Here is a 43,687-nt window from a genome sequence, read left to right as displayed (position 1 = left end):
GCCCAGGTCGTGGTCGTTCAACGTCCCCGGCGCGCGGAGAAAGACAGCGCTGTCGCCGTAGGTGGCGGCCACCTCGAAGCCGAAGACGCCGGTGTAGAACTCGACGGCACGCGGGACGTCGCGGATGTAGAGGACGGCATGATTCAGACGGCGGACGGACACGGGGTCTCCTCGGGCGGGACGGGTGGACGGGCGGACGGGCTGTCAGGCGATCTGGAGGGAGCGGATCGAGTTGCCGAACCACATGCGGTCGATGGCGCTGGTTGCGGTGCGGAGGTCGGTGGCGGCCCCGGCGGTGAGCAGGAGTGGGACGTAGTGGTCGGCTGTCGGGTGGGCGATGTCGGCTGCGGGCGCCTTGCGCCGGTAGTCGGTCAGGGCGTCGATGTCGCCGTGCGCGAGCGCGTCGACGGCCCAGGCGTCGAACGCGGCCGCCTGGGCGGACTGGTCGGCGAGTCCGGGGTTGCGCAGGGCGTCGAAGTTGTGGGTCATGAATCCCGACCCGATGATGAGGACGCCTTCGTCTCGTAGTACGCGGAGCTTCTGGCCGAGTACGAGGAGCGCTGCCGGGTCGAGGCTGGGCATGGACAGCTGTACGACCGGCACGTCGGCGGCGGGGAACATCGCCAGGAGCGGGATGAACGCGCCGTGGTCCAGTCCCCGGTTGGTGTACTGGTGTACCGGGGTCGTGGCACCCAGGATCCCGGCGAGCCGGCGGGTGAGGTCGGTGGCGTCCGGGGTGGGGTACTTCAGGGTGTAGTAGCGCGGGTGGAATCCGCTGTAGTCGTAGTACAGCGGGGTTCCGGCCGCGGACCCCGAGATCGCGACCGGGGCGTTCTCCCAGTGGGCGGAGACCACGACGATCGCCCGGGGCTTGGGCATCGACTGCCCCCAGGTGAACAGGTCCTCCAGCCACTGCGGGTCGTTCAGGACCGGCGGGGCGCCGTGACTGACGAACAGCGCGGGCAGCGCGCCGTCGCTCTGTTCCCATGCGCGCTGTGCGCGGGCCTGTGGCAGGACGCGGGCCAGCAGGTCGTCGTAGGCGCCGGCCTGGACAGCCGGGTTGAGGAGGTCCACGGCTTCGGTCGTCATGACCGGCCTTCCTTGTCGTTGAGGGTGCATCCGGACTCTCGCCGTCGCCGTCGCCGTCGCCGTCGCCTTCGCCGTCGCCTTCGCCGTCGGGGAAGGGGCTGGGGAGAGTGCCGGTGGCCGGCAGAGCTGCTCCGGACGCATCCGGAGTTTGATCACATTCCCGGGCATCAACCCAGTGGCAGCCGGTGACCGACCGCCATCAGGTGCGGAGGCTTGTTCACGGAGCCCCGCGTAGCTCCTCCTTGCGGCTTTGAACTGCAAGGACGCCATTTTGGAGATCCCGTGAACAAGCCTCGTGGGCTTGGGAAACCGTTGAAGGTCTCGTACGTCGCCCTAGTGCGCGTCAGTTCCTGGTGGTCTTCAGTGCGCCGGCCCAGGACTCCAGCTGGGTGAACAGGATGGTGGCCGCGGCGTCGTGGTGTGCGCCGGGGGTGAAGGTGGAGAAGCTCTCGAAGTCGGTGAGCAGCGAGAAGGACAGCTGCTGACGTACGTGGGCGAGCTGCAGTTCGCTGGCGATTCCGCGCAGGTGCTCGATCGCCCGGGCGCCGCCGAGGCCGCCGTAGGAGACGAATCCGGCCGCCTTGTTGTTCCACTCGGCGTAGAGGTAGTCGATCGCGTTCTTCAGGACGCCAGAGGTGGAGTGGTTGTACTCCGGAGTGACGAAGACGTATCCGTCGAACTCGCCGATCTTTGCAGCCCAGGCCTTGGTGTGGTCATTGGCGTAGGCGCCCCGGCTCGCCGGCACCGCTTCGTCCAGGAGCGGCAGGGGGTGGTCGATCAGGTCGACCAGTTCGTAGTCGGCGCCCGTGCGCTCCTTCGCCTTGGCCAGTACCCAGTCCGCCACGGCCTTGCCGTTACGGCCCGGGCGGGTGCTGCCGACGATGACGGCGATCTTCAGGTCGCTCATGAGTGGTTCCTTCGATACTCGAACACTGATGACTTGAACGTTCAAGTGCGACGCTACACCTCGGTGACTTGAATGTTCAAGTCGAGGTCGAGCTGACCTAGGATGCGACCATGCCTGCCGAAGAAGAACCCGAGATGTCCGACCCGCGGTGGCTCACCGCCGACCAGCTCGCCGCGTGGCGCTCGGTCATGAGCCTCCTGAAGCAGCTGCCCACCGCGGTCGAGTGTCAGCTCCAGCGGGACTCGCAGCTCAGCTTCGTGGAGTACTACGTGCTGGTGCTCCTGTCCGAGCAGCCCGGGCGCCGGGTCCGGATGAGCGACCTCTCGACCCTGTCCAACCTGGAACTCTCACGCTTGTCCCACATGGCCCGCCGCCTGGAGAAGCGCGGCATTCTCGCCCGCGAACCCGACCCGACCGACGGCCGCTACGTGCACGCGATCCTGACCGACGCCGGTTCCGCCTGCCTCACGGAGGCGGCACCCGGGCACGTGAACCGCGTGCGCGACCTGTTCATCGACGCCCTCACCCCCGAGGAACTGCAGGCGCTGCGCCGATCCGCCGACAAGGTCGTCGCCCGCATCAACAAGGTGGCAGAGCGGAGCGAGAAGGCGCCGCCCGGCGGACGCCACGATCTGGAGAAGCCTTCGAACCCTTGCCTGCCGGATTCCTGGACCGCCACAGACGGCTCCAGCCCATGATCACGCGGATTCAATGACCGCCCGGAGTCAACCCGGGAGGCCCGCCGGTCCGGCCGGTACCGTCCGCTGGCCCTGTTCGCGGGCGAGGCGGTGGCCGCGCAGCGCGATGACGCTGTAGAGCTGCCGTCCGATCTGCAGGGTCGGGTAGGCGCCGGCGAAGGCGGCCGCGCGGTGGGTGAACGCCTCGGGCAGGGCGGCGGCCATCACCAGCGCGGCCGGCATGACCGCCAGCAGTACCCGCTTCACCGGCCTGCGCGTGAGGTCGAAGAAGTTGGTGAACCAGACCGTGGCCACCCACGCCGGCCAGACGGCGAGCATGAGGATCAGCGTGTGGGGATCTGTGGCCTTCCGGTTCCTCTCGCCCCGCTCCCGGATGAGGGCGGTGACGGGCACGCTCGGCGCGGCGGGGGCCTCTTGCCACCCGCACTGCGCCGACGTCCCGAGAGCAATCCCGAAGATCCACGGCTTTCACCGGCATTCAGTCCGTGGGAGATGGGTTCGGCGTTTCGCCGTAAGGGCGTCCCGTTCCAACGGGCTGGGGGCGACTGTCACCGCGATTGACTTCCGGGCGGCTTCAGTCGACCGGAACGGCCTGCGGTGCCTGCCGCGGCACGGTGGCGGATGCGGAGGTGGGGCGGCGCGGGCGGGCGAGCAGGACGGCGGCCAGGCCGGCGATCACCCAGATCGTCAGCGTGATCGACGGCCGCACGGCCTGCGCGCCGTCGAAGAACGCCACGGACCGCAGCAGTGAGCCACCGGCGCCGGGCGGCAGCCACTGGCCGATCAGCCCGGCCGGCTCGGGCAGCAGCTCGGGGGCGGAGGTCATGCCCGAGAACGCGTTGCCGATCAGCATGCAGAGCAGGGCGCCGACGCCTATGCCGGCCGGGCCGATCAGTGCCGCGATTCCGGCCACGGTGGCGCCGACCGCGAGGGCCGTGAGGCCGAGTGCGCCGGCTTCGGCCCACCAGTTGCCGGTGAGGGCGCCGAGCCAGCTGTGGGTGAGCGCGGCTGCCACGATGCCGACCAGGGCGGCCGAGCCGAGAAGGGCAAGGACTCCGCGGGTACCGCGCAGTCCGAGGAGCGTGATGACGGCGCCGGCCGCGATTCCCGCGAGGGTCATCGGCAGCAGGCTGGAGTTGAGTACGGCGCCGCGCGGGTCCTTGGCCGGCGCCGCGACCACATCGGTGATCTGAACATGCGTGCCCTTCGGGCTCCCCGCGGTGACCGCCTGCTGCAGCAGCTGGGCCGCCACCGTGCTCGCGGCCGAGGCGGTGAGCAGCTTCGGTCCCTGCTGGGTGACGACGACCGCGCCGTATACCGTCCGGGCCTCAATGGCTGCACGGGCCGCGGCTTCGTCGGCGTACCGGTGTATCTCGAACGCGCCCGGCTTCTGCTGAAGTTGCTTCTGAACGCCTTCGGCCGCCGCCGCGGGGCCCGCGATCCCGATGGGGAGATCGCGCGGTGCGATCCGGCTGGCCGGCCAGGCGAACGCCCACAGGGCAAGGGTCACGAACACCGGGATCAGGACTATGACAGCGATCAGACGCCTGCCCTGTGGCGGAGACGGCGGCGCGGACGTGGCGGAGGAGGCGGACATCGAGGCTCCTGAAACAAAGAGAATGAGCATTCGTTTTGGATGGGTCACTGTGTTGCAGGCCGTGGCGCTTGTCAAGAAATGAATGTTCGTTCTACGTTGGGCGCATGGCTCGCGTATCCCAGGAACACCTCGATGCCCGCCGCCGCCAGATCTTGGACGGCGCCACGCGCTGCTTCAGCCGCAACGGCTTCCACGCCGCGTCGATGCAGGACGTCCTGCGCGAGGTCGGTCTCTCCGCGGGCGCGGTCTACCGCTACTTCACCAGCAAGGACGAGCTGATCGCAGCCATTGCGACCGAGGCTCTCGCCACCGTCCGGGCCGCGTTCGAGCGGGCTGCCGAGGAGCACCCGCCGCCACTGCCCGACGTACTGCTCACCCAGACCCTCGGCGACGTGTTGGCCGGCGGAGTGCTCGGCGGCGGCCCAAGGTCCGGCGACGAGCCCGAGTTTCCCCGAGTGGCCCTGCAGGTATGGGCGGAAACCTTGCGCAACCCGGAGCTGGCCAAGGCCCTGCGCCAGGGGTTCGACGAGATGCACGGGGTCTGGAGCAGAATCGTCACGGCCTACCAGGAGGCCGGGCTGATGAGGGCCGACGTACCGGCCGACCGCGTGGCGCGCACCCTGATGGCGCTGGCGCAGGGGTTCATCGCCCAGCAGGCCCTGTTCGGAGATGTGGAGGTCGAACAGGTGCGGGACGGGCTGCGCGGCCTGATGTCCATGACGGAACCCAGGGTCGGCTGACGAGCGGGGGAGGAGCCGCCTCGGCCCTGACAGTCCGCCCCCGCGCCTCCCTTCTGCCGGCGCTGGGCGCGTCGCGGGCGGTGAGGCGGTTGTCGTGCCGGCGCCCTGCGTTCAGTCGGTGAGTCCGCGCGCTATCCGGTCGAGGTCTTCGAGGAGTCCGGCCAGCCGCTCTTGGGGGATCGCCTCGATCATGCGTGCTTCGATCGGATAAACAACGCCTTGGGCGGCGTTCAGCCGGCGTCGGCCTTCGTCGGTGAGGTCGGCGGGGCGGGCCCGGCCGGTCTCCACAGTGGCCGGCCGGGTCAGCAGACCCGCGTCCTGGAGGCCGCGGAGCACCACGTTCATCGACTGGCGGGTGACGAAGGTGGCGCGGGCGAGCTCCGCGTTCGACAGGCCGGGACGCGCCGCGAGAACCTCCAGGCAGGCGTACTGCGGGACGGTCAGGCCGTGCTCGCGCAGCGCCTGGTCCATGGAGGCGCGCAGGGCCGCGTGGGCGCGCTTGAGGCGGTACCCCACGTGATCGAGCACGTCCTCGGCCGGGTGGGGCAGGGGGATCTCCGGGTGCGGGCTGTCCTTCATGTCCATATTTTGACACCTGCGACGCCGAGGTCTAACGTCGAGTATGTCAAAGTCCTGACATTGAATGAAGTGAGCGAGGAGAACACCATGCCCGTCAGCATCGATGGCCCCGACTTCATCGCCCTCCAGGTCCGTGACCTGCAGGCGGCCGCGGAGTTCTGCGAGAAGAACCTCGGCCTGACCCGTACCCCCGCCTCGCCTCCCGGCGCGATCGTCTTCGACACCAAGCCCGTCCCCCTCGCTGTCCGCGACCCGCTGCCCGGCACCGACCTGGACTCCGGCCGCCCCGGCCTCGGCGTCGCCCTGTGGTTCTCCACTCCCGACACCCAGGCCTTCCACGACCAGCTGAGCGCCAACAGCGTCAAGATCCTCACCCCGATCACGGACAGCCCCTTCGGCCCGATGTTCTCCTTCGTCGGCCCCGAGGGCTACGTCCTGACCGTCCACCAGGCGCGCTGACCGTGCCCGCCGTCTCCCTCACGCCCCAGGGTCCCTTCTCGCTGGCCGCCTCCACCCGGTTCCTGGAGGGCTTCACCCCCGCCTCCTACGACGACGCCCCCGACGGCGTCCTACGGCTGGCCTTCCCCACCGATGACGGCCGCTCCGTCATCGGCTGCGCCCTGCGGCAGAAGGAGACGGCGGACGGCGCCGCCGCCGCCGGAACCGTCCACGCCGAATACACCCTCCACACGGACGGCGAGGCCACCGAGCCCGGTACGGGAACAGCGGCCGCCAAGGCGGCACGGGCCCAGATCGCCCGCATCCTCTCCCTCGACGTGGACGCCACAGACTTCCCCACCCTCGGCGACAGCGACCCGGTCGTCGCCGGCCTCCAGGCCGAGTTCGCGGGCCTGCGCCCGGTGCTGTTCTACTCGCCGTACGAGGCCGCCGCCTGGACGATCATCGGCAACCGCATCCGCATGACCCAGGCCGCCCACATCAAAGCCCGCCTCGCCGAGCAGCACGGCCAGGCCCTCGACGTCGCCGGCCGCCAACTGCACGCCTTCCCCACCCCCGGCGAGCTGCGGCGCATCGGCTCCATCCCCGGCCTCACCGACATCAAGGTCGAGCGCCTGCACGCACTGGCCGACGCGGCCCTGGACGGACGCCTCGACGCCGCCCGCCTGCGCGAGCAGCCCGCCGAGTTCGCCCTCACCGACCTCAGGGAACTGCCCGGCATCGGGCCCTTCTCCGCCGAGCTCATCCTCATCCGCGGCGCCGGACACCCCGACGTCTTCCCCGCCGCCGAACCCCGCGTCCACAAGGCCATGGCCGCCGCCTACGGTCTCGACCCCATCGCCGCGGCCGACACCGCCCGCCTCGCCAGGATCGCCGACGGCTGGCGCCCGTACCGCAGTTGGATCGCACTCCTCCTGCGTGCCCACGCACAGGACCAGCCCGTACCTCAGGGGTGAGTCCGTACTCCTCCGCCTGCGATGTCCGTCCATGAGGTGGCGGGTGAGGATCGCGGCCACGGCCGTGAGTGCCGCGACGTGGGTCGGCTCGGTGGGAGCCCAGTGAGCCAATGATCTGGGCGATCTCATCGCCGAGGGCGATGATGGCGAACAGCCCGAACCGCTCGGCCAAGTGTCCGACATCGATCGGCGGCTTCGCATGCCGAAGCCAGGTGGCGAGCCGCTCCTCCTGTGGGTCAGGCTCCCGTCATGCCCCGGTTGGTGGCGCGTTCATCGCTGCCGTCAGGAACGTGATGGCCCAGCGCCGGGCCGCCTCGCCGGTCGCGGGGGAGGGGCAGGTCGGGGAGGGCTGCTGGTAGACCTCGACGCGGTCCATGGCCGTCACGGCGAGGATCCCGCGCATCCGGAACCACAGCTCCTCCGGGGCCAGCCCGGGCAGTGCGCGCGCGAAGGCGGCCAGGTAGCGCTCGCGGACCGCGTCCTCGGCCGGGCCGGTCCAGCTGCGCGCCTCCTCGGCAGGGTCGCTGAGGATCGTCACGATCAGCCGGGACGTCCGGGCGCCGCCCTCGTCCCCGGCCGGCATCTCGTCGAACAGGGGCCCCGCGAACGCCTCCACCAGGTCGGTGACCGCAGGCTCCGGGGTCTGTGCGAGGAGCCGGTCGAGCCCGGCGGACTGGGCGGCGTTGATGGGCTCGATCACGCGGCGGGCGACGGCGGCCAGCAGTTCCGCCTTCGAGCCGAAGTGATATCCGACGGCGGCCAGGTTCGCTCCGGCGAGGTCGGTGATCGCGCGGACCGAGGTGCCGCGGTATCCGCGCTCGGCGAAGAGGTGCTCGGCCGCGTCGAGGATCTTGGTGCGGGTGTCGGGTGGCGCCATGCCGATGACTGTACATATGTTTGAATGAAACGAACGTATGAATGAGCCGAACGGCGAACGGCGACGCCGCCAATGCGCGATAGAGGATGGCCATGAAACTGCTCGTGTACGGCGCCGGGGTTCTCGGCAGCCAGTTCTCCGCCCGCATGCACGAGGCCGGGCACGACGTCTCGCTCCTCGCCCGGGGCGAGCGCCTGGCCGCCCTGCGCCTCCACGGCGTGCAGCTCGCCGAGGAGGACAGTCCGGCCGTCAGGCGGGTACCGGTGCCGGTGGTCGAGCATCCGGCCGGCCGCTACGACCTGATAGCCGTCCTGGTCCGCACCCATCAGGTGGACGCGGTGCTGGAGTCGCTCGCCGGTGTCGAAGGCGACGTGCTGTTCCTCCACAACTGGGCGGCCGGCCCGGAGCCGCTGGGCTCGGTGATCGGGTACGAGCGGGTGCTGCTCGGCTTCCCCACGGTCGGCGGCACGATGGACGGCGACGTGGTCCGCTACCGGGCGCCCCACTTCATGACGCGCCGGGTGGTGATGCCGATCGGTGAACCCGACGGCCGGACCACCCCGCGACTGGAGCGGATCGTGGAGACGTTCCGCGCCGCCGGGTTCAACGCCAAGGCCGAGCCGCGGATGGACGCCTGGCTCAGGACGCATGCCGCGTTCGAGGTTCCGCTCGGGCAGGCGGTGCACGCGGCGGGCGGCCCCGTGGCGCTGGCCGGCGATCCGGACGCGGTCCGCCGCATGCTCCACCTCATGCGGCAGAACCTGGCCGCCATGCCCGCGCCGCCGGTCCCTCGCGGGTTCGCCGCGCTGCGGACCCTGCCGGAAGGGCTGCTCGTGGCCCTGCTGCGACGCTTCCTGCGGAGCCCGACGGCCGTACACAGTGGACTCAGCAACACCTCACCGGCGACCACGGCCGAGCTCGACCGGCTGGCCGAACAGCTGGCTGCCCGTCCGGAGGGCCGGTAGGCAGGAGGCGGCCGCGCTTCCTCGGCGACCTTCGGGCCGGGAGGCGGTGCAGCCCCTCGCCGGTACTCCGCCGCACTTCCCTGGGGCTTAGGTCAGGTCAGTACCGTGTCCGCGCGCCTCTCGCGCCCGGCGCGCCTTGGCGGTACTGCCGTCGCCCTGCTCGATGTCTCGCTTCACGACCAACCATCACCGGCCGCGTAGCCGGAGCAGCTTGCCGTCCGAACCGCTCCTATGCGGGCGCCTCGAACAGGCGCAGCAGCTGGTCCCTGGTGCGCGTCCACCGCAGCGTGAGCACGTCGCTGTCGAGGCCGGTGATGCGGGAGGTCAACGCAAGTCCCGACATGGCGTTCAGAGCGGTGAAGACGGCGTCCTCGAAGCCGGGAGCCTGTGCGGCTTCCGCGAAGAGCATGGGGCCGATCTCCTGGGCGGTCTTGGTGATCGCCCGGTCGAGCAGGTGGAGGCGCTCGCTGATCTGCGGGGCGATCGGACTGGCCGCGCTGAACTGGAGAACCGCTTGGAACACCGGACCGCGGAAGATCTCCCACAGGGTGTCGAGGCCCTCGCGAGGCGTCAAATCCGTGCGATCGGCCAGCGTTTGGAGTGTCTCGGTGCCGAGCCGTACGGCCAGGTGACCGATCGCCTCGGCGACCATCGCGTCCCGGTTGCCGAAGTGGTGGACCCGGGCGCCGCTGGTGACTCCGGCGCGGGCGGCCACCTTCGTCACGGTGAGGGCCGCGTAGCCCTCCTCGGCGAGGATCTCGATCGTGGCGTCCAGGAGCGCGAGACGGGTCGCGGCGCTGCGTTCCTCCTGGTTGCGGCGCGGCTTGTTCTGGCGGGCGGCGGTCTGGCTCGGCATGCGGTGCATCCTACCTCTTGAGCACATACAGAAATGTATGTATGTTCCGCAGTGAGAGCGAGGTGACTGAGTCATGAGTTCGCTGAAGAGGCTGAGTGACCCCGTCCACGCGGTCGCGGTGATCGCACGGACGGGCCTGATCGATCCGCTCCGGCCCGACTTGATCCTTCGGTTGCGGTGGGACCTGCGGAACTGGGGGCCGGCCGCTGCGGTGCGCGGCGCCGCCCGACGATGGCCGGCCCGGATCGCACTGGTCGACGAGCGCGGCGCGCTGACCTACCGGCAACTCGACCAGCGAAGCGACGCGTTGTGCGAGGCGTGGCGCGCGCGAGGCCTCGGCGGGCATTCGGTGATCGCGGTGCTGTGCCGCGACCACCGGGGTCTGCTCGAGGCGATGTTCGCCGGCGGCAAGCTCGGCGCACGGGTCCTGATGATGAACACCGGTTTCAGCGGACCCCAGTTCGCGGACGTGGCCGAGCGGGAAGGCGTTTCGGCGGCCGTCTTCGACGAGGAGTTCGCCGCGGTGACCGAGCTGCTTCCCGCCCCGGTCCACCGCATGCTCGCCTGGACCGACTCGGGCAGACCCGGCCATCCCACCCTGGAGTCGATGATCGAATCCGCGCCGGGGGCGAGGCTACGGCCACCGGCGTCGGTCGGGTCGCTGGTGATGCTGACCAGCGGTACGACCGGGCTGCCCAAGGGAGCCCCCCGCCAGGTTCGCTCGCTAAGCATCGTCCTGCAGCTGCTCGAACGAGTCCCCTGGAGGAAGGAGGAGAGCACCTTCATCGCCTCACCGCTGTTCCACGGCACCGGAATGGCTCACGCGGTCGTGATGATCTCGCTGGGCAGCCGGGTCGTGCTGCGGCGCAGGTTCGACCCGGAGCAGACCCTGTCGGCGCTGGCCGCCAACCATTGCACCGGCATGGTGGTGGTACCGACGATGCTGCACCGGATCCTGGCCCTGGGCCCGGAGCGGCTCGCGGCCCATGACCTGTCGCGGCTGCGGATCGTGCTCGCCGCGGGGTCCGCGCTCGCTCCCGGCCTGACGGTCCGGGCGCTGGACGCCTTCGGCGAGGTCCTCTACAACCTGTACGGGTCCACCGAGGTGGCCACGGCGACCGTGGCCACACCGGATGAGCTCCGGGCCGCGCCGGGAACCACCGGCCGCACGCCGCGCGGCTGCCGGGTCGGACTGTACGGACCGGACGGCCGTCCCGTCGCGGGTCCCGGAGTGCGCGGCCGGGTCTTCGTGGCGAACAGCCAACGCTTCGACTCCTACACCGACGGACGCAGCAAGGAGGTCATCGACGGATTGATGAGCACCGGGGACGTCGGCCACTTCGACGCCGACGGCCTGCTCTTCATCGACGGCCGGGACGACGACATGATCGTCAGCGGCGGCGAGAACGTGTTCCCCGGAGAGATAGAGAACCTGATCTGCGGCCACGAGGCCGTCCACGAGGCCGCGGTGGTCGGCGTCGAGGACGAGGAGTTCGGCAGACGGCTGAAGGCGTACGTCGTCACCATCCCCGGACGCGACCTGACCGCCGACGACGTGAGGGCGTACGTACGGGCCAACCTCGCCCGCCACAAGGTCCCCCGCGACGTGGTCTTCCTCCCCGAGCTACCGCGCACCCCCACCGGCAAGCTACTGCGCCGATCCCTCACCTGACCCGAGGAGAACGAAGGGCATGAAGCTCGTCACGTACTCCAGAGGTGAAGGCTCCAGGACGGCGGCTCTGGTCCACGGCAACTCCATGAGTCACGACATCTGGCGCGAGTTCGCGGACATCCTCATCCGCGACCACGACCTCTCCCTCGTCCTCGTCGACCTCCGTGGCCACGGGCGAAGCCCCAGGGCGAAGAGCTACGCGATCAAGGAGTTCGCCCAGGACCTGGTCGACACCCTGCCCACCGATCTGGACTTCCTCATCGGCCACTCGCTCGGCGGCGTCGTCTCGGCCCTGGCCGCACCCTCCCTGCGGCCCCGCCACTACATCGGCCTGGACCCCGCCTTCGACATCACCCTCGCCAAAGGACTCGTGCTCCTGCTCGTCGGTCCCCACCAATCGCGCCTTCCGGGCTGGTTCCTGGGGCTCCTCGGCCAGCCGCCCGCCGGGGCCCCGCCGGACACGATGGAGCGGTTCCGTGCGAGCTGGCGGAACTGGGACAGCGGCATGATGTGGCATTTCACCCGCGAATCCCGCCCGCTGATTCCCGCCGGCCCACCGGCCGTGCCCTCCACGCTCGTCCTGGCGGACAAGAGCTTCGTGGTGTCGAAGGCGATGGCCAGGTCGCTGGAGGCCGCCGGATGGGACGTCCGAGTCAAACCCGGAGCCGTCCACGACCTGCAGGTACAGGACCCGGAGGGCCTCGCGGCGCTGCTCGCCGACGTCCTCCTGAAGCGGGAGTAGCGGCCGGTGCCGACCGGCCGGCTGAAGAGGGGACCGGCACCTCTTTCCAACATACATACATCTATGTATGTTTCTTGCATCACCTCACGAAGGAGCCCTGCGACGTGACTGACAAGGCGTACGTCATCGGTGTCGGGATGACGAAGTTCGAAAAACCCGGCCGCCGCGCCGGCTGGGACTACCCGCAGATGGCCAAGGAATCCGGCACCAAAGCACTGGCGGACGCGGGCATCCGCTACGACCAGGTCGAGCACGCCTACGTCGGCTACGTCTACGGCGAGTCGACCAGCGGGCAGCGCGCCGTCTACGAGCTGGGCATGACCGGAATCCCGGTCTTCAACGTGAACAACAACTGCTCGACCGGCTCGACCGCCCTCTACCTCGCCGCCCAGGCCGTCAAGTCGGGCCAGGTCCAGGTGGCGCTCGCGCTCGGCTTCGAGAAGATGCAACCCGGCTCCCTCGGCGCCACGTTCGAGGACCGCGAGCAGCCGATGATGCGCCACATGCAGGCGCTGGCCGAGATCTCCGAGGTCCGGTTCCCGCCCGCCCCGTGGATGTTCGGCGCGGCCGGACGCGAGCACATGCAGCAACACGGCACGACGGCCGAGCACTTCGCGAAGATCGGCTGGAAGAACCACAAGCACTCGGTGAACAACCCGTACGCCCAGTTCCGGACCGAGTACTCGCTCGAGGAAATCCTCGACGCGCCGATGATCTACGACCCGTTGACCAAGCTCCAGTGCTCGCCCACCTCGGACGGCTCGGGCGCGGCCGTCATCGCCAGCGAGGCCTTTGTGGACCGCTACGGGCTCGCCGGGCAGGCCGTGGAGATCGTCGGCCAGTCGATGACCACCGACTTCGCCGGCACCTTCGACGGCACCGCCAAAAGCATCATCGGCCACGAGATGAACGTCCAGGCGGCCCGGAAGGTGTACGAGCAGTCCGGGCTCGGCCCCGAGGACTTCCAGGTCATCGAGTTGCACGACTGCTTTTCCGCCAACGAACTCCTCCTCTACGAGGCCCTCGGGCTCTGCAAGGAGGGTGAGGCCGGACGCCTGCTCGACGACGGGGACACCACCTACGGCGGCCGCTGGGTCGTCAACCCCTCCGGCGGCCTCATCTCCAAGGGCCACCCCCTCGGCGCGACGGGCCTGGCCCAGTGCGCCGAGCTCACCTGGCAGCTGCGCGGCACCGCCGACGCCCGCCAGGTCGGCGGCGTGAACGCCGCCCTCCAGCACAACATCGGCCTCGGCGGCGCCGCCGTGGTCACCGCCTACCAGCGCGCCGAGCGCTGACACCACCAGGAGACACCACCATGGGTCAGATCCAGCACAGCACCGAACTGCCCGCCGCACCGGAGAAGGTGTGGGCGATCATCGCCGACCCGCAGACCTGGGACCGCTGGTTCACCATCCACGGCAGCTGGCTCTCGGAGCCGCCGGCGAGCCTTTCCGCGGGCGCCCACCTCACCGAGAAGGTCGTCATGCTCGGCATGGCGAACAAGATCGAGTGGACGGTCGACGCGTACGAGGAGCCCACGACCCTGCGGCTGTCGGGCACCGGCATGGCCGGGGTCAAGACGTCCTTCTCCTTCGGCCTCAAGCCCTCCGACACCGGCTCGATCATCAGCATCGAGGCCGAGTTCTCGGGCGCGATGATCGTCGGAGCGCTCGGCAAGGCCGTCGAGAAGGACTCCGGCAAGCAGCTCGAAGCCTCGCTCGCGAAGCTCACGGAGCTGGCGGCGTGAGCCTCGACTTCAACGACGCCGCGCTGGGCCGGTGGGCGGAGGAGGAGAGCCGCTTCGAAGTGACTCGGGAGCGCATCACCGCGTACGCCCTGGCCACCAACGACCCGATCCCGGCCCACCTGTCCGGTGACCTCGCACCGCCCGTGTTCGCGATCGTCCCGGTCTTCGAGGCGCTCATGACGCCGGTCCTGGACGTCGTGCCGGTCGAGCTCTTCGGGCGGGTCGTCCACGGTGAGCAGGACTTCTTCTTCCACCGTCCGGTCCGGCCGGGCGACGCGCTGGTCTCGCGCGGCAAGGTGACCGGCTACGAGGGCCTGCCCAACGGCACCCGCGTCACCGTCTACCTCCAGTGCCGCACCGAGGCCGGCGAACTGGTCAACGAGCAGTACGTCACCTGCTTCCTCCGCGGGCACGACGCCGGAAAGAAGATCGGCGACCTCAGTCCGGGGCACGCCCTGGCCCCGGACGTTCGCGCCGGCACGCCGATCGCCAAGGCGACCCAACACCTGGACGCCGACCAGACCTTCCGCTACGGGCCCGCCGCCGGCGACCCGATGCCGATCCACCTCGACGAAGAGGTTGCCCTCGACGCCGGACTGCCCGGGATCATCGCGCACGGCCTGTGCACCATGGCCTTCACCTCCTGGGCCCTGCTCACCGAGATCGGCGGGAACGACACCGCCCGCCTGAAGCGGCTCGCCGTCCGGTTCGCCCGTACCGTCCGGCCCGACTCCGACCTGCGGACCAGCATCTGGCAGACCGGAACGCACACGTACGCCTTCGAAACCGCCGTCGGCGACGAGGTCGTCATCAAAGACGGCCTCGCCGAGTTCAGGGACTGAGGAACATCATGGGTGCACTGGAAGGACGCGTCGCCGTCATCACCGGCGCGGGCCGCGGCATCGGCCGTGAACATGCGCTGCTCTTCGCCCGCGAAGGCGCGCTGGTCGTCGTCAACGACCTCGGCGGGGCCAACGACGGCAGCGGCGAGGACTCCGGTCCCGCGCACGACGTCGTCGCGGAGATCATCGCCAGGGGCGGCCGGGCCGTGGCCAACACCGACGACATCGCCGCATGGGACGGAGCCCGCGCCCTGATCGCCCAGGCCGTCGCCGAGTTCGGCCGGCTGGACGTGGTCGTCAACAACGCCGGCATCCTGCGCGACGCCTTCCTGGCCGGGATGGAGGAATCCCAGTGGGACTCCGTCATCGCCGTCCACCTCAAGGGCCACGCCGCCGTCCTGCGGCACGCCGCTGCCCACTGGAAGGCCGAGTCCAAGGCCGGACGACAGCCCCATGCGGCGGTCATCAACACCGCCTCGGCCTCCGGCATCACCCTGCCCAACGCCGGCCAGGGCAACTACGGCGCCGCCAAGGCGGCCATCGCCGCCCTGACCCTGGTCGCCGCCGACGAACTCCAGCGCTACGGGGTCCGCGTCAACGCCATCGCGCCGATCGCCCGGACCCGGCTGACCCTGGCCACCCCCGGGATGGGCGCGATCTTCGCCCAGGAAGTCGGCGAAGGCGAGTTCGACGCCTTCGCCCCGGCCAACATTTCCCCGCTCGTCGCCTACTTGGCCGCACAGGAATGCACGCTCACCGGACAGGTCTTCGCCGTCCAGGGCGGATCCATCCAGCGCCTCACCGGCTGGACGGTCGCCGACACCACCGAGACCGAGGAGCCGTGGACCATCAAGGACATCGCGGGCCGCCTCGCGGAATGGAAGTGACCCGATGATCGAATGGTCCGACACCGATCTCGCGGTCCGCGAGGCCGTACGCGCCTTCGTCGACAAGGAGGTCCGGCCCCACCAGGACGCCCTGGAGCACGGCGATATGGCGCCCTACCCGATCATCCGCAGGCTCTTCGAAGCCTTCGGGGTCGATGCTCTCGCCACCGACGCGTACAACAAGATCATCTCTGCCTCCGGGCGGGACTCGGGCAGCAAGGGCAAGGACGGCGCAGGCTCAGGGGCAGAGCAGGCGAGCCTGGCGATGATCGCGGTCGCCGAGATCTGCCGGGTCTCCATGGGCCTGGTCGCCACCGCCGGGGTCAGCATCGGCCTCGCCGCCGGAACGATCATTTCGCGCGGCACCCCGGAACAGAAGGAACGCTGGCTCCTCCCGCTCCTGACCTTCGAGAAGGTCGGCGCCTGGGCCATCACGGAGCCCGACTCCGGATCCGATGCCTTCGGCGGCATGAAGAGCACCGTCACCCCCAACGGCGATGGCTACCGGCTGAGCGGCCAGAAGACCTTCATCACCAACGGCCCGGACGCCGACACCCTCATCGTCTACGCGAAGCTCAACGACGGCAGCGACACCCCTGTGCGCCGCCGCCCCGTCCTGACCTTCGTCCTCGACTCCGGGATGGAAGGGCTCACCCAGTCCAAGCCCCTGCGCAAGATGGGCCTGCACTCCTCACGCACCGGGGAACTGTTCTTCGACAACGTCCACCTGGGACCCGAGCGACTGCTCGGCGCCGCGGACGGACAGGACGGCCGCGACAGCGCCAAGGCCAACTTCACCCTCGAAAGGGTCGGAGTCGGCGCGATGGCCCTGGGCATCATCGAGGAGTGCCTGCGCCTGTCGGTCGACTACGCCGGGACCCGCGAGCTGTGGGGACAGAAGATCGGCGAGTTCCAGCTCATCCAGCTCAAGCTCGCCGACATGGAAACCGCCCGCATCAACGTCCAGAACATGGTCTTCCGCGCGATCGAACAATTCCGAGCCGGCGCGCAGCCCACGCTCGCCGAAGCCTCCGCGGTCAAGCGCTACTGCTCCCAGGCAGCCACCGAAGTCGCCATGGAGGCGGTCCAACTCTTTGGAGGAAACGGCTACATGGCCGAGTACCGCGTCGAACAACTCGCCCGCGACGCCAAGTCCCTCATGATCTACGCGGGCAGCAACGAAATCCAGATCACCCACATCGCCAAGGGACTGCTGAGGAACTGACGCCCGCCCGGCGGTGAGGATCCAAACGCCCGCCCCTCACCGCCTTCACAGGCCTCACGGCACACGTGCAGCAGTCTGAAGGCATCCGTGCGAGCGGGGTCCGGGACCGTCCCGGTGATCACAGCGGGCCGGTGCCGTAGCGCCCGGATCGCGGCGCCCAGGCGTCCGCCCGCCTCATGGACGTCCTCGTCTCGGAGCTCTGGTCCCTGCGCGTGCCCAGGTCTGGAGCGCGCGCACTTCGACGCCGAACGCCGCAGCCGCTCGACCTTGTGGTCGAAGGTGCCCATCCGGCGGCTGCCGAGGGTGGGCAGGATGTGGTTCTCGGGTTCGGGTGTGGTCGTCCGAGGGCGGTGTGGAGGTAGGCGTATCCGGCGCTGTTTCGGCGGTCCTTGTTCGGGCTGCCGCCCGAGGGCCTTGTGACCGCCGCCGTCGGGGATCCGTCCGGTCTCGGCCGCGGTCCTGCGGGGCTGGTGCGCAATCCACACCGAACCCGGAGGCCCCTCACCGCCCTCACCCGTTCCAAGAACCTGGCACGCCTGTCACCAACGTCCCCAAACGACACACCTGGGCCGGTGGCCTTGGCCGGCGCTGGTCCAGTCAGCCCTGTACAGGTCGATGGACGGCCCCGAGGCCTGGCTGTTGATCTTGCCTCGAAGGTGGGTCAGATTGCGACATTCGGAGTACTGGCGACATGTCGTGATTGATAATCAGATATAACTACGCATATAACGATCCTCGCAGCTCGAACAGGGACACTCCCTGATCGGGTCGTTCGAGGAGGATCCATGCAGCACTTCGCCGTTCGCGGGAATCCGCGCGTGGGGAGCTTCCGGGGGTACGTGTCGAAGTATGGCGTTCGGAAAGCATCGTGCACGGTACTCGCTGCCGCTGCCGCAGCCGTTCTGACGCCGTCCGTCGCCCTGGCGGCTCCTGCCGCACCCGGCACGTACGCATACGTCGCCAACACGGGCCAGGGCAAGGTCCGGGTGTTCGACACCGCCACGAACGCCCTCGTGACGAGCATCGACACCGGAGCGTTCAGCGGGCCCCTGCAGGTCGCCGCTACGCGAAACGGCAAGAAGGTCTACGTGACGGAGCGGGACTCGGGCGCCGTGTCGGCGATCGACGCTCTCACCAGCACCGTGGTGGCCGAAGTCCCCACGGGGAACGGCACTCCGGAGAGCGTGGCCATCTCGCCGGACGACAGTCGCGCCTATGTCACCGTGGAGGGGAACGGGCTGGCCAACCGCGTGGTGGCGATCAACACCGCCACCAATGCCATCGCGGGCACCCTCGACACGGGGGCGGACACGCTCCCGAACGGGCTGGCGGTATCCCCGGACGGGAAGCGACTCTACGTCGCCTACCGGGGCGCAGGTGTGGTGGCAGTGATCGACTCCGCCACCATGACGCTCATCACGACGGTGGACGTCGGACCGAGCGGACCGCGCAAGGTGGCCATCTCGCCGAGCGGCGCACGTGTCTACGTCACCGAGAACACCTCGGGCGAGGTATCGGTCATCGACACCGCCACCAACACGGTCGTCGTGCCGATTCCGGTCAACCAGGGGCTGGACGGCGTGAAGGTCTCGCCGGACGGAAAGCGCGTCTACGTCGCCGACCGCAACAACGCCCGGGTGGCGGTCATCGATGCCGCCACGAACAGCGTCGTCACTTCGATCCCCACCTCCGGGGATCCCGCGGAAATGGCGGTTTCCCCCACCGGAGCCCGGCTGTACGTCAGCCACCCCAACGGCGCGCACGGGGTATCCGTCATCGACCTCGCCACCAACTCCGTCTCCGCGACCATCGACAGTCCCGAAGGCGCGCTCATCGGAATCGACCTGGGCTCGGTGCCGGGGACCTCGAAGGTGTCCTGCCCGGCCGGCAGCGTGCTGACGGGCGGCGGCTTCGGATCCACCGGTCCCGCACCGGATCAGCTCGTCAGCAGGCCGGTACCCGGCACCAACGACTGGGAGGTGAACGGGCAGAACCGAACGCGGGACGACGTCACCCTCACCCCGTATGCCGTCTGTGCCACGCCATGACGGCCTCGCGACGACCCGAAGGCAGCCGCCGACTGCCCACGGGCCGCGGGTCCACTTCCAGCGGACAATGATCAGGAGCAAGTGCATGCCGTCTGAAAGCACAGCAGCAACGCGGCGGAGCGGTCCGCCACGCCGGACCGGATGGGTCGCCGGAGCCGTCGTCTCGCTCGCCCTCACGGGTGCCGGTTTCGCGGCGCCCGCAGCCGCCGCCACCCCGCAGGACCCGTCGGACGCGCAGTACCTGACGGTGGATCCGCCTCCGCAGTACGACGAATGCGGCGAGGGGCGGCCATGGGACGAGTCGTGCGAGCCCCACCCCGGAGAGCCTCCGTTTCCTCCCGGACCCCCCGGACCCCCCGGACCTCCCGGACCTCCCGGACCTCCCGGACCCCCCGGACCGGCTGGAGCCCCCGGTCCTCCCGGAGCCCAGGGCGCTCCGGGGGTCCCCGGCCCGGCCGGTACCCCGGGATCAGCCGGGCCCGCCGGACCCCAGGGAGTAGCCGGACCTGCGGGCCCTCCTGGTCCCCCCGGACGCGTTTTCACCCTCGTCGTCACGGGCCAGCCCGTCTTGATCCCCGCGGCCCCGTAGCGGCACCGGGCCCCGCGCGGGCTGCCGCACCGCACGGCCGGCACGACCACGTGCTGCCGGCCGTGCGTGTCAGCCGTGGCGCAGAGACCCCAGCAGGCCTTCCGGGAGGGACTCCGAGTGAGCGTCGGCCACCGCCGCCCAGTCGGCGGGCCGGTCGAGGGGAGGGCGTTCGGGCCGGCGCGGCAGTGACACGGGCGCGGCGCTTCCGAGTCGCCGGGCGACGTCCTCGCGCAGCTTCGGCAGCAGCGCGTAGAGCGTGTCACCGGGACACGCGGTGCTGTTGAAGTCCCGGTGCCCGTAGATCTCGGAGGCCGGCACGTCGTACTGGCGGCACACGCGGGCGCACAGGTCGGCGAGGACGGAGAACTGCGCCGGCGGAGGCTGCACCGTCATGTAGGTGCCCTCGTTCTCGATGCCGATGGCCACGTTGTTCTGGCCGACGCAGTGGGCGCCCCGTACCGTCTGGGCCCCGGCGTCCAGCGCGGCGAGGCTGTGGTGCCGCCCCTCGAGGACGAAGGCACCCCTGCTGATGGTGAAGTGCTGGCCGGTGTCGATCCAGCCCTGCATGTCCATGTGGTACGTCTGGATGGCACGGGCGAGTCTGAGGGCCCGCTCCCGCGAGTAGTCCGTGACGTTGGCCGTGGCCGTGTGGTGGATGATGATCTTCTCGGGCCGCGAGGCGAGCAGTACGACGGGTTCGGACGCCTCGCGGGCGCCCCAGCCGGCGCAGTCGGTGATCTCGGGTGCCGGGTGGCCGTCGCGGCGCTGGAATGCCCGGGGGCCGGTGGAGGCCCTGGCCGGGGCGGCGGCGGTGGGCAGGATGGAGGCGGCTCCGACCGCGAGCGCGGCGGATACCAGCGCCCTGCGGGTGAGCCGGGAGTGCGGTGTGAATGTCATGGAGCAGCCGTTCCGGTGGGGGGAGACGTCCCATGGAACGAGGCGGGGCCCCCGGGGGCACGCAGGCGCTCCGGGGACGCGGTCCGTTGGTCCTTCGGGAGGACGGCGAGTCGGCCGCACGGTGTATCTCTCTGGGCAGACGGTGAGCGGAGGGCCCATGAGGCAGGAGGTCGTGGCGCTACGTTGTGCGTAGTCCACAAAGCGCGTTGTTGGAGCAGCTGAGGTTACGCCGGTGGGCGTCCTGTGCCGCAGCTGATGAGCGGCCGGTACGACCGACGAGGGTGGGGGCTGGTCGCGGCCGGTAGCGGAGGCCATGCACCGTGCCCAGAGCAAGGACCTGGCGGCCTTCGACGCACTGCTTCAGTGGCCAGAGCCGATGTCACTTGGGTGGCAGCGTGTCCGCGAACGACACTGCGGTCGTGATCCAGTGGTCCAGCACGGCGTCCTTCGTCAGAGCCGGGCCGCTCACCGTCACCCAGCCGCGCATCGGGCGGCCGGTGAAGTCCATGGGGCGGGCCTCGGGGCGGGCGAGAGCCTGTTCGCTCTGGTCCGGACCCACGCGGACGGCGACCTCTTCGCCGGATACGGCCATGGTCATGTTGCCGTGCAGGAGGAACGCGAGACCGCCGAACATCCGCTTCTCGGTGACGGCTGCCTGTTCACCGAGCCGCTCCCGGATCCGCTGGGCGAGCCCTTCGTCGTACGTCATGCCTCCACTGTCCTGCGGGGTGCCCGAGCCCGCGCGCAGGCTCGCCGCCGATGTGCCGGTGGGGCGGGTGCGCGAGCATGGAGAGGCGGAGCCGGAGTCACTGGGACATGTCAGGGCCCTGAGTCACCGGGGTCCGTGCGGCGTTCCCGGGGTGCGGACCTCAGGCCTTTTGGGGTGAGGCAGCGTCATCAGCGGCTAGAGGATCCGGGGTTCGGGTGGCGAGCCGGGCGAGGGCTTCGGCGGTGGGGGTGTGGGGAGCGGGTTGATAGACGACGAGTTGTTGGCCCGGGGCGGCGCGGACGTCGAAGGATTGGTAGGTCACGGTCAGGGGGCCGGCCGACGGGTGGTGCAGGTGCTTGGTGTCCTGGGTTTTGCCCAGGACCTCGTGGGCGGTCCAGAGGCGGGCGAAGTCCGGACTGCGGGCGGTGAGGGTGTGGACGAGGGAGCGCAGGCGCGGGTCGTTCGGTGTGATGCCGGCGGTCTGCCGCAGGTGGGCCGCGGTGGTCCGGGCCGTGGAGGTCCAGTCGGTGTAGAAGCGCCGGCCCGCGGGGTCGAGGAAGACCATGCGCGCCAGGTTGTCCGCCGGCGCGAACGGTGCATGCAGGGCATCGGCGAGGGGGTTGGCGGCCAGGATGTCCAGGGTGGCGTTGATGACGAACGCCGGGTCGTCCGAGAAGCCGTCCAGGAGCCGGCGGAGGGCCGGACCGATCCGGTCGGTGGCCGGCCGGTCGGCCGGGGGCGTGCCGGCCAGGCGGTGCAGGTGGGCGTGGGTGTCGGGAGTCAGGCGAAGGGCCCGGCCGAGCGCGTCGAGGACTTGGGGCGAAGGACGGCGTTCGCGACCCTGCTCCAGCCGGGCGTAGTAGTCCGCGTTCACTCCGGCCAGGTCGGCGACCTCTTCGCGGCGCAGGCCGGCGACCCTGCGTACGCCGTGGCTCACCAGGCCGACGTCCCGCGGGCCCAGGGCCGCCCTGCGCGCGCGGAGGAACTCTCCGAGGAGATTGCCGGGGGCGGGCACAGGCGTGGTCACGGGCACGGGAACGGGCATGCCCACACGCTAGGGGGTGGGGGCGTGTGCTGCCTGGGTGTGGTGCGTCCTGGTTGGCCGGTCGCCGCTTGCACAGACTCGGTCCGGCGGAGTGATCCGCTTCGAACGAGGAGCAAGGAGCAGGACGGGTATGAGTACCGAAGCCAAGGTAGTGGTCATCACCGGGGCCAGCAGCGGGATCGGGGAGGCGACGGCCCGGCGGCTCGCTGCCGACGGCCACCGGCTGTTCCTGGGCGCACGGCGCACCGACCGGCTCGACGCGCTGAGCCGGGAGATCACCGAGGCGGGTGGCACCGCGGCCTTCCGGCGGCTGGATGTCACCGACGCCACCGATGTACGGGCCTTCGTGGCTGCCGCCCGGGAGCAGTACGGGCGGGTCGACGTGATGGTCAACAACGCGGGGGTGATGCCGCTCTCACCGCTGGACGCGCTGAAGGTCGACGAGTGGGACCGGATGATCGACGTGAACGTGCGAGGTGTGCTGCACGGGATCGCCGCTGCCCTGCCCGTGATGCGGGCCCAGGGCGGCGGGCACTTCGTGAACGTCGCCTCCGTCGGCGCGTACGAGGTGTCGCCCACCGCGGCCGTGTACTGCGCGACCAAGTTCGCCGTCCGCGCCCTATCCGAAGGGTTGCGCCAGGAGTCGGACGGCACCGTCCGGGTCACTCTGGTCTCTCCGGGCGTGACCGAGTCCGAGCTGGCCGAGGGGATCTCCGATCCTGTCGCGAGGGAGGCCATGAAGGCCTATCGCGCCGTGGCGCTGCCGGCGTCCGCCATCGCCGAGGCCATCGCCTACGCCGTCGCCCAGCCGGCCGAGGTCGACGTCAACGAGATCGTCGTACGTCCCGCCGCCAGTGCCCGGTGACCGCCGGGAGTACGGGCACGGGTACGGGTACGGGCGCGAGGACCTGTGGCCGTGGAACGTGACGGCGCCCGTTCGTCGCGGCCCACGGCCCCCGGCGCGGACCGCCGGGGGCCTCTCGGGGTCGCTCAGCGCAAGGCGCTGGTCCTGCTCGGCGCGTGGACCAGTCTGGTGTAGCCCTCCGTGAGGGCGGTCGTCGTCCGACCCACCGTGAACCCGTTCGAGTCGATGGCACGGACGGGCTGAACCTCGTAGGCGGTGCCCGTGAGGAAACATTCGTCGAATCCGCCGAGTTCCTCGGGACGGATGTGGCGCTCCACCACGCGGATTCCGAGTTCGCGCGCCAGCCCGAGCACGGTCTCCCGGGTGATGCCCGCGAGGAAGCAGTCCGCGAGGGGGGTGTGCAGTTCATCCCCGGCCACGAAGAAGATGTTGGCTCCCGTGGCCTCGGCGACGTGGCCGCGGTAGTCGAGGAGCAGCGCGTCGTCGAAGCCGGCGGCGTCGGCGGCGTCCCGGGCCAGGGTGCAGATGTTGTACAAGGAGGCCGCTTTGGCCCGGACGGGCGCGGTGTCCGGATGGGGGCGCCGCCAGCGGGAGGTGCCCAGGCGTATGCCCGCGTTCTTGGCGTCGGCCGAGAAGACGTGCGGCCACTCCCACGTGGCGATCGCCACGTGGACGGAGACGCCGGCGCCGGCCACGCTGATCCGCTCGCTGCCGCGCCATGCCACCGGCCGGACGTATCCGTCGCGGATGCCTTGTCTGCCGACGAGTTCGAGCGTCGCCTCGTCCAGCTCGGCGACGGAGAAGGGGAGGCGGAAACCCAGTTCGAGCGCCGACTCGTGCAGCCTCTGCGAGTGCTCGGTCAGTTTGAAGACGTGACCGTCGTAGACCCGTTCGCCCTCGAAGACCCCACCGCCGTAGTGGAGCCCATGGCTGAGCACGTGCAGGCGGGCGTCCCGCCAGGGTACGAAGCGACCGTCGAGCCAGATGTGTCCGTCGCGGTCGTCGAGAGCCGGAACGGTCACTGCTGCTCCTCCACGGGTGCGTAGTCGATGCGGACGGTCCGTTCGATGGTGTGGTGGAACTCCTCGGCGTCCTCGGCGCTGGGGTGGTGCGAGAGGACGAACGCCGGATAGCCGGTGAATTCCGGATAGGGCCGTACGACGTCACCCGGATGCAGCATCTGGAGAACGTGGTCCACCCGGGGGTCCTCGGCCAGTTCGTCGAGGCCGTGGATGGCTGTGATCCGTCCGGAGCCGCCGCAGGGCACGATGTAGTTGGCCGCGGCCCCGGTCGCCCGGGCGGGCTGCGCCGGCGGCCCGGGCAGCGGGGAGGGGGCGAGCCCCGCGGCGATGCGCAGTGCGTCCGCCGCCAGGTCGGCCCCGGTGACGTGCGCGGCGATGTAGTGGGAAACGCCGGAGCCGCCGACCCGGGCGCCGAGTTCCAGCAGGTAAGGACGTCCGCCCTCGCGCAGCCGCAGTTCGGTGTGGGTCGGGCCGTCGGTGACTCCGAGGGCGCCGTGGGCGGCGACGACCTCGCGCACCAGGTCTTCCTGCACGTGGGGTGAGAGCCGGGCCGGGGCCCGGTAGACGCCCTCTTCGAAGTGCGGGCCGACCGGCTGGCCCTTGTAGCCGATGGACAGCACCTGCACCTCGCCGCGGTGGGCGAGGGACTCCACGGCGAATTCGGGGCCGTCCAGGTACTCCTCCACGACCAGACCCGCGACGTGGCTCAGGTTGTCCCGGCAGATCTGCCAGACCTCTTCGACGACGGCACGGAGCTGCCGCGGGTCATCGGCCTTGGTCACGCCGAGGCTGGAGAAGCCGTTGGCCGGCTTGACCACCACCGGAAACGTGAGGCGGGCGGCATCGGCCCAGTTGTCCGGGTCGTCGAGGACGACGAAGTCCGGTACGTTCAGCCCCGCTTCGGCCAGCCGGCGACGCATGATCCGTTTGTCCTGTACGGCCCTTGCCGTCTCGCTGCCGAGACCTGGCAGGCCGAGTGCTTCGGCCGCGTCGGCGACGAAGGGCACCGCGGGGTCGTACAGCGTCGTGATGCCGTCGAAGGGAGCGTTCTCGTGGCGTTCCCGCAGGATGCCCAGCGCCTTGGCCGGATCACCTTCCACGTCCAGAGGGAGCACCTCCACCACGCCGGGAGGCAGCCGGTCCGGGGACACGGACTCGTCGGGTCGCGGGACCAGCACGATGTCGATGCCGGCCCGGTGCGCGCCTTCGAAGATCCAGGGCAGTGAAAGCCGCTGGTAGACCAGGACGACGACGGGGCGTGGGGGGTGAGGATTCGTCACGGTGCACTTCTTTCGGGCTCGGTCGGGATCGGCGGCTGGGTGGGCTCGGTGCTCTCGGTGGCCGGTACGCGGACCGGTACGACCGTCATCCACACCCCCGCCGAGCACAGTGCGAGGAAGAGGAGGGAGACGGGTCCCGGGGCGTCCGCCGCACCCCGCGCCCACTCGCCCAGACGCACCAGGAACGGCACCACCAGCGCGACGGAGGAGGTGAACAAGGGGCCCTTGCGCAGGATGAGTTCATGGGAGATGACGAAGACGGGGGCGGTGAGCAGCGCACCGAGCACCGCCACTCCGGCCCACTGGGCCGCGCTGATGGCGCCGAGCGGCACCCATACGGCCGCGGTCAGGCCGAGCATGACCGTGGCCGCGCCGGTGACCGCCGGAAGGGCGGCGAGCGGCGGGACGTCGGCCATGTGCTTGCGGTAGACGTAGCCGTACAGGGCGTACGCGAACGTCCCGGCCAGGGCGAGGCAGACCCCGGACACGAGCAGGCCGGTTCCGCCGCCGGTGCTCGCCGGGCCGTCGTCCAGCGCGTAGCCCAGGGCCGCCGCAACGGCGAGCACGGTGCCCAGGACCCGGCGGATGCCCGCCTGTTCGCGGAAGGCGACGATGCCGATCACGAAGGTGATGCAGGGCAGGAGGGACACCACGAGACCGACCCGGGAGGCGCCGATCCGGTCGACGCCGAGCAGCGTTCCCGTGTAGTACGCGAAGAAACCCAGGAACGCCAGCAGCACGACGGCCCGGTGCCGGCCGCCGGTGAGCCGTATCGCCGCCCACGTCCGCGGCCGCAGCGCGGCGATCGCGCCGATGACGAGGAAGCTCGCCGCGGTGCGGCCGGCCGCGACGGCCAGGGGCGGGGTGTCGCTGACCAGCTTGCCGGAGACCACCCAGCCCGTGGCCAGGAGCAGGACCATGAGGCAGGACAGGACCGGGGTGCCGAGGCGGGCGCTCCAACGACTCTCACCGTCATGACGCACGCTCACCACTCCGCGTCCGCGAACCGCAGGGCGGGCAGGCCGGCCAGCGTCCGCTTGGCCCGCAGGAGGACGCTCTGATCCTCGGTGAAGCCGAATCGCTGCTTGGCCTCCCCGGCGGGCAGGTACGTGCGGACGAATTCCTTGGCCGCGGCCCGGTACTCGTCGTCGGTGCGGACACGGTCCTCAAGCTCCTCCACGGCGGCGACGTACGCGCGCAAGGCGTCGAGGGTCTTGTCCCAGTCCAGCCGGAGCAGGCCGTCGGCCTCCGGCGAGCCGGTCAGCGCATGGTGGCGGCGCAGCCAGGAGTAGAGGAAGACACCGGTGCCCGAATCGAAATTGCGGGTCGCGTCGTCGGCCTGCGGGTAGCGGAAGACGCGCTCCAGCAAGATCATGGCGATCTGTTCCCGCGCGAAGGGGACTCCGCCGTCGGCGCAGGCGAGGACGGTCTTGGCGTCGACCTTGGTCTCCTCCAGGAGGCCGACGAACCAGTTCATCTTCAACGTGATGTGCTGGTCGAACGGCCAGCGCCCCTGGTAGTGCATGGAGTCGTGCAGGTATCCCCAGATCGCACGGGCCTCGTAGCAGACCTCCGGCGCCAGGCCGGACGAGGCCCGCGGTACGGAACCCGCGGTGAGGACCGCCTCGGCTCCCGGCAGGGCGTAGGTCTCGTGGATCTTTCGCATCTTGTTGTAGAAGAACATCGCGTACGGCTGGTCCTGCACCTTGTCGCGCGCAGCGACGTTCTCGGGAAAGAACACGAGGCAGTTGCCGTGTGCGAACCCGTGGCTCCCCGCGACGAGCACCAGGGACTGGCAGTTGTTCTTCGGGTGGGGGAAGGACGTGGCCAGTTGGGGCAGGGCGTCGGGTTCCTTGCGCAGGGCGAGGAAGCAGTCGAGCCGCTTGCCGACGGGCGGCACGCTGTTGGTGGTCTGCGCGGGGGCCAGGAAGAACACGTGTCCGCCGTCGGGCGGCGGTGTGAGCGCGTCCCGGGAGCGGGCGAAGTCCGGTGCGCTGTCCAGGCCTTCGCGGAGCCAGCCGTCCACGTCCGCCGCGAGCGCGGCGGCCTGGCCGGGCTGCCCGTTGCGGACGTACCAGGCGGTGGCCTCGTCCCTGATCTCGGCGAGCAGTTCCCCGTCGGCGGTCCGCGGAGCCGTCACCGTACCGTTGTCGGCCTGCCGGAGGCGGAAGCGATTGACCTTGGGTATGAGGGACCCGGCGAGTTCCCTCGCCTCGGCGCGCAAGGCCGCGCCGAGCGGGGCGGTGGCGGTGGCGGTAACCGTGGCGGTGTTGGCGGTGGTGGCGGTGGTGGTCACAGCGCTGCTCCCGTGGCGACGGGCCGGGCCGCGTCCTCGGCGAGCACCTGGTGGATGGTGAAGACCATGGGCACCGGCCCGAAGTCGCGGAGGATGCGCATCCCGTGCCGCTCGGCGGCGACGAGGGTGGTGATGCAGCCTTCGCTCAGGTCGGCCGCACAGTCGATCGCGGCCTGGGAATTGCTCAGTACCAAGCGGGGCTCGGCCTCCCGCGGGACCAGTCCGATCGGGGCCGGATGCGTGGAGACGGTGCCGGGAGCGTCGGCCCCCATGCTGGCCAGAACCATGTTGTGCGTCGGCATGATGAAGCTGTCGACCATGTGCAGCCGGTGCAGGTTCCCGAAGGTCAGGGTATGGAGCGCCGGATAGACGGCGCAGGCCACGAGCGCGTGCTCCCCGTCGTGCGGGACCAACTCGAGGGCGTCCTCGAGCGACGGATGGAGTTCGACCGTGCCGGCGGTTCCCCGGCGCCGCAGCCACTCGTGCGCGGCGGCCTCGAGGTTCGTTCCGTGCGGGCCTAACGTGTGGACATGACGGATGCCATCGGGGCCTAAGCCCGCGCGATGGCGGGGCTCAACAGTCGTAGTCAAGTTTCCTCCTGGATACGTCCCGGGTCATCACCCGGAACAGCCGCTCGTCGGGGCCAAGGATCTCGCCCGTCCAAGCGATCAAACATCCCGGCGCCTTCGCACACAAAGAAAATTCATGTGTGCTTCTTACAAGCCAAGTTCCAAGAGGGCGCAATGTCGGACGATTGCGACCCCCCATGCCCCGCCGTCGTCCTGCCCGGCGGCCGGGGCTCAACCTCCGCGTTCGCCGGCCGACCCGCCGACCAGCCGGGCCGCACGGTCTGAGAGCGCTCCCAATCCCTTGACAGTGCCATGGCGCGGAGGTTCACTCCCCGCACGTTCTGGTTCGGACCAATACTCGAATCGAGGCCCACATGCACCTGTCCAAGTCCATGTCCATGTCCAAGCCCAAGCCCAAGCCCAAGCCCAAGTCCATGACCACGTCCGCGTGTTCCCGTGTCTTACGCCGGGCGGTCCTCGGGGCGGCCGCCCTCACCGCCCTGACCGCGGCGACCGTCTGGAGTCCGGCCGGAGCGGTGCCGCCGTCCGGCGCCGCCGCCGTGCGGGCCGTCACCTTCGAAGACACCTTCGACGGCCCGGCCGGTACCGCCGTCAACCCCGGCAGATGGCAGACGGAGACCGGGGACAACGTCAGCAACCACGAGCGCCAGTACTACACCGCCGGCGCCTCGAACGCCGCGCTCGACGGTCAGGGCCACCTGGTGATCACCGCCCGCCGTGAGAACCCCGGCGGCTACCAGTGCTGGTACGGGCGCTGCGAGTACACCTCCGCCCGGCTCAACACCGCCGGCCGCTTCACCCAGACGTACGGGCACGTGGAGGCGCGCATGCAGGTGCCGCGCGGGCAGGGCATGTGGCCCGCGTTCTGGATGCTCGGGAACGACATCGGCCAGGTCGGCTGGCCGGGCAGCGGCGAGATCGACGTCATGGAGAACGTCGGGTACGAACCCGGCACCGTGCACGGGACCATCCACGGACCCGGCTACTCGGGCGGCGCCGGCATCGGCGCCGCGTACACCCTGTCCGGCGGCCGGGCGTTCGCGGACGAGTTCCACACCTTCGCGGTGGACTGGGCGCCGGGATCGATCACCTGGTCCGTGGACGGCCAGGTCTACCAGCGCCGGACCCCGGCCGATCTCACAGGACGCCAATGGGTGTTCGACAAGCCGTTCTTCCTGATCCTCAACCTCGCGGTGGGCGGCGACTGGCCGGGTGACCCCGACGGGTCGACCGCCTTCCCGAACCGGCTCGTCGTCGACCACGTCCGGGTCACCACCTGGGACGACGGGAACGGCGGCGCGAGCGGTGCGTTCGTCGGCCTGGCCGGCAAGTGCCTGGATGTGGACGGCGCCCAGAACGCCAACGGTACGCAGGTCCAGCTCTACACCTGCAACGGCACGGCCGCCCAGCGGTGGACCCTGCCCGGTGACGGAACGGTCCGCGCGTTCGGCAAGTGCCTTGACGTGAATGCCGGTTCGACGGAACCGGGAGCCAAGGTCCAACTGTGGGACTGCAACGGCACGGGCGCGCAGAAATTCTCCTACAACGCCGCCACCCGCGATCTGGTGAACGTGCCCGCCGACAAGTGCGTGGACGTCCGGGACCAGAACTCCGCGGACCGCACCCCGGTCCTGATCTGGTGGTGCACGGGCAACCCGAACCAGAAGTGGACCCTGGCCGGCTGACCCGACGCACGGAGGCCACGCCCGGGCCCGACTGTCGCCGTGCCCGGGCTGTGATGCTCCGTCTCACAGCCGTCGGGGGCCGACGCCGTCCTCGGCGAGCGTGTCTCCGGGGTTCAGCAGAGCGCATGCCTTCATCGAGAGACATCCGCAGCCGATACATCCGGTGAGCTCGGCCTCGAGCCGCTCGATGGTCTGCCGGCGCTCTTCCAGCCGATGCTTCCAGCTGCGGGAGGCGCGCTGCCACTCCTGGTGACTCGGTGGGCGGTCGAGCGGCACATCGGCGAACGCCTCTCGAAGGTCCTGCAACGGGATGCCGATCCGTTTGGCCACCGAGATCAATGCAACGCGGCGCAGCATGTGCCGAGGGTAGCGACGCTGGTTGCGGTCGTCGCGTTCGGACGCGATCAGGCCGAGCTCTTCGTAGAACCGCAGGGCGGAGACGGCCGTCCCGGTTCGTGTGCTCACCTCGCCGATGCCCAGCCAGTCGTCCGGGGTGGCCCGGGCGTCGACGGAGCGGTTGCTCGTCATCAAAAGCCTCCTGTTGACCTCAAGTCTACTTGAGCCCATACCGTCGGCTGCGTCGGAACGGCAAGCAGGAACCACCGGGAGAGGACGGCAGTTCGATGACGTTTGTGATCGCTTTGCCCTGCGTGGACGTCAAGGACAGGGCATGCATCGACGAGTGCCCTCTCGACTGCATCTACGAGGGCGAGCGCATGCTCTACATCCAGCCGGACGAGTGCATCGACTGCGGTGCCTGCGAGCCGGTGTGCCCGGTGGAGGCGATCTTCTTCGAGGACGACACCCCGCAGGAATGGCAGCACTTCAACACCGTGAACGCCGAGTTCTTCGCCGACCTCGGCGCCCCCGGCGGAAGCGCGAGGCTCGGTCCGATCGGACGGGACCATCCGATCGTGGCGGCCCTCCCGCCTCAGGATGCCGCCCGTTCGGTCCCCGCGGTCCTGGATCTCGGTCGCGAACCGGCGGACGGGTGACGCTGCTGGTCATCGACGTGGCAGTTCCAGCGGGCCTGTGACTCCGCGTTTCACCAGGCCTTGAGGAACGCGCTGCCCAACCTGGGTGTGTTCGCCCTCAGCTTCGCTCTCACCGCCGGGTTCTGGCGTGATCATCGCAGGATCATCGCCGGCCTGAGGAACAGCACCGTGGCCGTGACTCGCGTGATTCTTCTCGGCCTCGGACTGGTCGCCCTGCTCCCCTTCCCGACGGCACTGCTCGCCGGGTACGCCTCTCAGCCCGACGCGGTAGCCGGCCGGCCCGGATGGTTTTCCCGTGCCGTTGGCGGAATTAGAAATTCCTCCTGTCTGGGCGGCTCGTGGAGTTCGGATATTGCATCAACGCACGCGGGGAGGGCCTGCCGGAGGTCGACAGTAGTAGGCCATTCCGGTTGTTTACACGGGTGCATTCAGTGAGGGCGGCTGCGTCGGATGCCCCCCGCGGACGGGGGAATTCCAGCGCCTCCGAGCCGGTGCGCCGATCGATCGGCCGACGCACCGGCCTTGAGTGAAGTGCTTCGGGCGACAGGCACCCGCGCCTTGGCGGGCATGTCGAAAAGGAGTGCCCCGGGGGTGCCGGAAGCCCCCCTCTGAGCCTGCGGTATTCATTCTCGCGGTCCGAAAGCGGAATGCCCGGGCGGTTGGTCAGGCGTCGAGCTTCTGCCAGTCCGCCATACGCTGGAGGGCGAAGATTTCGCCGACCGAGGCTATGTATTCCTCAAGAGAGGTGGATTGCCCCTGCTCGTAGATGGAGCGAAACGTACTGCGCAGGGAGGTCACCGTCGCGCGCAGTCCTTGGTTGGCATAGATGACGATGGAGACGCCCGCTGCGCGGATGTCGTCGATGTGCCAGTCCGGGTAGGTGGTGGGCACCACGACGACCGGCAGCCGTCCGTTCCAGCCGGCCAGGAAATCGAGGATCTGGTCCTTCGTCGGCTGCTTGGAGTGGATCAAAATGGCGTCGGCGCCGGCGTCCGCGTACGCGTGGCATCGGGACAGCGCTTCCTCCACGCCCAAGCCGCTGATCAGGGCCTCGGTCCGGGCGATGACGAAGAACTCCTCGCTGGACTGACTGGCCTTGGCGACGGTGATCTTACGGGCGAACTCGGCCGTGTCCAGCAGGCTCTGGTCGCCGGCGGCGAAGCTGTTGAGCTTCGGGAAGCGCTTGTCCTCCAGGCAGACCGCGGTGATGCCCGCGGCCTCGAACTCGTGGACCATGTGGGCCACGTTCATGTTGCCGCCGTAGCCCGTGTCGCAATCCGCCACAACCGGAATGTCGAGCGCCTTTTGCATTCGCGCCGCCGCCTCGAGGTACTCGGTCATCGAGAGGATGCTTGCGTCGGGCAGGCATCGTGCGGCCGATACCTCGAGACTTGATGACCAGATCGCCTGGAACCCCGCCTCCTGGGCGAGTACCGCACCAAGGGCGTCGTGAGCGCCGGCGAGTCGGGCTAATCCATTCCGGGCAAGACTGGCCCGGAATGAAGGGTACCTGCGTGTCGACATGCGTCCCCCTATGCCTGCGAAGCGCAGGATCGGATATTTCGCTGGGTCAACCAATTACCTGAGCGCGCCCGGTGTTCTTGACCTGCTTCGTCGAAGGTCGCAACCGAATAGGTGCTGCGCGTGTGGCCGAGGGTGGCGGGCCTCGACTTCCGGAACCATACATGAGCGCCGAATGAAGCCAAGTGGTTTAACTGGCTCGGTGTCACGAGAACCCGGGGCAAGATGGACATACGTGGGGGCCTTGAATGGGCCTGATCAATGATCTAGGGTTGTTTCTCGATCGACGGACTTAGGGGGAGTCTTGTCTTCGAGTGGCGTTTCTTGTGCCCCGGCCGGAGGCCGCTGGGCCGGTGAATCAGATATTCCGAATGTCTCGGTGGACTGCGCCGGCCCTGCTGGGGCTTTGAGAGTCGGATTCTGCGCATAGGCGCCGTGTTGCCAAGGTGCGTTTCCGCACCTCTGTCGTGCGACGCGCACGGGCGTCGTGGCCCTGTGGCCCCACAGTCGGGGCGGCTGCCGGCCGGTGACGCTGTGGCGGTCGCTCGTACTTCTGATCCTTCCGGGCCGTGGCGCCCGATTGCTCGACCATGCCCTCGTCCCAACCCGTTGACCCTGTTCGTCAACCTTGACCCGGTGGAGGACCATCTTGTCGCTGTCATCCGATCATCAAGTTCCGCGGTCGCAGGAACGGCTGATCCTGCTGAATCCCGGGCCTGTCAATGTGCACGACGATGTGCGCGCGGCGATGGCGTCGCCCGATCAGTGCCACCGGGAGCCGGAAGCGGCCGCTCTCATGTCCAGGGTCAGGGAGAAGGCGGCCCGGATCTGTGGTGGCGACGAGCGGCACACCTCGGTCCTGCTGGCCGGGTCGGGCACGGCCGCCCTGGAGGCGGCCTTCTCGTCCATAGTCCCCGCCGACGGACGCATCCTCATCCTCGACAACGGTCACTACGCCGATCGACTGTGCCGCATCGTGTCGGTGCATCAAATCCCGCATGTACGCATGGAGTTTGGCTGGACCCAGCCGATCAGTGTGGAGGCGGTCGACCGGGCCCTCGCGGACGACCCGTCGATCACGCACGTGGGTCTCGTGCATCACGAGACGAGCACCGGGATGCTCAATCCGCTCCGCGAGATCGGGGCCGTCGTCGCACGACACGGTCGGTCGCTCGCCGTGGACGCGATCAGCAGCCTGGGTTCCGAGCGGCTCGACCTGGTCGCCGACCACATCGACTGGTGCGTCGGCACGGCGAACAAGTGCCTGGAGGGGTTGCCCGGGGTGAGCTTCGTCGCCGGACCGAGGGAGCGCTTCGCGGAGTTGGAGACCGTACCGGCCCACACCTTCTACCTCGACCTGTACGGCCACTTCAACGCCCAGGACCGCGAGAAGGCGCCGCTCTTCACACCGGCCCTGCAGGTGATGACCGCCTTCGAGAAGGCCCTGGACCGCGCCATCGATGAAGGAGTCACGGCGCGTGGCGAGCGCTACACGGCCCTGGCCGAGCGGATCCGCACCGGTCTCGCCGACCGGGGCGTCCGCTTCCTGCTTCCGCCGGAACACCGTGCCAACTCCGTGACGAACGTCCATGTACCCGGCGGCCTGACATACGAAGAGCTGCACGACGGCCTGAAGGCCGAAGGGTTCGTCGTGTACTCGACGCAGCAGCAGCTGGCGGGCGTCTTCCGGGTGGCCAACATGGGCCAGCTGACCGAAGGCGACATCACGGAGTTCCTCGCCGCCTTCGACCGCGTCGTGGCCAAGCACGCCGGGGAGACCGAGTGACCGGGGAGAAGGAGGACGTCGGCATGGCACCTGTGACCCTCGCCATCGTGGGAGGCGGACCGAGCTGTACCTATGTGCTGGACCGGCTCGCCGCCACCGCGCGGGCGGCCGGCGCAACCCTGGCGCTCGACATCCACATCTTCGACCGGTCGGGGCAGTTCGGCGCAGGCCAGGTGCACAGCCCGGACCAGCCGGTGACCAGCTTCCTCAACCGCATCGTGGGCCAGGTCGGCTTCGCGGCCGATGAGAGTGTGGCCGATGCGGGCCCGCTGCTGGCCCCGGCCGACCGTCCGACGTTACTCGAGTGGTGCCGCGCCCGGTTCGAAGCCACCGGCGACCCGGCCTTCGACCTGGTGGCCGAGGACTGGCCCAAGCGGTACATCCACGGGCAGGCCCTGCGCGACCGCTTCGACCGCTACGTGGAACTGCTGCGGGACTGCCCCGGGGTGCGGGTGCACCTGCACCTCGCGGAGGTCGTCGACCTGGACGACAGCGGAGACGATGGCCGGCTCGGCATCGTCACCGGCACGGGGGGCCCGCGCATCCGAGCCGACCACATCCTCATGCTCACCGGTCATTCCTCCAACGACCCCCTGAAGTACCCCAGGCAGCGGGAATGGGCGCGCTTCGCCCAGGAGCACGCCGCCGTCTTCGTCCCGTCCGCCTACCCGCTGGAAGACGCGTTCGACGCGACGGCCGGACCCGCCGAGGTCGTCGGTTGTGTGGGCATGGGCCTCACGGCCATCGATGTCATCCTGCACCTCACCGAAGGCCGGGGCGGCCGGTACGAACAGGACGCCGCCGGGATGCCGGTCTACCGGGCATCCGGGCGGGAGCCCTCGTCCATAGCGGTGTTCAGCCGCGCGGGTCTGTTCACCCTCGCCCGTCCCTACAACGCGAAGGAACGCGACCCCCAGGAGCTGGAGCACCGCGGGGTGTTCCTCGTCGAAGAGGCCGTCCGGCAACTGCGTGACTCGGCCGGCCGGCCGGTCCGGGTGGGAGGCCGGGTGCAGGCCCAGCTCGACTTCCGGGCACACGTACTGCCCGTGGTCGTGCTGGAGATGGCGCACCTCTACTACACCACCCTCTTCGGGAAGGGATTCGGCCAGTACGCCGAAGCGGCGGCGCGGCCGGAGTACGAGGCGTTCCTTGCCGACGGGGGAGCGGGTGCCGCGAGCGAGAAGGCCGTGGAGCGCCTCCTCGCGGCGGTGGACGGTGCCGTGGACGAGGCCGTGTCCACGATCGACCGGGTGCTCGACGGGTCCCTCCCGTACGGCCTCGCCCAGCGGCACTCGTGGTCGGCCGAGGCCGTGCACCGCTTCCTGAACGTGGTCTTCGGCCCGGCCCTGGCCGCAGACCTGACGGCCGTGCTGGACGACGGCCCTGCCCTCGCGGCCGCGGTCGCCGCGGCCGAATCCCCCTACCGCCACCCGGTAGCGGCGGCGGACAACCGGTTCGACTGGGCCCGTACGATCGCGCCGCTGCCGCGGGACTCCTACTCCACGCCCGAGGAGTACCGGGATGCCCTACTCGACTTCATCGACATCGACCACCGATGGGCAGCCCAGGACAACGTGTGGAACCCCGCCAAGGCGGCGGCCGACGGAGTGTGGCGGGACCTGCGGGACGTCCTGGCCGTGGCGCTGGACTTCGGCGGATTGCGCGCCTCCTCGCATCGTGAATTCCTCGATGTGTACATGCGCCATCACAACCGGCTGTGCAACGGTGCGGCGCTCGAAGTAATGGAGAAAATCCGCGCGTTGGTCCGCCACGGCTTGGTGGACGTGTCCGTCGGACCCGACGCCGAGGTCCTCGCCGACCGGCGGACCGGGCGCTTCCGGGTGCGCGGACCGGCCACCGGCGCGGACCTGGAGCTGGACGTGCTGGTCGATTCGCGGGTCCACGCCTTCGACGCCGAGAACGACGTGCTGCCGCTCTACCCGAATCTGCTGCGCCGAGGTCTGGTCCGCAAGTGGCACAACCCCGGTCAGGGCGAACCGGACTTCGCCCCCGGAGGTCTCGACCTCACGGCCCAGTTCCATCCGGTACGCGGCGACGGAAGCGCCGACGCCAGGCTCACCCTGCTCGGCCCGCCGAGCGAAGGGGTGATGTTCTTCCAGCTGGGAGCCCTGCGGCCGGACCAGAACCACCACGTCATGCAGGATGTCCTGTGCTGGCTCAGGGAGTTCTGGCCGAACGTCACCGCGACGCACGCGGAACCCGCCGAAGTGTCCGTATGAGTCGAGCAGTCGAGCAGTCGAGCAGTCGAGCAGTCAAGTGAGGAGTGTGGTCGAGTTGGCCGAACCAGTGGTGACGCTCAGTGGTGACACATCGTTGCGACTGGCGGAGTTCGATGATCCGCCGAGGGATCCGATGGGGCTCCTGAGCGAGTGGCTCGACAGCGCGGTGCAGCGCGGCGTGAGGGAACCGTTCGCCGCGGTCCTGGCCACCGCGGACGAGGACGGCCGGCCTTCGACGAGGATCCTCCTGGTGAAGGAATTCGACGACCGGGGCCTGGTCTTCACCAGCTTCAAGGGCAGCCGCAAGGGCCAGGACCTGGCAGCGCGGCCCTGGGGCGCGATGACGTTCTACTGGCGCGAGACCCTGCAGCAGCTCACGGTCACCGGCAGGGTCGAGGAGGTCGGGGAGAAGGAGTCCGACGCACTGTTCGCGGAGCGTCCGCTGGCCGCCCAGGCCACATCGGCCGTGTCGCGGCAGAGCCGCCCGCTGGAGGACGAGTCCGCGCTGCGCGACACGGCCCGTGAACTGGCCGAGGCCGGCGAGCCGATCCGGCGGCCGGCGGAATGGACCGGCTATCGACTCGTGCCGGACAGCATCGAGTTCTGGTACGGCAGCCCCGACCGTCTGCACCGGCGACTGCGCTACGACCGCACGGCGCAGGACTCGGACGGCTGGACGAACCAGCGGCTCCAACCGTGATCCTGGGGTGCGGGAGCCGGCCCGGCTCCCGCACCCGGCCCGGATCGCATGCGCCCGACGTCACCCCGACGTCACCCCTTCGTCGCCCCGACAACGGACGGACACCGATGGCCAACCCCGCGCGCATCGTCGTGCTGGACCCCGTACACCCTGACGCGCTCGCGGCCTTGCGCGAGGTCCACGAGGTCCTGGTGCGCTTACAGCCCCCCGAAGACGAACTCCTCGCACTCGTGGCGGACGCCGACGCACTCGTCGTGCGAAGCGGCGTACGGATCACCGCCGAAGTCGTGGCGGCCGCACCCGGACTCCGTGTCGTCGCCCGGGCCGGCTCCGGCACCGACAACATCGACCTCGAAGCCTGCCGCCGCGCCTCGGTCCAGGTATTCAACATCCCGGGTGCCTCATCCGGAGCGGTGGCCGAACTCGTCATCGGCCTCACGCTGGCCGTGACCCGCAACATCGCCAGGGCCGACCGGCAGATCCGCTCCGGCATCTGGGACAAGCCCAACCTGGCGGGTCCCGAGCTGTACGGCCGTACGCTGGGCATCGTGGGCTTGGGCCGCATCGGATCCAGGGTGGCGGAACTGGGCCGGGCGATGGGCATGCGGGTGGTCGCCTCCATCGCCCGCCCCACACCGGAACGGCGTGCGCGACTGCGCGAGCGGGGAGTGGAACTCACCGATCTGCCCGGGCTGCTCACCACCGCGGACGTGGTCTGCCTGGCCGTGCCCCTCACCCCGGATACCAAGGCGCTGCTGAGCGGTCCGGAGTTCGCCGCGATGGGGGCAGGCTCCTACCTGGTCAACATCTCCCGCGGCGGGGTGGTGGACGAACAGGCCCTGTACGAAGCGCTGCGCAACGGAACCATCGCGGGCGCGGCCCTGGACGTCCTCTCGGTGGAGGGCGGCCTGCCGGACCTCGTCCGTCTGGAGAACGTCGTACTCACCCCGCACATCGGGGCGACCACGACGGACGCCCAGGCAAGGGTCGGCGAGATCCTGGTGTCCGAACTGAACCTGGCGCTGTCCGGCGCTTCGGCGCAGGGGCGCGTGGTATGACCGCCGGACCCATAACGACGGCCGCGGTGCTCACCACCGCCCGGCTCATCGACCACCAGGCGGTCCCGACACTCGAACCGGGGCCGGGGGAGATCCTGGTCGACGTCGCTGCGAGCGGCATCTGCGGGTCCGACCTCGCCGCCTATCGGGGAACCCACCCGTACAAGACCGCGCCGACGGTCCTGGGCCACGAATTCTCCGGCGTGGTGCGTGCCGTCGGAGCGGAGGTCACCGGATTCGCGCCGGGGGACCTGGTGTGTTCGGCGGCCTTCTCGCACTGCGACGACTGTCCTGAGTGCCTGCGCGGCCACGCGAACCTCTGCTCCCGGAAACGCAACCTCAGCCATCTCGGATGGACCGGATCGTTCGCCGACCAGGTGTTGCTGCGGCCCAACATGGCCCACCGGCTCCCCGCCGGCCTGCATCCCGTCGCCGGAGCCCTCGTCGAACCGCTGACCATCGGCTACCACGCGATGCGGCTGGCCGGCCCGGGGGCCGGACGCAGCATCCTCGTGCTCGGCTCCGGAACCATCGGGCTGAGCAGCCTGGTGGCCTCCCGGCAACTCGGCTACGGGCAAGCGGTCTGCGTAGACCTCGGACCGGAGAAGGGGAACCTCGCTCTCGCGGTCGGCGCCGACGCCTACGTCGACGCCCGTGCGGGCGACGTCGCCGCCCGGAGCATCCGTGCCCTCGGCGGACCCGCGGACGTGGTGGTGATCGCGGCCGGATACCCGGGGGTGACCGATCAGGCGAGCCGGGCCGTACGCGCCGGGGGCGACATCATCGTGGTGAGCTACTTCGAGGACAGTCCGTCGGTCGATCTGAACGCGCTGGTGGGGCGAGAGATCACCCTTCGGTGCTCCGCCCTGTCCAATCCGGACGACTTCGACGAGGTCATTTCCTGGCTGGAGGGCGGCCGCTTCGATCCGTTGCCCCTGATCACCCACCATTTCCCGCTCGCGGAAGCCGGGGCAGCCCTGCTGCTGATGGACCGGGCAGGCGCGCCGACGGGAAAGATCATGCTCCATGTGTCCACCGATCCAGGGGAGTTCGACAGCCAATGGGCGAGATGACTTCGGGCCTGCGCGCGGCCGTCATAGGCGGCGCAGGGTACACGGGCGGCGAGATGTGCCGACTGCTGCTCAACCACAGGGCCGTGCGGGACATCGTTCCCACCTCGCGCGCCAAGGAGCCTCTGGAGCGGGTCCACCCCAACCTGCTGGGCAGCGGGCTGGAGTTCCGGCCGGTCGAGGAGGTCCTGGCCTCGGCCTCCTCCTTCGACCTGGTCTTCCTGTGCACGCCGTCGGGCGGGGCCATGCGGCTGGCGCCCGAGCTGCTCGACGCCGGAGTACGGGTGGTGGACCTCAGCGCAGACTTCCGGTTCGCCGATCCCGAGCGCTACCGGGCGACCTACGGGCAGGACCACGCGGTGCCCGCGCTGCTCGACCGTGCGGTCTACGGGGCGACCGAGCTGAACCGCGACCGGATCCGGGAGGCGCGACTGGTGGCGAACCCCGGCTGCTACGTCATCACGGCACTCCTCGGCCTCACCCCGCTGCTGGGCGCCGGCCTGATGGACCCGGACGCCCCCGTGCACATCGCGGCCGTCAACGGCACGACGGGCGCAGGGGTCACCCCACGCACCGAGATTCTGCACGCGGAGGTGTTCGGATCGATGCTGCCGTACAGCCTCCAGGGCCACCGGCACGCCCCTGAACTGGAGGACCAGCTCTCTCGGGTGGCCGGCGGGCCGGTCACGGTGGACCTGAGCACCGCCCACGGAAACTTCGCCCGTGGCATCTACATCCAGGCGAGCGTCCGCCTCGCCCGGGAACTGCGCGACGGTGTCTCCCGGGAGACCCTGCTCGACCTCTACCGGATCCGCTACGGGGCCGGCGCGGAGGGCGAGTTCTTCGTACGGGTGAACGACCAGCCGTCGGCCGGAGGGGTCACCGACAAGGACTACGGACGGTATCCCGCTCTGGCCGGAGTGGTGGGGTCCAACTTCTGCCACATCGGTCTCGACTACGACGCGGCGCGGGGCATCGCCAAAGTGGTGGCGGTCACCGACAACCTGGTGAAGGGTGCGGCCGGCTCGGCGATCCAGAACATGAACGTCATGCTGGGAATCGACGAGACCGAAGGCCTGCGCGGATATGGCCTCTGATCCGCTGCGGGGGATACCGGTACTCGGAGAGCGGAGGATCGGGCCCGGCGAACGATGGATCTTCTCGGCCGGCTTCAACGTCGACGCCCGGCTGACCTCCACCGGCCGGATCGACAGCGAACTGCCCGACCTGGCACGGCTGGCCGAGGCCGGTGCCCGGGTGGCTGTCCTGTCCCACCAAGGGAGCCACCGCGACGGGACGGCTGTGCCGCTGCCCCACATCGCTTCCTATCTCGCCCGTGAACTGGGCCGCCCCGTACGGTACTTCCCGGAGAACGCCACCCCTGCGGCGGAGCAGGAGGCACGGGCCATGGGAGAGGGCGAGATCGTCCTGTTCGGGAACTCCCGCGCACACGCCGGGGAAGAGAGGGACGATCCCGAACTGGCACGGCGGTTCGCGGCACTCGGCGATCATGTCGCCGTCGGCGGTTTCTCCAAGGCGCACCGCGCCCATGCCTCCAATACGGGCCTGCTCCGCCATCGCACGGGCTGCGCGGCGACCTCCCTGGTCGCGGAGGTGCGTGCCCTCGCGCCATGGGCCGACGGCGGCTCGGAGGAGGGGCCGGCGGCCGTGGTGCTGGGCGGTCGCAAACCGGAGAAGACGCTGGTCGGACTGGCTCACCTCACCGGCTCCCACGACCTTGTCGTCCCCGCCGGCGTGGTGCTCAACACCGTGCTGAAGTCCCTGGGACACGAGGTGGGGGCCTCCGACCTCGGGGAGCGCCCGGAGGCGTGTGAACTGGCGGCCCGGCAGGCGCTGACGCGCCCGGGCGGTGCCCGCGTACACCTTCCTCGTACCGTGCTGGTAGCGCCCGCCGACCGGATCGGGCAGACCAGGGCGCGGCCGGTGGAGATCGCGGACGGGGTGCCCGCCGGGCACGCGATCGTCGACTTCGTCGTCCGGCCCTGGGCGCTGGAGCTGTTGGCCCGGGCCGGCAGCGCTGTCGTCGCGGGGACTCCGTCCCGCTACCTGGCCGGCCACACCGTGTCCTCCGACGCGATCCTCGCCGCTCTGTCGGCCACCTCGGGCGCGGTGCTGCTGCTCGGCGGTGACACCGTGGCGGAGCTCCCCTGGTCCGGTGCGACCTCCACCGGCGGCGGCTCGGCCTTGACCCTCATCGTTCAGGGGACCTGCGCGGTGCTCGAAGCGCTGAGGCGCGACGACGCGGCGTAAGCCGCCCGCCGCGCCCCTCACGCCCGTTCCCATCCCGACCCGACAAGGAACCCAGCATGGAACTCGACCTGCACATCCCGACGCGCATCGTGCTCCAGGCTGGAGCGATCGACCGGACAGGGGCACTGACACGCCCCCACGGCAGGCGCGCGCTCCTGGTGACCGGCCGCACCGCTGTACGGGCGAACGGATACCTCGACCGGGTTCTCGCATCCCTGGAAGCGGCAGGTGTCAGTGCCTCCGTCTACGACCGGGTCTCGGCCAACCCGCGCTCCGACGAAGTGGACGAGGCAGCCGCGCAGGCCCGCGCCGCGGGCTGCGACGTCGTCGTCGCCGTGGGCGGCGGTAGTGCCATCGACGCCGCCAAGGGGGCCGCCGTGGCGGCTGCGTCGGGCATCACGGTCCGGGACGTCATCGGAGTGACCCTGGAGCAGGCTCAGCCGGTCCTGCCGATCGTCGCCCTTCCGACCACGGCCGGCAGCGGCTCGGAGGTCACCAAGGGCGCGATCATCACCGACGCGGCGCGCGGCTTCCGGTCCGGAGTCCGCGGCGACGCGCTCTTCCCCCAGGTGGCCATCGTGGACCCGGACGTGATCGCATCCGTACCGCCGAAGGTGCTTGCCGAGACGGCCTTCGACGCGTTCGCCCATGCCGTGGAAGGATGCGCCGCCGTGCGCGCCAACCCGCTGAGCCGGGCGCTGGCACACCGGGCCATCGAACTGATCGCACGTCATCTCCCCGGGATGCTCCGGGGCGACAACCGGCCCGAGGCCCGTGAAGGGCTCTGCCTGGCGGCGCTCCTGGGCGGGGTGAACGTGGCCACGGTGAGCACCTGCCTGCCCCATCGGCTCCAGCAGGCGATGGGCTCGGTCCGCGGTCTCGACATCTCGCACGGCAGGGGACTCGCCGCGGTCTACCCGAGTTGGCTCAGGCACACCGCGCCGGTCACGGCGGACGTCTTTCAGGAGGTCGCGGACCTGCTGGGAGGGCCGACCGTGCACGATGCCGTGGGGCGGCTGCTCGAGGACGCGGGACTCGCCGTGCGGCTGCGGGACTGGGGTGTGTCCAAGGAGGACCTGGACACGCTGGTCGCCGGTGTCAGCGGCAACTTGGACAACGATCCCGCCCCCGCCGTCGACGGCGACTATCTGCGCACGATCTTCGCGGAGTCCCTCTGAGAGCCCGGTGACCGGGTCGTGCCGGGCTGCTGCAGACCCACGGCGGCCGGCACGGTCCATTCGGTGGGGACCTGCCAGTTCCGCCACTCCTCCCACCAGCCGTCTCCACGCAGGACCATCGCCTCGACTTCCCGTGCGGCAGCCCGGACCGCGGCGGCCTCCTCCGGGGTGAACCCCCCTCGCCGCTCGCGTTCCTCGAACTCCGCGACGTCCTTCCACCGGTATTGCGAACCGTCGCCCGGGATCCACAGGTCCAGCTCCTGGTCCAGGGTGTCGAAGCCGCGTTCCGTACGGCGCATGGGCGCCTGGAAGTTCACGTACCAGCCCGCGAACCGGCCGTCCTCCCAGCGTCCCCAGACGGAGTACCCGTCAAGGGCCCGCTGCAGCTGGAGGACCCCCTCGGACTGCCAGACGGGATCGAAGGCCGCCCAAGGATGAACGCCCCAGCGGAAGTCGCCTCGTCCGAAGGTGAGCGGCGTGCCCTGGTGGAGGTAGGCGGCGAGGGTGTTCCCGTCGTCCGAGGCCACCCGCATCGGGTAGAGGATCCACTCCCGGCCGTCGAGGATCTCCCGGCGGACGATCGTTTCGTTTACGGTGAACTGTCGGACCATCAGATGGAGCCTCGGCCTTTCTTCACGTCATGTCGGGGTCCGGTGCGACGGGCCGGCCCCACCTCGGAGCCGGCCCGTCGTGCCTCATCGGCCGAGAACCGTGCTCACCTGCTCGGCGACAGCCGGATCCAGCATGATGGGAACGGTGCCGGGGGAGTCGTACCAGGACAGTTCGAGGTTGGGCACGGCCGGGGTCCAGTGCAGTCCCATCTCCTCCTTCTTCGCGCTCCGCGCGAAGGCGATCACCCTTCCGGCGTACGGCAGGACTTCGAACTGCTCCTGGGCGAACATGCCCGCAGCCCACAGCACTTGAAGCCGGTAGAAGTCCGCCGGTGTGACCCGGTCGTCGTACCAGAGCCGCGGACCGATCGCCCGAAGCCCGCGCTCGACGTC

General features: G+C 70.0%; 45 protein-coding genes and 1 pseudogene (1 of these 46 cut by a window edge). 25 read left to right on the top strand and 21 right to left on the bottom strand.

The genetic code is table 11. From position 1 onward, the window contains the following. The 3 genes from ACFWNV_RS01650 to ACFWNV_RS01640 form a co-directional block, all read right to left on the bottom strand. On the bottom strand, window positions 1-162 hold a 162-nt coding region (locus ACFWNV_RS01650), incomplete at its 3' end, for a VOC family protein (protein ID WP_383938832.1). A 42-nt stretch (window positions 163-204) separates the two neighbouring features. Then, a complete protein-coding gene (locus tag ACFWNV_RS01645) occupies window positions 205-1,089 on the bottom strand; it encodes a DODA-type extradiol aromatic ring-opening family dioxygenase (RefSeq protein ID WP_383938815.1) in 885 nt (294 codons plus the stop codon). 343 nt (window positions 1,090-1,432) lie between these two features. Then, on the bottom strand, window positions 1,433-1,996 hold the full coding sequence (locus tag ACFWNV_RS01640) for an NADPH-dependent FMN reductase (protein WP_383938813.1): 564 nt from the start codon (window positions 1,994-1,996) through the stop codon (window positions 1,433-1,435). A 110-nt stretch (window positions 1,997-2,106) separates the two neighbouring features. On the opposite strand from ACFWNV_RS01640, the gene ACFWNV_RS01635 reads away from it, so the two are divergent. Beyond that, the gene (locus ACFWNV_RS01635) at window positions 2,107-2,694 is read left to right on the top strand and encodes a MarR family winged helix-turn-helix transcriptional regulator (protein ID WP_383938810.1); all 588 of its coding nucleotides are present in this window, start codon (window positions 2,107-2,109) and stop codon (window positions 2,692-2,694) included. Between the two features lie 27 nt (window positions 2,695-2,721). Here ACFWNV_RS01635 and ACFWNV_RS01630 read toward each other — a convergent pair whose 3' ends face one another. Next, the gene (locus ACFWNV_RS01630; protein WP_383938807.1) at window positions 2,722-3,087 is read right to left on the bottom strand and encodes a low temperature requirement protein A; all 366 of its coding nucleotides are present in this window, start codon (window positions 3,085-3,087) and stop codon (window positions 2,722-2,724) included. Window positions 3,088-3,268: 181 nt separating this feature from the next. After that, window positions 3,269-4,291, bottom strand: coding sequence for an ABC transporter permease (locus ACFWNV_RS01625; protein WP_383938804.1), 1,023 nt, complete (start codon window positions 4,289-4,291; stop codon window positions 3,269-3,271). Between the two features lie 104 nt (window positions 4,292-4,395). Between ACFWNV_RS01625 and ACFWNV_RS01620 the strand changes: the two genes are divergently transcribed. Further along, on the top strand, window positions 4,396-5,031 hold the full coding sequence (locus tag ACFWNV_RS01620) for a TetR/AcrR family transcriptional regulator (protein WP_383938801.1): 636 nt from the start codon (window positions 4,396-4,398) through the stop codon (window positions 5,029-5,031). Between the two features lie 111 nt (window positions 5,032-5,142). Here ACFWNV_RS01620 and ACFWNV_RS01615 read toward each other — a convergent pair whose 3' ends face one another. Beyond that, a complete protein-coding gene (locus ACFWNV_RS01615) occupies window positions 5,143-5,610 on the bottom strand; it encodes a MarR family winged helix-turn-helix transcriptional regulator (protein WP_383938798.1) in 468 nt (155 codons plus the stop codon). A gap of 87 nt (window positions 5,611-5,697) precedes the next feature. Here ACFWNV_RS01615 and ACFWNV_RS01610 point away from each other — a divergent pair, with 87 nt between their 5' ends. Together ACFWNV_RS01610 and ACFWNV_RS01605 are read left to right on the top strand one after the other, a co-directional pair. Continuing rightward, window positions 5,698-6,069 carry a VOC family protein gene (locus tag ACFWNV_RS01610; protein WP_383938829.1) on the top strand — a complete coding sequence of 124 codons (372 nt, stop codon included), beginning with the start codon at window positions 5,698-5,700 and terminating at the stop codon, window positions 6,067-6,069. A 2-nt stretch (window positions 6,070-6,071) separates the two neighbouring features. After that, window positions 6,072-7,025, top strand: coding sequence for a DNA-3-methyladenine glycosylase family protein (locus ACFWNV_RS01605; protein ID WP_383938795.1), 954 nt, complete (start codon window positions 6,072-6,074; stop codon window positions 7,023-7,025). 100 nt (window positions 7,026-7,125) lie between these two features. Here ACFWNV_RS01605 and ACFWNV_RS01600 read toward each other — a convergent pair. Together ACFWNV_RS01600 and ACFWNV_RS01595 are read right to left on the bottom strand one after the other, a co-directional pair. After that, window positions 7,126-7,224 (bottom strand): annotated as a pseudogene (locus ACFWNV_RS01600) (low temperature requirement protein A); the annotation flags it as partial. 48 nt (window positions 7,225-7,272) lie between these two features. Beyond that, a complete protein-coding gene (locus ACFWNV_RS01595; RefSeq protein WP_383938792.1) occupies window positions 7,273-7,902 on the bottom strand; it encodes a TetR/AcrR family transcriptional regulator in 630 nt (209 codons plus the stop codon). Window positions 7,903-7,994: 92 nt separating this feature from the next. On the opposite strand from ACFWNV_RS01595, the gene ACFWNV_RS01590 reads away from it, so the two are divergent. Beyond that, window positions 7,995-8,867, top strand: a complete 873-nt coding sequence (locus tag ACFWNV_RS01590; RefSeq protein WP_383938789.1) for a ketopantoate reductase family protein — start codon at window positions 7,995-7,997, stop codon at window positions 8,865-8,867. 229 nt (window positions 8,868-9,096) lie between these two features. On the opposite strand, the gene ACFWNV_RS01585 is transcribed toward ACFWNV_RS01590, so the two are convergent. Continuing rightward, window positions 9,097-9,723 carry a TetR/AcrR family transcriptional regulator gene (locus tag ACFWNV_RS01585; protein ID WP_383938786.1) on the bottom strand — a complete coding sequence of 209 codons (627 nt, stop codon included), beginning with the start codon at window positions 9,721-9,723 and terminating at the stop codon, window positions 9,097-9,099. A 73-nt stretch (window positions 9,724-9,796) separates the two neighbouring features. Here ACFWNV_RS01585 and ACFWNV_RS01580 point away from each other — a divergent pair, with 73 nt between their 5' ends. From ACFWNV_RS01580 to ACFWNV_RS01545, 8 genes are all read left to right on the top strand, one after another. After that, window positions 9,797-11,395 (top strand): AMP-binding protein, encoded by a 1,599-nt coding sequence (locus tag ACFWNV_RS01580; RefSeq protein WP_383938783.1) that lies wholly within the window; start codon window positions 9,797-9,799, stop codon window positions 11,393-11,395. A gap of 19 nt (window positions 11,396-11,414) precedes the next feature. Then, window positions 11,415-12,137, top strand: coding sequence for an alpha/beta fold hydrolase (locus tag ACFWNV_RS01575; RefSeq protein WP_383938781.1), 723 nt, complete (start codon window positions 11,415-11,417; stop codon window positions 12,135-12,137). Window positions 12,138-12,241: 104 nt separating this feature from the next. After that, the gene (locus ACFWNV_RS01570; protein ID WP_383938778.1) at window positions 12,242-13,432 is read left to right on the top strand and encodes a lipid-transfer protein; all 1,191 of its coding nucleotides are present in this window, start codon (window positions 12,242-12,244) and stop codon (window positions 13,430-13,432) included. A 20-nt stretch (window positions 13,433-13,452) separates the two neighbouring features. Next, window positions 13,453-13,884, top strand: a complete 432-nt coding sequence (locus ACFWNV_RS01565; RefSeq protein WP_383938775.1) for an SRPBCC family protein — start codon at window positions 13,453-13,455, stop codon at window positions 13,882-13,884. Further along, entirely contained in the window at window positions 13,881-14,726 is an 846-nt protein-coding gene (locus ACFWNV_RS01560) for a MaoC/PaaZ C-terminal domain-containing protein (protein ID WP_383938772.1), read from the top strand. Before ACFWNV_RS01565 ends, ACFWNV_RS01560 begins: the two co-directional genes overlap by 4 nt. An 8-nt stretch (window positions 14,727-14,734) precedes the next feature. Then, a complete protein-coding gene (locus ACFWNV_RS01555) occupies window positions 14,735-15,613 on the top strand; it encodes an SDR family oxidoreductase (protein WP_383938769.1) in 879 nt (292 codons plus the stop codon). Between the two features lie 4 nt (window positions 15,614-15,617). Then, window positions 15,618-16,838: an acyl-CoA dehydrogenase family protein gene (locus ACFWNV_RS01550; protein WP_383938766.1), complete on the top strand. Its 1,221-nt coding sequence runs from the start codon at window positions 15,618-15,620 to the stop codon at window positions 16,836-16,838. Between the two features lie 986 nt (window positions 16,839-17,824). Further along, window positions 17,825-18,886, top strand: a complete 1,062-nt coding sequence (locus tag ACFWNV_RS01545; RefSeq protein WP_383938763.1) for a beta-propeller fold lactonase family protein — start codon at window positions 17,825-17,827, stop codon at window positions 18,884-18,886. 658 nt (window positions 18,887-19,544) lie between these two features. Here the strand turns inward: ACFWNV_RS01545 and ACFWNV_RS01540 are convergent. From ACFWNV_RS01540 to ACFWNV_RS01530, 3 genes are all read right to left on the bottom strand, one after another. Then, the gene (locus tag ACFWNV_RS01540; protein WP_383938760.1) at window positions 19,545-20,372 is read right to left on the bottom strand and encodes a peptidoglycan recognition family protein; all 828 of its coding nucleotides are present in this window, start codon (window positions 20,370-20,372) and stop codon (window positions 19,545-19,547) included. Window positions 20,373-20,751: 379 nt separating this feature from the next. After that, on the bottom strand, window positions 20,752-21,081 hold the full coding sequence (locus tag ACFWNV_RS01535) for a TfoX/Sxy family protein (RefSeq protein ID WP_383938757.1): 330 nt from the start codon (window positions 21,079-21,081) through the stop codon (window positions 20,752-20,754). Between the two features lie 160 nt (window positions 21,082-21,241). Continuing rightward, window positions 21,242-22,126 carry a helix-turn-helix transcriptional regulator gene (locus tag ACFWNV_RS01530; protein ID WP_383938754.1) on the bottom strand — a complete coding sequence of 295 codons (885 nt, stop codon included), beginning with the start codon at window positions 22,124-22,126 and terminating at the stop codon, window positions 21,242-21,244. Window positions 22,127-22,256: 130 nt separating this feature from the next. Here ACFWNV_RS01530 and ACFWNV_RS01525 point away from each other — a divergent pair, with 130 nt between their 5' ends. Then, window positions 22,257-22,991, top strand: coding sequence for an SDR family oxidoreductase (locus ACFWNV_RS01525; protein WP_383938751.1), 735 nt, complete (start codon window positions 22,257-22,259; stop codon window positions 22,989-22,991). Between the two features lie 125 nt (window positions 22,992-23,116). On the opposite strand, the gene ACFWNV_RS01520 is transcribed toward ACFWNV_RS01525, so the two are convergent. From ACFWNV_RS01520 to ACFWNV_RS01500, 5 genes are read right to left on the bottom strand one after another with little or no spacing between them, the layout of a single operon-like run. After that, the gene (locus ACFWNV_RS01520) at window positions 23,117-24,013 is read right to left on the bottom strand and encodes a branched-chain amino acid aminotransferase (protein WP_383938748.1); all 897 of its coding nucleotides are present in this window, start codon (window positions 24,011-24,013) and stop codon (window positions 23,117-23,119) included. Continuing rightward, on the bottom strand, window positions 24,010-25,293 hold the full coding sequence (locus ACFWNV_RS01515) for an ATP-grasp domain-containing protein (RefSeq protein ID WP_383938745.1): 1,284 nt from the start codon (window positions 25,291-25,293) through the stop codon (window positions 24,010-24,012). The genes ACFWNV_RS01520 and ACFWNV_RS01515 overlap by 4 nt, the downstream gene beginning before the upstream one ends. Next, window positions 25,290-26,276, bottom strand: coding sequence for a DMT family transporter (locus ACFWNV_RS01510; protein ID WP_383938742.1), 987 nt, complete (start codon window positions 26,274-26,276; stop codon window positions 25,290-25,292). The genes ACFWNV_RS01515 and ACFWNV_RS01510 overlap by 4 nt, the downstream gene beginning before the upstream one ends. Before the next feature lie 2 nt (window positions 26,277-26,278). Beyond that, window positions 26,279-27,589: a DUF6421 family protein gene (locus ACFWNV_RS01505; protein ID WP_383938739.1), complete on the bottom strand. Its 1,311-nt coding sequence runs from the start codon at window positions 27,587-27,589 to the stop codon at window positions 26,279-26,281. Next, complete coding sequence (locus ACFWNV_RS01500) at window positions 27,586-28,002, bottom strand: hypothetical protein (protein ID WP_328302281.1); 417 nt, start codon at window positions 28,000-28,002, stop codon at window positions 27,586-27,588. The genes ACFWNV_RS01505 and ACFWNV_RS01500 overlap by 4 nt, the downstream gene beginning before the upstream one ends. 590 nt (window positions 28,003-28,592) lie before the next feature. On the opposite strand from ACFWNV_RS01500, the gene ACFWNV_RS01495 reads away from it, so the two are divergent. Further along, complete coding sequence (locus tag ACFWNV_RS01495; protein WP_383938826.1) at window positions 28,593-29,864, top strand: ricin-type beta-trefoil lectin domain protein; 1,272 nt, start codon at window positions 28,593-28,595, stop codon at window positions 29,862-29,864. A 63-nt stretch (window positions 29,865-29,927) separates the two neighbouring features. Here ACFWNV_RS01495 and soxR read toward each other — a convergent pair whose 3' ends face one another. After that, entirely contained in the window at window positions 29,928-30,392 is a 465-nt protein-coding gene (gene soxR / locus ACFWNV_RS01490) for a redox-sensitive transcriptional activator SoxR (RefSeq protein WP_383938735.1), read from the bottom strand. Window positions 30,393-30,487: 95 nt separating this feature from the next. Between soxR and fdxA the strand changes: the two genes are divergently transcribed. Then, window positions 30,488-30,859 carry a ferredoxin gene (gene fdxA / locus ACFWNV_RS01485; protein ID WP_383938732.1) on the top strand — a complete coding sequence of 124 codons (372 nt, stop codon included), beginning with the start codon at window positions 30,488-30,490 and terminating at the stop codon, window positions 30,857-30,859. Between the two features lie 87 nt (window positions 30,860-30,946). Next, the gene (locus ACFWNV_RS01480) at window positions 30,947-31,294 is read left to right on the top strand and encodes a hypothetical protein (protein ID WP_383938824.1); all 348 of its coding nucleotides are present in this window, start codon (window positions 30,947-30,949) and stop codon (window positions 31,292-31,294) included. A 228-nt stretch (window positions 31,295-31,522) separates the two neighbouring features. Here the strand turns inward: ACFWNV_RS01480 and ACFWNV_RS01475 are convergent, their stop codons facing one another. Beyond that, on the bottom strand, window positions 31,523-32,383 hold the full coding sequence (locus tag ACFWNV_RS01475; protein ID WP_383938729.1) for an isocitrate lyase/phosphoenolpyruvate mutase family protein: 861 nt from the start codon (window positions 32,381-32,383) through the stop codon (window positions 31,523-31,525). 721 nt (window positions 32,384-33,104) lie between these two features. Between ACFWNV_RS01475 and ACFWNV_RS01470 the strand changes: the two genes are divergently transcribed. The 8 genes from ACFWNV_RS01470 to ACFWNV_RS01435 all read left to right on the top strand — a co-directional run bounded on the left by ACFWNV_RS01470 (window position 33,105) and on the right by ACFWNV_RS01435 (window position 42,683). Then, a complete protein-coding gene (locus ACFWNV_RS01470; protein WP_383938726.1) occupies window positions 33,105-34,166 on the top strand; it encodes a pyridoxal-phosphate-dependent aminotransferase family protein in 1,062 nt (353 codons plus the stop codon). A gap of 23 nt (window positions 34,167-34,189) precedes the next feature. Continuing rightward, window positions 34,190-36,406, top strand: a complete 2,217-nt coding sequence (locus tag ACFWNV_RS01465; RefSeq protein WP_383938723.1) for an FAD/NAD(P)-binding protein — start codon at window positions 34,190-34,192, stop codon at window positions 36,404-36,406. 37 nt (window positions 36,407-36,443) lie between these two features. Further along, window positions 36,444-37,106 (top strand): phenazine biosynthesis FMN-dependent oxidase PhzG, encoded by a 663-nt coding sequence (gene phzG / locus ACFWNV_RS01460; RefSeq protein ID WP_383938720.1) that lies wholly within the window; start codon window positions 36,444-36,446, stop codon window positions 37,104-37,106. Window positions 37,107-37,213: 107 nt separating this feature from the next. Next, on the top strand, window positions 37,214-38,164 hold the full coding sequence (locus ACFWNV_RS01455) for a hydroxyacid dehydrogenase (RefSeq protein ID WP_383938717.1): 951 nt from the start codon (window positions 37,214-37,216) through the stop codon (window positions 38,162-38,164). Further along, window positions 38,161-39,237, top strand: coding sequence for a zinc-binding dehydrogenase (locus ACFWNV_RS01450; protein WP_383938713.1), 1,077 nt, complete (start codon window positions 38,161-38,163; stop codon window positions 39,235-39,237). The genes ACFWNV_RS01455 and ACFWNV_RS01450 overlap by 4 nt, the downstream gene beginning before the upstream one ends. After that, window positions 39,225-40,331, top strand: a complete 1,107-nt coding sequence (gene argC, locus ACFWNV_RS01445; RefSeq protein ID WP_383938710.1) for an N-acetyl-gamma-glutamyl-phosphate reductase — start codon at window positions 39,225-39,227, stop codon at window positions 40,329-40,331. Before ACFWNV_RS01450 ends, argC begins: the two co-directional genes overlap by 13 nt. Beyond that, the gene (gene pgk, locus ACFWNV_RS01440) at window positions 40,321-41,505 is read left to right on the top strand and encodes a phosphoglycerate kinase (protein WP_383938707.1); all 1,185 of its coding nucleotides are present in this window, start codon (window positions 40,321-40,323) and stop codon (window positions 41,503-41,505) included. The genes argC and pgk overlap by 11 nt, the downstream gene beginning before the upstream one ends. Window positions 41,506-41,561: 56 nt before the next feature. Beyond that, a complete protein-coding gene (locus tag ACFWNV_RS01435; RefSeq protein WP_383938704.1) occupies window positions 41,562-42,683 on the top strand; it encodes an iron-containing alcohol dehydrogenase in 1,122 nt (373 codons plus the stop codon). Here ACFWNV_RS01435 and ACFWNV_RS01430 read toward each other — a convergent pair. Beyond that, window positions 42,650-43,294, bottom strand: coding sequence for a DUF402 domain-containing protein (locus ACFWNV_RS01430; RefSeq protein ID WP_383938702.1), 645 nt, complete (start codon window positions 43,292-43,294; stop codon window positions 42,650-42,652). The two genes, ACFWNV_RS01435 and ACFWNV_RS01430, sit on opposite strands and share 34 nt — an antisense overlap. 84 nt (window positions 43,295-43,378) lie before the next feature. Further along, window positions 43,379-43,687, bottom strand: partial view of a thioesterase domain-containing protein gene (locus tag ACFWNV_RS01425; protein WP_383938699.1) — the 3' end only. It continues 804 nt past the right edge of the window; 309 of the gene's 1,113 nt are visible here — the last part of the coding sequence; its start codon lies off the right edge, out of view — the gene reads right to left on this strand; its stop codon occupies window positions 43,379-43,381.

The sequence above is a fragment of the Streptomyces sp. NPDC058401 genome (assembly GCF_042722885.1).
GTDB lineage: Bacteria > Actinomycetota > Actinomycetes > Streptomycetales > Streptomycetaceae > Streptomyces.
Note: the sequence above shows the minus strand (reverse complement) of the source record. Positions and strands in the feature narration are given on the sequence as shown.

Bases quoted from the DNA above. Each gene is read 5' to 3' on its own strand.
- ACFWNV_RS01645 (WP_383938815.1), bottom strand. From the start codon at position 1,089: ATGACGACCGAAGCCGTGGACCTCCTCAACCCGGCTGTCCAGGCCGGC.
- ACFWNV_RS01640 (WP_383938813.1), bottom strand. From the start codon at position 1,996: ATGAGCGACCTGAAGATCGCCGTCATCGTCGGCAGCACCCGCCCGGGC.
- ACFWNV_RS01635 (WP_383938810.1), top strand. From the start codon at position 2,107: ATGCCTGCCGAAGAAGAACCCGAGATGTCCGACCCGCGGTGGCTCACC.
- ACFWNV_RS01625 (WP_383938804.1), bottom strand. From the start codon at position 4,291: ATGTCCGCCTCCTCCGCCACGTCCGCGCCGCCGTCTCCGCCACAGGGC.
- ACFWNV_RS01620 (WP_383938801.1), top strand. From the start codon at position 4,396: ATGGCTCGCGTATCCCAGGAACACCTCGATGCCCGCCGCCGCCAGATC.
- ACFWNV_RS01615 (WP_383938798.1), bottom strand. From the start codon at position 5,610: ATGAAGGACAGCCCGCACCCGGAGATCCCCCTGCCCCACCCGGCCGAG.
- ACFWNV_RS01610 (WP_383938829.1), top strand. From the start codon at position 5,698: ATGCCCGTCAGCATCGATGGCCCCGACTTCATCGCCCTCCAGGTCCGT.
- ACFWNV_RS01595 (WP_383938792.1), bottom strand. From the start codon at position 7,902: ATGGCGCCACCCGACACCCGCACCAAGATCCTCGACGCGGCCGAGCAC.
- ACFWNV_RS01590 (WP_383938789.1), top strand. From the start codon at position 7,995: ATGAAACTGCTCGTGTACGGCGCCGGGGTTCTCGGCAGCCAGTTCTCC.
- ACFWNV_RS01585 (WP_383938786.1), bottom strand. From the start codon at position 9,723: ATGCCGAGCCAGACCGCCGCCCGCCAGAACAAGCCGCGCCGCAACCAG.
- ACFWNV_RS01580 (WP_383938783.1), top strand. From the start codon at position 9,797: ATGAGTTCGCTGAAGAGGCTGAGTGACCCCGTCCACGCGGTCGCGGTG.
- ACFWNV_RS01575 (WP_383938781.1), top strand. From the start codon at position 11,415: ATGAAGCTCGTCACGTACTCCAGAGGTGAAGGCTCCAGGACGGCGGCT.
- ACFWNV_RS01565 (WP_383938775.1), top strand. From the start codon at position 13,453: ATGGGTCAGATCCAGCACAGCACCGAACTGCCCGCCGCACCGGAGAAG.
- ACFWNV_RS01555 (WP_383938769.1), top strand. From the start codon at position 14,735: ATGGGTGCACTGGAAGGACGCGTCGCCGTCATCACCGGCGCGGGCCGC.
- ACFWNV_RS01550 (WP_383938766.1), top strand. From the start codon at position 15,618: ATGATCGAATGGTCCGACACCGATCTCGCGGTCCGCGAGGCCGTACGC.
- ACFWNV_RS01540 (WP_383938760.1), bottom strand. From the start codon at position 20,372: ATGACATTCACACCGCACTCCCGGCTCACCCGCAGGGCGCTGGTATCC.
- ACFWNV_RS01535 (WP_383938757.1), bottom strand. From the start codon at position 21,081: ATGACGTACGACGAAGGGCTCGCCCAGCGGATCCGGGAGCGGCTCGGT.
- ACFWNV_RS01530 (WP_383938754.1), bottom strand. From the start codon at position 22,126: ATGCCCGTTCCCGTGCCCGTGACCACGCCTGTGCCCGCCCCCGGCAAT.
- ACFWNV_RS01525 (WP_383938751.1), top strand. From the start codon at position 22,257: ATGAGTACCGAAGCCAAGGTAGTGGTCATCACCGGGGCCAGCAGCGGG.
- ACFWNV_RS01495 (WP_383938826.1), top strand. From the start codon at position 28,593: ATGACCACGTCCGCGTGTTCCCGTGTCTTACGCCGGGCGGTCCTCGGG.
- soxR (WP_383938735.1), bottom strand. From the start codon at position 30,392: ATGACGAGCAACCGCTCCGTCGACGCCCGGGCCACCCCGGACGACTGG.
- fdxA (WP_383938732.1), top strand. From the start codon at position 30,488: ATGACGTTTGTGATCGCTTTGCCCTGCGTGGACGTCAAGGACAGGGCA.
- ACFWNV_RS01475 (WP_383938729.1), bottom strand. From the start codon at position 32,383: ATGTCGACACGCAGGTACCCTTCATTCCGGGCCAGTCTTGCCCGGAAT.
- ACFWNV_RS01465 (WP_383938723.1), top strand. From the start codon at position 34,190: ATGGCACCTGTGACCCTCGCCATCGTGGGAGGCGGACCGAGCTGTACC.
- ACFWNV_RS01455 (WP_383938717.1), top strand. From the start codon at position 37,214: ATGGCCAACCCCGCGCGCATCGTCGTGCTGGACCCCGTACACCCTGAC.
- ACFWNV_RS01450 (WP_383938713.1), top strand. From the start codon at position 38,161: ATGACCGCCGGACCCATAACGACGGCCGCGGTGCTCACCACCGCCCGG.
- argC (WP_383938710.1), top strand. From the start codon at position 39,225: ATGGGCGAGATGACTTCGGGCCTGCGCGCGGCCGTCATAGGCGGCGCA.
- pgk (WP_383938707.1), top strand. From the start codon at position 40,321: ATGGCCTCTGATCCGCTGCGGGGGATACCGGTACTCGGAGAGCGGAGG.
- ACFWNV_RS01435 (WP_383938704.1), top strand. From the start codon at position 41,562: ATGGAACTCGACCTGCACATCCCGACGCGCATCGTGCTCCAGGCTGGA.
- ACFWNV_RS01430 (WP_383938702.1), bottom strand. From the start codon at position 43,294: ATGGTCCGACAGTTCACCGTAAACGAAACGATCGTCCGCCGGGAGATC.